At 35.3% G+C, this 57,671-nt stretch carries 37 protein-coding genes (2 of these 37 only partly in view); 16 read left to right on the top strand and 21 right to left on the bottom strand.

Going from position 1 to position 57,671, the window contains the following annotated elements; all coding sequences use genetic code 11:
• The 8 genes from JF73_RS09370 to JF73_RS07895 form a co-directional block, all read right to left on the bottom strand.
• On the bottom strand, positions 1-2,380 hold the 5' portion of the coding sequence (locus JF73_RS09370) for a BspA family leucine-rich repeat surface protein (RefSeq protein WP_052727788.1). The gene continues 1,034 nt to the left of window position 1, outside the view; 2,380 of the gene's 3,414 nt are visible here — the first part of the coding sequence; the start codon lies at positions 2,378-2,380; its stop codon lies off the left edge, out of view.
• Positions 2,381-2,514: 134 nt separating this feature from the next.
• Positions 2,515-6,090, bottom strand: a complete 3,576-nt coding sequence (locus tag JF73_RS07925) for a BspA family leucine-rich repeat surface protein (RefSeq protein ID WP_046327732.1) — start codon at positions 6,088-6,090, stop codon at positions 2,515-2,517.
• 135 nt (positions 6,091-6,225) lie between these two features.
• Positions 6,226-9,933 carry a MucBP domain-containing protein gene (locus JF73_RS09365; RefSeq protein WP_052727787.1) on the bottom strand — a complete coding sequence of 1,236 codons (3,708 nt, stop codon included), beginning with the start codon at positions 9,931-9,933 and terminating at the stop codon, positions 6,226-6,228.
• A 154-nt stretch (positions 9,934-10,087) separates the two neighbouring features.
• Positions 10,088-11,317 (bottom strand): BspA family leucine-rich repeat surface protein, encoded by a 1,230-nt coding sequence (locus tag JF73_RS09360; protein WP_052727786.1) that lies wholly within the window; start codon positions 11,315-11,317, stop codon positions 10,088-10,090.
• Positions 11,318-11,459: 142 nt separating this feature from the next.
• The gene (locus JF73_RS07910; protein ID WP_046327731.1) at positions 11,460-13,955 is read right to left on the bottom strand and encodes a BspA family leucine-rich repeat surface protein; all 2,496 of its coding nucleotides are present in this window, start codon (positions 13,953-13,955) and stop codon (positions 11,460-11,462) included.
• 183 nt (positions 13,956-14,138) lie between these two features.
• The gene (locus JF73_RS07905; RefSeq protein WP_046327730.1) at positions 14,139-15,209 is read right to left on the bottom strand and encodes a leucine-rich repeat domain-containing protein; all 1,071 of its coding nucleotides are present in this window, start codon (positions 15,207-15,209) and stop codon (positions 14,139-14,141) included.
• Between the two features lie 156 nt (positions 15,210-15,365).
• Positions 15,366-17,234: a MucBP domain-containing protein gene (locus tag JF73_RS07900; protein WP_046327729.1), complete on the bottom strand. Its 1,869-nt coding sequence runs from the start codon at positions 17,232-17,234 to the stop codon at positions 15,366-15,368.
• A 247-nt stretch (positions 17,235-17,481) separates the two neighbouring features.
• Entirely contained in the window at positions 17,482-18,435 is a 954-nt protein-coding gene (locus tag JF73_RS07895; protein ID WP_046327728.1) for a class A sortase, read from the bottom strand.
• Between the two features lie 256 nt (positions 18,436-18,691).
• On the opposite strand from JF73_RS07895, the gene JF73_RS07890 reads away from it, so the two are divergent.
• From JF73_RS07890 to JF73_RS09730, 4 genes are all read left to right on the top strand, one after another.
• Positions 18,692-19,561 (top strand): PRD domain-containing protein, encoded by an 870-nt coding sequence (locus JF73_RS07890; protein ID WP_046327727.1) that lies wholly within the window; start codon positions 18,692-18,694, stop codon positions 19,559-19,561.
• Positions 19,562-19,705: 144 nt separating this feature from the next.
• Positions 19,706-21,667, top strand: coding sequence for a beta-glucoside-specific PTS transporter subunit IIABC (locus JF73_RS07885; RefSeq protein WP_046327726.1), 1,962 nt, complete (start codon positions 19,706-19,708; stop codon positions 21,665-21,667).
• Positions 21,668-21,682: 15 nt separating this feature from the next.
• A complete protein-coding gene (locus JF73_RS07880) occupies positions 21,683-23,128 on the top strand; it encodes a glycoside hydrolase family 1 protein (RefSeq protein WP_046327725.1) in 1,446 nt (481 codons plus the stop codon).
• A 247-nt stretch (positions 23,129-23,375) separates the two neighbouring features.
• On the top strand, positions 23,376-23,987 hold the full coding sequence (locus JF73_RS09730) for a PBECR4 domain-containing protein (protein WP_046327724.1): 612 nt from the start codon (positions 23,376-23,378) through the stop codon (positions 23,985-23,987).
• Positions 23,988-24,288: 301 nt separating this feature from the next.
• On the opposite strand, the gene JF73_RS07870 is transcribed toward JF73_RS09730, so the two are convergent.
• From JF73_RS07870 to JF73_RS07860, 3 genes are all read right to left on the bottom strand, one after another.
• Positions 24,289-26,010 (bottom strand): ABC transporter ATP-binding protein, encoded by a 1,722-nt coding sequence (locus JF73_RS07870; protein ID WP_046327723.1) that lies wholly within the window; start codon positions 26,008-26,010, stop codon positions 24,289-24,291.
• 405 nt (positions 26,011-26,415) lie between these two features.
• The gene (gene vprA, locus JF73_RS07865) at positions 26,416-27,855 is read right to left on the bottom strand and encodes a vinyl phenol reductase (RefSeq protein ID WP_046327722.1); all 1,440 of its coding nucleotides are present in this window, start codon (positions 27,853-27,855) and stop codon (positions 26,416-26,418) included.
• 4 nt (positions 27,856-27,859) lie between these two features.
• Positions 27,860-29,101: an MFS transporter gene (locus tag JF73_RS07860; RefSeq protein ID WP_046327721.1), complete on the bottom strand. Its 1,242-nt coding sequence runs from the start codon at positions 29,099-29,101 to the stop codon at positions 27,860-27,862.
• 105 nt (positions 29,102-29,206) lie between these two features.
• Between JF73_RS07860 and JF73_RS07855 the strand changes: the two genes are divergently transcribed.
• Positions 29,207-30,109, top strand: coding sequence for a LysR family transcriptional regulator (locus JF73_RS07855; protein WP_046327720.1), 903 nt, complete (start codon positions 29,207-29,209; stop codon positions 30,107-30,109).
• A 64-nt stretch (positions 30,110-30,173) separates the two neighbouring features.
• Here JF73_RS07855 and JF73_RS09865 read toward each other — a convergent pair whose 3' ends face one another.
• The 4 genes from JF73_RS09865 to JF73_RS07840 all read right to left on the bottom strand — a co-directional run bounded on the left by JF73_RS09865 (position 30,174) and on the right by JF73_RS07840 (position 32,364).
• Positions 30,174-30,305 carry a hypothetical protein gene (locus tag JF73_RS09865; protein WP_257011517.1) on the bottom strand — a complete coding sequence of 44 codons (132 nt, stop codon included), beginning with the start codon at positions 30,303-30,305 and terminating at the stop codon, positions 30,174-30,176.
• Between the two features lie 86 nt (positions 30,306-30,391).
• Positions 30,392-30,724, bottom strand: coding sequence for a type II toxin-antitoxin system PemK/MazF family toxin (locus JF73_RS07850; protein ID WP_046327719.1), 333 nt, complete (start codon positions 30,722-30,724; stop codon positions 30,392-30,394).
• Positions 30,718-30,969: an AbrB/MazE/SpoVT family DNA-binding domain-containing protein gene (locus tag JF73_RS07845; protein ID WP_052727785.1), complete on the bottom strand. Its 252-nt coding sequence runs from the start codon at positions 30,967-30,969 to the stop codon at positions 30,718-30,720. Before JF73_RS07845 ends, JF73_RS07850 begins: the two co-directional genes overlap by 7 nt.
• A 156-nt stretch (positions 30,970-31,125) precedes the next feature.
• Positions 31,126-32,364: an MFS transporter gene (locus JF73_RS07840; protein WP_046327718.1), complete on the bottom strand. Its 1,239-nt coding sequence runs from the start codon at positions 32,362-32,364 to the stop codon at positions 31,126-31,128.
• Positions 32,365-32,513: 149 nt separating this feature from the next.
• Between JF73_RS07840 and JF73_RS07835 the strand changes: the two genes are divergently transcribed.
• A complete protein-coding gene (locus JF73_RS07835) occupies positions 32,514-33,443 on the top strand; it encodes a hypothetical protein (protein ID WP_046327716.1) in 930 nt (309 codons plus the stop codon).
• Between the two features lie 262 nt (positions 33,444-33,705).
• Here the strand turns inward: JF73_RS07835 and JF73_RS07830 are convergent, their stop codons facing one another.
• Positions 33,706-36,696: a glycoside hydrolase family 31 family protein gene (locus JF73_RS07830; RefSeq protein WP_046327715.1), complete on the bottom strand. Its 2,991-nt coding sequence runs from the start codon at positions 36,694-36,696 to the stop codon at positions 33,706-33,708.
• 156 nt (positions 36,697-36,852) lie between these two features.
• Between JF73_RS07830 and nagA the strand changes: the two genes are divergently transcribed.
• From nagA to JF73_RS07815, 3 genes are all read left to right on the top strand, one after another.
• Positions 36,853-38,007 carry an N-acetylglucosamine-6-phosphate deacetylase gene (gene nagA / locus JF73_RS07825; protein WP_046327713.1) on the top strand — a complete coding sequence of 385 codons (1,155 nt, stop codon included), beginning with the start codon at positions 36,853-36,855 and terminating at the stop codon, positions 38,005-38,007.
• A 213-nt stretch (positions 38,008-38,220) separates the two neighbouring features.
• Positions 38,221-39,864: a malolactic enzyme gene (locus tag JF73_RS07820; protein WP_046327712.1), complete on the top strand. Its 1,644-nt coding sequence runs from the start codon at positions 38,221-38,223 to the stop codon at positions 39,862-39,864.
• 6 nt (positions 39,865-39,870) lie between these two features.
• Complete coding sequence (locus JF73_RS07815) at positions 39,871-40,836, top strand: AEC family transporter (protein WP_046327711.1); 966 nt, start codon at positions 39,871-39,873, stop codon at positions 40,834-40,836.
• A gap of 100 nt (positions 40,837-40,936) precedes the next feature.
• Here JF73_RS07815 and JF73_RS07810 read toward each other — a convergent pair whose 3' ends face one another.
• Positions 40,937-41,374 (bottom strand): GNAT family N-acetyltransferase, encoded by a 438-nt coding sequence (locus JF73_RS07810; RefSeq protein WP_046327709.1) that lies wholly within the window; start codon positions 41,372-41,374, stop codon positions 40,937-40,939.
• 638 nt (positions 41,375-42,012) lie between these two features.
• Here JF73_RS07810 and JF73_RS07805 point away from each other — a divergent pair.
• Positions 42,013-43,050: an HNH endonuclease gene (locus JF73_RS07805; protein WP_046327708.1), complete on the top strand. Its 1,038-nt coding sequence runs from the start codon at positions 42,013-42,015 to the stop codon at positions 43,048-43,050.
• Between the two features lie 533 nt (positions 43,051-43,583).
• Here the strand turns inward: JF73_RS07805 and JF73_RS07800 are convergent.
• On the bottom strand, positions 43,584-46,205 hold the full coding sequence (locus JF73_RS07800; protein WP_046327707.1) for a class III lanthionine synthetase LanKC N-terminal domain-containing protein: 2,622 nt from the start codon (positions 46,203-46,205) through the stop codon (positions 43,584-43,586).
• 809 nt (positions 46,206-47,014) lie between these two features.
• Here JF73_RS07800 and JF73_RS07795 point away from each other — a divergent pair.
• The 5 genes from JF73_RS07795 to JF73_RS07775 all read left to right on the top strand — a co-directional run bounded on the left by JF73_RS07795 (position 47,015) and on the right by JF73_RS07775 (position 50,905).
• The gene (locus JF73_RS07795) at positions 47,015-48,601 is read left to right on the top strand and encodes an ATP-binding cassette domain-containing protein (RefSeq protein WP_046327861.1); all 1,587 of its coding nucleotides are present in this window, start codon (positions 47,015-47,017) and stop codon (positions 48,599-48,601) included.
• A 230-nt stretch (positions 48,602-48,831) separates the two neighbouring features.
• A complete protein-coding gene (locus JF73_RS07790) occupies positions 48,832-49,098 on the top strand; it encodes a type II toxin-antitoxin system RelB/DinJ family antitoxin (RefSeq protein ID WP_046327706.1) in 267 nt (88 codons plus the stop codon).
• Between the two features lie 18 nt (positions 49,099-49,116).
• Positions 49,117-49,494, top strand: a complete 378-nt coding sequence (locus JF73_RS07785) for a type II toxin-antitoxin system YafQ family toxin (protein WP_046327705.1) — start codon at positions 49,117-49,119, stop codon at positions 49,492-49,494.
• 296 nt (positions 49,495-49,790) lie between these two features.
• Positions 49,791-50,534 carry a hypothetical protein gene (locus JF73_RS07780; RefSeq protein ID WP_052727783.1) on the top strand — a complete coding sequence of 248 codons (744 nt, stop codon included), beginning with the start codon at positions 49,791-49,793 and terminating at the stop codon, positions 50,532-50,534.
• 143 nt (positions 50,535-50,677) lie between these two features.
• Positions 50,678-50,905, top strand: coding sequence for a hypothetical protein (locus JF73_RS07775; RefSeq protein ID WP_046327704.1), 228 nt, complete (start codon positions 50,678-50,680; stop codon positions 50,903-50,905).
• A 48-nt stretch (positions 50,906-50,953) separates the two neighbouring features.
• Here the strand turns inward: JF73_RS07775 and lepB are convergent, their stop codons facing one another.
• From lepB to JF73_RS07750, 3 genes are all read right to left on the bottom strand, one after another.
• On the bottom strand, positions 50,954-51,610 hold the full coding sequence (lepB, locus tag JF73_RS07770; protein ID WP_046327703.1) for a signal peptidase I: 657 nt from the start codon (positions 51,608-51,610) through the stop codon (positions 50,954-50,956).
• A 366-nt stretch (positions 51,611-51,976) separates the two neighbouring features.
• Positions 51,977-53,437 carry an SLAP domain-containing protein gene (locus JF73_RS07765; protein ID WP_046327702.1) on the bottom strand — a complete coding sequence of 487 codons (1,461 nt, stop codon included), beginning with the start codon at positions 53,435-53,437 and terminating at the stop codon, positions 51,977-51,979.
• Positions 53,438-54,392: 955 nt separating this feature from the next.
• A complete protein-coding gene (locus JF73_RS07750; RefSeq protein ID WP_046327699.1) occupies positions 54,393-55,745 on the bottom strand; it encodes an FAD-dependent oxidoreductase in 1,353 nt (450 codons plus the stop codon).
• A 302-nt stretch (positions 55,746-56,047) separates the two neighbouring features.
• Between JF73_RS07750 and JF73_RS09350 the strand changes: the two genes are divergently transcribed.
• Positions 56,048-57,671 carry the 5' portion of a BspA family leucine-rich repeat surface protein gene (locus tag JF73_RS09350; RefSeq protein ID WP_052727782.1) on the top strand. It continues 674 nt past the right edge of the window, so 1,624 of the gene's 2,298 nt are visible here — the first part of the coding sequence; the start codon lies at positions 56,048-56,050; its stop codon lies beyond the right edge, outside the window.

The following is a 57,671-nucleotide window of genomic DNA, read 5'->3' as shown; positions in this document are numbered from 1 at the left end:
TATCGTCCTCAAATTGATAATTAATGGTAATACTGCAAGGATTTGGAATTTTATTGATATTAACATACACATCATAATCCTTACTGCCATCATAATTTTTCATTAAATCAGCACCAGTCCAAGAATGAACTCTAGGCTGAAGACCACCGTTGTCTTTATTTACTCCCATGTTAACCCAGAAATCTTCTTCTTTGCCATCATGATTGTTGCCTAAACCACCGTCCCAATAATTTTTGACTATATTCAAATCATTTCTTCTGCCTAGTATAAGCACTTCAAGAGATGGAAGATCACTAAGCATATCACCAATAGTTGATGCTGAAATTTGCATATCAAAACTACTAAGGTCAAGTTTTGCTAGTTTATCACAGCCTTGAAACATGTCAGTATAGTCAGAAACTGTTCTGGTATTAAAGTTGTATAGGTCCAAACTGATTAAATTTGAACATTGCCAGAACATTTTTAACATATCAGTAACAGCTGCCGTGTTGAAATTAGTGACATCTAAACTTGGTAAAGATTCACAATAAGCAAACATATTCGTCATATCTTTTACTTTGGCAGTATTAAAATGACTAACATCTATTGCAGTTAATTTAATACATTCATCAAACATGTAACTCATATCACGTACGTTTGAAGTATCAAAATGACTGACATCAACACTAGTTAATGAATGACAATCTTCAAACATGTGATTCATGTCAATAACGTTAGAGGTATTGAAAAGTGAAGGATTTAGGTTTATACTTGCTAAATTTTTATTGTTATTAAACATCCAGCTCATATCACGGACATTTTTAGTATCAAAATTGCTTAAGTCTAAAGTAGTTAAGTTACCACAGCCACTAAACATTCTTTCCATACCAGCACGAGATAGTTCTTCAGAAACATTTCCGACATTTGCAGTATCAAATTTAGACAAATCAAGTGAAGTTACTTGTGAGCAGCCATCAAACATTTCTGTCATGTCTGTGACTTTGCTAGTATCGAATCTGGATATTAATTTGTTTATACTATCAGTAGTAATTACGATATCGCCAGAAAACATGTCACTCATGTTAGTAACATTTGCGGTAGTAAAGTTATCAGAGGCAGTAATCTTTGTCAATTTGCTACAACCTCCGAACATATTCGCCATATTAGTTACTTTAGCAGTATTAAACTTTGATAAGTCTAACTCAGTTATGTACTCACAACCGCTAAACATTCCCTTCATATTTTGAACATTGTCGGTAACAAAGGTAGTCGGCAGATTTAATTTAAGCAAATTAACACAAGCACCAAACATATATGACATATCTGTCACTTTTGACGTATCAAAGCTTGATACGTCTAATGTAAGAAAACTTTGACAATTATAAAACATATATGCCATGTTTTCAACATTAGAAGTATTGAATTTGGTTACGTCAATTGACCAAACTTGATTACAGTTATCAAACATGTATGACATGTCTGTTACTTTATCCGTGTTAAAAGTAGCTGGGAATGCAAAACTATGAAGTCCCACACAGCTTTCAAACATATGCGCCATGTTTGTAACATTTGAGGTATCAAAGTGGGATAAATCTAACTTAGTTAAAGACTCGTCACTAGCGAACATGTATGACATGTCTGTCACTTTATCTGTTTTAAAAGTAGTTGAACTAGATAAATCGATATTTTTTAGTTTTTTATCTTTACTAAACATGTTTTCCATGCTGGTAACTTCAGAAGTATCAAGGTTATCTAGACCTTTGATAGTTTCTAAATTCTCAAGGCTAGTAAACAGATCCGCTGCAGAGCCAATAATTTTGAGTTTGCCAGTGATATCAATTTCTTTAATATCAGCAGCTAACGTTTGATTTTGACTATTTAGGTTGTAGTACAAGCTGATAGTATGATTATCACTGTTATCAATTGTACCACCACTAATTTTTAATATATCACCTTCATCGTCGAAACTGATGTCTAATCCTTGCCATTTACTTGGAAAGCTTGCCCTAGTGGCTTTAGCAGGGTCAAATTGTGTAGAGCCCGTTTCTTGCTTATCAGCTTTTGCATTGTCTGTAGTGCTTGGATCGCTGGTATTGCCTGCAGCTGCATTTTGATTACTGCCACTTGCTGGATTGCTGCTTGCTGTTCCTGCATTATTTTCACTGCCAATGTGGTCATCTTCAGTAGCTGTTTCGCCTTCCGTTTCTGAATCAGTTTCATTTTGGTAGGTCAATTTAGTCTTGACTGCTCTTCTTGCAGCCTTCTTGGTGGCACGGTTGCCATTTTGATTAGCTGCCTTCACCGTTTGGGGTTTGGCATTAATTAAGCCTAAAGCAGCTGCGGCTATGCCGCCGAGCAATATTTTTTCTCCTTGCTTGTTAGCATTCTTATGTGTATTCATATAATTCCTCTTCTAAACTGCATATTAATATAAGTTTAGTATATGGCTGACCCTATTAAAAGTCAAACTAAGCTAAGCTAGACAGAAAAACGTCCTATATTTAATAATATAGAACGTTTTTTGTTAGAATTTATTTAGTCTTTCTTGCGGTTAAGCCAAGCAGCACCTAAGGCGGTTGCCAAGGCTAAGCTGCCTAAGGCCAGCATGGCGAGGTTGTTGCGTTTCTCAGTGCCAGTTTGCGGCAGGGTGGTGTTACCTTGTGTAACTTTTTGCGGGTCATTAGCGGTGTTATTCAGCTTGCCGCTTGTCGCTGCCAATTTAGTTTGGCGCTTAGCTTGATGCCTTTCTCTAAGTCCTTTATTAGCAGTCTGGTGACGCTTAACTGCTTTTGAATTATTCTGCTTATCCATCCGGTGTTTTTTATGTGACTTCTTAGTAGATTTCTTTTTTGGCTTATTATTGGTCGGAATTGGGGTAGGCGTATTATTGTTAATCACATTGCTGCCACTACTATTGTTTGATCCTGAACCATTGGAACTATTGGAGCCATTGGAAATACCAGAGCTGCCAGAAGGCATAGAACTAGTACTACTGGAGTTAGAGTTTGAGGCGCTACTGCTAGTGCTGCCATTCCCAGGTGTGGAAGTAGAGGAGCTGCTGCTAGAACTTCCACTGTCAGAAGTAGATCCAGAAGCACTGCTACTAGAATTTCCACTGTCAGAAGTGGAACCAGAAGTACTGCTGCTAGAACTTCCACTGTCAGGAGTAGATCCAGAACTACTACTACTTGAGCTTTCACTACCAGAACCACCAGTAGTTTTCTTATATATAAGATTAACGGTTTGAGGCTTGCTTGTGAACAGAAAGCTATTTATATCCGTTCCCGATCCATTGAATTCTGCGTGGTCAAATTTATATCCCTTAATTTCTTTGGGATTAAAAGCAGTGAATGAGCCGTCGTTGACAAGTTTAGTATCTATGTCACCATATTGCTGTTCTGCATCAGCAATATCTTTATTGTCATTTTGATAGTGAACTGTAATTGGTCCTCCAAGATCAGCAAAACATACATAAGTATCATGTTGAGTCGAAGGATTAAATTCATCTAAGAATGCCTCTGGATAATACCACTTGCATGTACCTTTTTTAGGGGAACCTTTTCCTAGTCCCATGTTTACCCAAGTACCTTGAACATTAAGATTAGAATTTGAAATATTGCACTTAGGTCCCAAAACTAATTTTCGTAGATTAGAGTCATTTTCAAACATTGAAGTAGCGGACTTAGCAGATGGCATATTAAAGTTTTCGATATTTAGTTCTTCAAGATTGGTACAATTCTCAAACATAGAACCTAATCCCAAAAAATCATCTATCTCATCGGTATTGAAATTTTGTAGGTTTAAGCTTTTTAGACTGGTACACCCGCTAAACATATTTAACATATTAGTTACTTGAGAAGTATCAAAATATGACAAATCTAAAGTTTTTAGAGCAGTACAGTTCCAAAACATGCCTCCCATATTGGTTACTTTACTTGTATTAAAACTTTTAGGAAGTGATAGTGAGGTTAGTGATGAACAGCCTTCAAACATATTGTCCATCCGTGTTACTTTATCTGTTTTTAAGTTTTCTAATCCCTTAAAAGTTTGTAAACTAGGAAGGCCCGAAAATAGGTTTTGAGCATACCCTTCGATTTCTATGTTTCCTACTATATTTATTTCTTTGATTTTTGATGTGTCTACAAAAGATATATTGTTCTTGATGCCAATATTGGTAGATAAACTATCACCTTTAACGGTATAAGTATTTTTAGGATTACCTATTTTTAATTTACCAGAATCAGTATAGAAGATAACAGGCACACCTTCCCAAGTACTTGAAACAGAAGGACCAGAATCACTAGGGTCAGAGCCATTGGAGGTGTCTGAACCGTTAGAAGTATCAGAGCCGTTGGAAGAGTCTGAGCCATTAGAGGTATCAGAGCCGTTGGAAGAGTCTGAACCATTAGAAGTATTAGAGCCATTAGAAGAGTCTGAACCATTGGAAGTGTCAGAATTATTAGCTTTTTTAGTATAGAAGAAAGTAATAGTCTGGTCATTAGGGGTAAATTTCACAGCGTTATAGTTAACCGTACTATTATTCATCTTAGCTAAATTATCAAAATCATACTCGTTTCCTGAACTATCAGTAAACTTTTCTTGTGGTTTAAAGGCAGTATAGGGATCGTTGTTTACGAGAAAGTCATCAATATTACCAAATTGAATATCATCGTCAACACCAGGAATTTTGTTGCCATCTTCGTCACGGTATTGAACAGTAATTCCTTTACCGAGGTTCCTAAAGTTAATATAAGTGTCTTGGTAAAGATCTTCGTTAAAGACACTATTATCATACTTCTGGGCAAGGTCAGCAGAACTTAGTTGGATTGAACCTTTTTGGGGGGCTGGCCAAGTCCCTTGAGGAATACCCATGTTTACCCATATCCCTTCAGTATTAAAATCGGACTGTTTTATATGGGTATAGCGGCCTAATACTATTACTTTTAGTTTAGGAAGATCTTTAAGCATAGAGTAGCAAGTACCTCTAATAAAGTGTTCTCCATGATCAACTTGATCAATTGTAGTAAGGTTAAGTAAATTTAAATATTCAAGATTATCGCAACCCTCAAACATATGACTTGCGTCACCAGTACAGGAAGAACTAGATAAATCTAATTTAGTAAAAGATTTGCAATCTTTAAACATATAGGACGTGTCTGTTCCGCTTGCTATTTTAAACGTAGACATATCAATATTTGGTAGTTTTTGGCAGCCATTGAACATATAGGACATGTCAGTTGTTTGATCTGTCTTAAATTTATTAGAGAAGGTAATAGATGCTAGTGATGAGCATTTATCAAACATACGAGACATATTAGTAACATTAGAAGTATCAAAATGGGATAAATCTAAACTGGTTAAAGACTTGCAACCATCAAACCAGCCATACATGCTAGTTACATTCTCAGTATCTAAATTAGGCAGTCCCTTAATTGTAGTTAAGTTAGTTAAACCACCAAAAAAATTTATTACCCCACCCAAAACTTTGATAGGAGCATTAAAATCAACTTCTGTAATAGTAGATAAATCATCAATTTTTAAGTTTTTCTTATTGTCACTAAATGAAAGTCCCTGGTAGTCGGAGTTTATGTTACCAAACGAGTAATTATTTCCTTGTTCTCCAATAGACAATACTCCATCAGAAAAAGTGGTAGGTATACTATTCCAAGTACCTGAAATTGCGCCATCTCGAGTAGCTTTAGCAGGGTCAAATTGTGTAGAGCCCGTTTCTTGCTTATCAGCTTTTGCATTGTCTGTAGTGCTTGGAGCGCTGGTATTGCCTGCAGCTGCATTTTGATTACTGCCACTTGCTGGATTGCTGCTTGCTGTTCCTGCATTATTTTCACTGCCAGCGGTTTGACTGCCGCTGTTTTGACCAGCAGGGTCATCATTAGTAGCTGTTTCACCTTCAGTTTCTGAATCAGTTTCATTTTGGTAGGTCAATTTAGTCTTGACTGCTCTGCTCGCAGCTTTCTTGGTAGCACGGTTGCCATTCTGATTAGCTGCCTTCACCGTCTGGGGTTTGGCATTAATTAAGCCTAAAGCAGCTGCGGCCACGCCGCCGAGCAATATTTTTTCTCCTTGCTTGTTAGCATTCTTATGTGTATTCATATAATTCCTCTTCTAAACTGCATATTAATATAAGTTTAGTATATGGCTGAGATTATTAAAAGTCAAACTAAGCTAAGCTAGACCGAAAAACGTCCTATATTTAATAATATAGAACGTTTTTTTGTTAGAATTTATTTAGTCTTTCTTACGGTTAAGCCAAGCAGCGCCTAAGGCGGTTGCCAAGGCTAAGCTGCCTAAAGCGAGCATGGCGAGGCTGTTGCGTTTCTCAGTGCCAGTTTGCGGCAGGGTGTTATCTTGCCTGCCTTTTTGCGGGTCATTAGCAGCTTTATTCAGCTTGCCGCTTGCCGCTGTCAATCTAGTTTGACGTTTAGCTTGATGCCTTTCTTTAAGTCCTTTATTAGCAGTCTGATGATGCTTAACTGCTTTAGACTTTTTCGTTTTATGAGTTGGGATTGGAGTAGGCTCATTCTCAGCAGAGGCCGTGTTATCTGCTGGTACAGTGGCAGTAGTATTGCCAGCACTCTTGCTGTAAACATAGGTAACGCTTTGCGGATTGTTGCTAAAGAAACCCGTTGCATTATCCGGTCTAGTCTTTAAACTATAGCCGGAAACCGTCTCAGCACCAGTAGTATAGCCATCGCCAATCCGACCTTGAACAACACGATCAGGAGCAATAGTATTGCCATATTCATCTTGGTAATGAACTGTGACTGCAGGTGCTATAGCAGCAGGACTGGTCGCAGTTGTTCCAGTATTAACAGTGTTTGAACCATTATTGTTATCTGATTTGGTATAAATAAGGTTAACAAACTGTTCATTAGATTTGAATGTCTTGACATCAGAATTTTTGTTTTCCTTGAAGGTGTAACCGGCAATTTCCCTGCTGGTGTCAACAGTTACCGGGTTTGAAATATTGCCAAAGAGATATTCATCAGGAACTAACTGGTTGTCATTTTCATCTTGGCGATGAACAGTAACAGTACCACCAGTATATCTAACGTAAGTGTCATGGTCTCTGTCTCCTTGGTATTTAGTCATGAAATCGGCTGAAGACCAATGATTAGTACCTTTAGTCAGAGAGCCATTGCCTTCTCCCATGTTTACCCAAGTACCTGATAAATCATTTAATCCAATGGAGCCAATAAACTTAAAGTCTTTGCCTAAAGTTAGCTTAGTTAAGCTGGAACAAGAATTGAACATGTCCTTCACTTCGGTATTAGCTGCAACTTTAAAACTGGATAGGTCTACACTAGTTAAAGCTGTGTCGCCACTAAACATCGAAGAATAGGAAACAACATTATCAGTGTTGAGACTTGAAAGGTCCAATGCAGTCAATTTAGGGCAGTTCGAAAACATTTGTTCCATATTCGTTACTTGCGAAGTATCTAAATTACTTAAGCCTTTTATTGTAGCTAAATTCTTCAGGTTCTTAAAAAGTCCGTTGGCACTGCCCTTAATTTTAATATTCGCATTAAGATCAATTTCTTTAATCTCATCAACATTTACGCCCTTAATATTTTGGCTAATGCTAATATCTCGAGTGTCAAGTGCGTAGCTCCTTTCTTTGTTTCCTGAGTTGTCAATTGGATAGGTTTTACCATTTTCACCTAGCGATAAGACGCCATTATTAAAGGTATAAGGAACACCTTCCCAAGTGTTATCAGTTTTACTCTTAGAGTAGACCAAAGTAATATCTTGCGGGTCAGAGATAAATGCTTTTATATCAGAATTCTTGTTTTCTTTGAACTTGTAGCCAGCAAATTCTTTGCTGGTGTCAACAGTTACCAGGTCTGAAATGTTGCCGAAAAGCTTTTCATCAGGAATCTGCTTACCATCTTGATCAACTAGCTGCTTGCCTTCTTCGTCTTGGCGATGAACAGTAACGATGCCACCAGTATATCTAACATAAGTATCATGGTCTCTATCACCTTGGTAATTGGTCATTAAATCAGCTGAAGACCACTGATTAGTACCTTTAGTCAAGGAACCGTTTCCTTCACCCATGTTTACCCAAGTACCTGGCTGTTGAAGTGAATCATTTGGTAGATCATTCGTTGTAGTGAATTTAAAACCTTTACCTAAAACTAATTTAGTTAAATTTGTACATGAATCAAACAAACTATAATCTACAGCATCATCAGTAATTGTAAAACTAGATAAGTTTACGCTAGATAGGTCAGTATCTGCATAAAACATAGAAGAAAAGAATGCAACTTTGCTAGTATCAAAACTTGAGAGATCTAATGAAACTAATTTTGGACAATTGGCAAACATGTAGCTCATGTCAGTGACATCTGAAGTAATGAGGTTATTTAAGCCGTTAATTTGAGTTAAATTAGGAAGAGTATCAAATAATGAATCAGCTGGCCCATTAATTGTTATTTTTCCCAAAATATCTATTTCATTAATATTATCAGTATTTATATTATTTATATTATTATTAATGCCAATTTCTTTTTCGGCGGTGTTGTCAATTAAATAGTCTTTGTCTTTTTCACCAAGTGATAAGACGCCATTATTAAAGGTATAAGGAACACCTTCCCAAGTATTATCAGTTTTACTCTTAGAATAGACTAGAGTGATAGTTTGTGGATCAGAGATAAATGCTTTTATATCAGAATTCTTGTTTTCTTTGAACTTGTAGCCAGCAAATTCTTTACTGGTGTCAACAGTTACTGAGTCTGAAATGTTGCCGAAAAGCTTTTCATCAGGAATTTCCTTACCATCTTGATCAACTAGCTGCTTGCCATCTTCATCTTGGCGATGAACAGTTACGATGCCACCAGTATATCTAACATAAGTATCATGGTCTCTATCACCTTGGTACTTAGTCATGAAATCGGCTGAAGACCACTGATTAGTACCCTTGGTCAGAGAACCATCGCCTTCCCCCATGTTTACCCAAGTTCCTGGCTGTTGAAGTGAATTGTTGGGTCTACCATTTCTTGTAGTGAATTTAAAACCTTTACCTAAAATTAATTTGGACAAACTGGGAGTATCATCATCGCTTATTACAAACATTCCCATAGTTGTAGCGCCATCTCTAACAGTAAAACTAGATAGATCTACGCTAGTTAGGCTGGGGTCAAAGGCAAACATTGTACTAAAATTGGTTACATTAGTAGTATTGAAACTGGATAAATCTAAAGAAGTCATTTTTGTACAGTCCATAAACATTTGTAGCATACTCGTTACTTTAGAAGTATCTAGTTTATCTAAACCATTTATTGATGTAAGGTTCAAGAGGTGGTAGAAAAGTGTTTCAGCTGATCCAATGATGGCAATGGGAGCATTAATATCGATCTCTGTAATGTCGGTTCCAGAAACATTGTCAATGTTCATGTCAATGCTAATATCTTTATTGTCTGAATTATTTATTGTATAGGTTTTGCCTTTTTCACCAATTGATAGTACGCCATTGTGAAACGTGACAGGTATATTTTCCCAAGTACTTGAGATAGTAGTATTGCTGTCACGAATTTCGTTAGCATGATCAAATTGTGCTGAGCCAGCTTCTTGCTTATCACCTATTGCATCGTCAGCAGCTGGATTTTGATTACTGCCACTTGCTGGATTGCTATTAGCACCGGCTTGCCCCTGTCCAATTTCAGGGTTGCTGCTTGCTGTTCCTACACTATTTTCACTGCCAATGGGGTCATCATTAGTAGCTGTTTCTCCTTCAGTTTCTGAATCAGTTTCATTTTGGTAGGTCAATTTAGTCTTGACTGCTCTGCTCGCAGTCTTCTTGGTGGCACGAGTGCCATTTTGATTAGCTGCCTTCACCGTCTGGGGCTTGGCATTAATTAAGCCTAAAGCAACTGCGGCTACGCCGCCAAGCAATATTTTTTCTCCTTGCTTATTAGCATTCTTATGTGTATTCATATAATTCCTCTTCTAAACTGCATGTTAATATAGGTTTAGTATATGACTGAGCTAAATCAAAGTCAAATAATCATCGATAGACAAAAAATACTCATTAGTATTTTACTAATGAGTATTTTTAGAGACTTATATAAATATTGTATTTTAATTAAACTTAATTCATATCCTTATGACGATATTTACCATAATCGGTACTACCATTATAATTAGCCATTAGCTCATCTGATGTCCACAAATCTCCATTATCACTTATCCATTTTCCTGGTGTATCGAGACCAGTATTAGCCATAACACATTTCTTTCCAAGTACAAGAGTTTTTAAATTAGGTAAGCTTGCAAACATATTAAAATTAAAATTAGCATGTGTCATATCAAAACTGCTAATGTTTAAATTCTGTAAATTAGTACATCTGTAGAACATAAAATAGAATTGAGTTACTTTAGAAGTGTTAAAGTTACTTAGATCTAATTTATTCAAAGAAGAACAATAAGCAAACATTTGTCCCATTGAAGTTACTTTAGAAGTATCAAATTTGTCTAACCCTTTTATTGAGGTCAGTTTTGGACAGTCACTGAACATAGCATTCATATTCGTTACATTAGAAGTATTAAATTTGCTTAAATCAAGTTGGGTTAAATTAATGTCACCATTGAACATACCTGACATGTCAACAACATTTGAAGTATCAAAATTAGAAAAGTCCAGATTTGTTATTTTCTTACAGCCCTCAAACATATGCGCAACATTAGTTACGGCATATGTTTTATCTGGCTGAAATAACTTGTTTAAGTCTATATTCTCTAAAGCAGTACAATTAATAAACATAGAGTTCATATCAGTAGCGTGGGTTAGGTCAACATTTTCAAAACCGTTAATGGTCGTTAAATTATTATAAAATCTAAACCATTCAGCAGCAGAACCATTGATAACTAATTTTTTAGTAAAGTTGATAGTTTTAACTTCTAGTGTGTCATAGGTATACGATGGGTCATTCCAGTCAATGCGTAAAAGTTGTAAAGTATTTGGCACATTTGGCACATGCATGGTGTTATTAATGGTGCCACCACCAATTGTGAGTGTATGGGTAACAGTATCATATTCTACAGGTATTCCATCCCAAGTACCTGTTTCGATAGTATCACTCTTAATAGCTTTGGTAGAATCAAATTTAGCACTATCATTTTTAACCGTAGGTGCATTATTTTTAGCCTGATAATTTAGTTCAGCTTTTTTTGTATTAACACTATTGGTTGAAGGATAATCACCATTTACAGTGGCAGCTTTAACGGGTTTAGTAGTTACACAAATCATGCCTAAAACTGCAGCTGCTATGCTACTAAATAGCAGCTTTTTACCTTGTTTGATAATTTTGTGTTTATTCATTTTCCTCATTCTTTCTTTAATAACATACACAATTCAATATTAGTATATGACCATATATGAGTTAAATCAAGACTAAATAAATATATATTTGTTGTTATTTATAGTAAAAACTCACCAGTATCTTGCTGATGAGTTCTCTAATTTATTTAATTTTCTTACGACTAAACCATGCTGCACCTAATGCGCCAACTAAAGTTAAGCTTCCTAGCGCAAGCAGAGTTAGACTGGAATGCTTATTAGTACCTGTCTGTGGTAAAGCAGCAGCTTTTTTACTTTTAGCAACGCTTGAAATGCCTTGCTTTTTAGACAAATTGCGACTTGCTGTTTGCTTAGTAGGATTTTTCTTTTCCTTTCTCTTTTTGTTCTGCTTAGGTATTTTAGTAGGGGTATTAGGCTCATTAATATTTGGTGTATTGTTTGTACCTATCTTAGTATAAATATAAGTTACATCTTGCGGAAAAGTGCTAAAGAACCCTGTAGCATTATCTGGTCTCGTCTTTAATGTATAGCCGGAAATATTTTTAGCCCCAGTAGTATAGCCATCGCCAACATAGCCGCTCAGTATCTCATCGGGAGCAATAGTATTACCAAATTCGTCTTTATAGTGAACAGTTACATCTGCTGCTTTAACTTTATTTTCGTTATTAACAGGGTTTTTAGTATAAATAAAGTCGACGATTTGATCGTTATCGGAGTAGCCAACAGTTGCTTTATCAGTTCCAGGCTGTTTGACGCCGTCAATGATAATTTGCTTGATCGTGTAACCAGGTACTGGTTTTGGGATAATATCTTTCTGATCACCATAAAGTACCCCGTCAACATTTTCCGTCATCGGTTTATTGTCTTTATCAAGAAGAGGTTTTGTGTGGCCTTTATCATCCACATAGTATAAATAATTAACCGTAATAGGTTTACCTGTTGCCCTGTCATAAACGAAGTAAACATCTTGTTCGTGATCAGTAAATGTGACTGTGACTTTGTCAGTACTAGATTGTTTATCATTATTGACATAAATGGATTTGATAGTATAACCATATATATTTTTAGTTTTAATAGGGTCGCTGGTTTTACCGTTATCACCGGCAACTACATAGTCATAGGATTTTCCGTCTTTATCTAAAATTGGTGGTTGTTTTTTGAGGTTATCAGATTTATCTGGGTATACGCAGTATACGTAATGAATTTTTACAGGGTAGCCATCATAAAACCTGATATAAGTATCGTGATCCGTGTTACCATTATAATTATTCATTAAATCGATGGAAGACCATTTTTTACTCATTTGCGGGTTTTCTTCAGTACCGTTACCGACATTAACCCATGTCCCTGGAGTATCAAGACCAACATTAGTATTAGTATCATTTCTGTAAAATTTGCAATTCTTACCCAGTACTAATTTTCTCAGATCAGGTAAATTATTGAGAGCATTCTTAATCCCATTAGTTTTTATAGCTTTTGACATATCAAAGCTAGCAATATTCAACGTTGTTAAATTAGTACATCCACTAAACATGTAATCCATATATTGCAGGCCATTAGTATTAAATTTGGATAAGTCTACTTTTGGATTTGCTGGATCTTCAGAATTGTCGGAACTTGGATAACTTACAGAAACTAAGTTTGAGCAGCCATAAAACATACCTGTCATATCGGTAACCTGAGAAGTATCAATTTTATCTGGTAAAATTATGCTTTTAAGTTTAGAACAACCCCTAAACATCTCTTTCATGGTAATAGTATCATTCTTATTAATATTTAAACCGATATTTAAGCCACTTAAATCTAAGTTAATTAAATCTTTAGAGTTTTCAAAACAGTTTTCAAACATGTAGGACATATCAGTTACTTTGGAAGCGTCTAATTTATTTATTCCCTCAACTGACCTTAGGCTTGAACAATTAGCAAACATGCCATACATGCTATATACATTAGATGTATTCAGGTTTTCTAATCCAGTAACGGTGGTTAAATTTGGTAAAGTGTCGAACATACTTTGGACTGTACCGTTAATGGTCAAAGACCCTTCAAAACGTACTTCTCTAACTTGATTTCTATCTACAATAAGAGGGTCAGCAAGAAGATCACGACTCTTTTTTGCTTTTAAGATACTAGTAGAACGATCGTTAACAGTATTAATAGTTTGATTGTTACCTTTAACAGTAAATATCCCGAGTCCAGGCTGATAAGTTACATCGACACCAAGCCAAACACCGGTTAGTACGGTAGGGTTTTCGTTATCTCTTTTGACAGCTTTTCCGAGTTTTTCAGTTTTTGTATTGTCTGTGGTGCTTGGAGCGCTGGTATTGCCTGCAGCTGCATCTTGATTACTGCCACCTGCTGGGTTGCTGCTTGCTGTTCCTGCATTATTTTCACTGCCAGCGGTTTGACTGCCGCTGTTTTGACCAGCAGGGTCATCATTAGTAGCTGTTTCACCTTCAGTTTCTGTATCAGTTTCATTTTGGTAGGTCAATTTAGTCTTGACTGCTCTGCTCGCAGCCTTCTTGGTAGCACGGTTGCCATTCTGATTAGCTGCCTTCACCGTCTGGGGTTTGGCATTAATTAAGCCTAAAGCAGCTGCGGCCACGCCGCCGAGCAATATTTTTTCTCCTTGCTTGTTAGCATTCTTATGTGTATTCATATAATTCCTCTTCTAAACTGCATATTAATATAAGTTTAGTATATGGTTGGCTTAGGCAAAAGTCAAATTCATTGTGATACTTAGCACATTGATAACAAAGAAAAAAATAATGTTCTAATTCATTTATAAATTAGAACACTATCTTTTTATATTAAATTATATTAATCATCAAAAATAATTGAATTAATCATATACGATGAATGGGATAATGAACCATCCACCTTCACCGTTAGAACCTTTATAATTAATTGTCATGTAGTGAGTGGTCTGAGGATCTGGAGTAATTCCAGTGATATCCCAAGTAACTGATTTGCCATCACTTGAAACTACACCAGCATTTTTCTTCCAATTGCTGAGGTAATATTTAACATAATGATCGTGTTGGACATCATCTGTATCAGCCACCCGAATCTTCATTGGTTTTCCGTCAATACCAATTAAATTATTATAACGGAATGTATAGAATGGTGTGCTTGATGAAAGGTAGTATCCATTTGAGCTAACGTCCTGATAATAAGCCTGTGTTAGGTTTAATTTTAAATTAGTATCTGAACCTAATGGGGAGAAGTCAGTAATACCATTATAAGAAATAGAAACTCGTGTTAACGAAGGTTTATTTGCTAATGCAGATATATCAGAAATAGAGCATTGTTGGAAGTTGACATAATCTAAGTTCTTTAGTCCCTTTATTGCACTAATATCGGATAGAGTGCTGTGCAATAATGCATATGCAGGCCCAAAGTGATCAATACTATAGTTAATATTTGGTGCTAAATCAATTGATACTAGATTAGTAGCGTACTCTAGACCAGTTAGTGATTTAATGCTGATTGCAGCTGCATAATAATTGGCATCATTTTCTGCAAGCTCACTGGTAACGCTTAGGTTCGTTAATTTAGCCAAATCATCTTTGGTAATTTTATCTACGCTATTTGGATTACCATATAAATTATAGGCAACTACTTGTTGTAAATTCTTATCAGGCATCCAAGCGTCAATAGAATCATCAGATTTGGTTGTTACCTTATTTTTAACACCGGTAGTTTTTGCTGAAGCTGGTAAAGTTGGCCACAAAGATTTCGATGGAAATGTTTTAGCAGTTTTCGTTAAACTGCTTGCAGCCAGTGTGCTTCCAGATACGCTGTCAGCCTTAACTACATGTGGGCCACCAACAACTAGTGCCAGTGCAGCAGCAGTAATTCCACTAAATAGCAATTTCTTGCTTTGTTTACTTAGTTCTATGTGTTTATTCATAATTTTTACCTCTCAAATTATTAACCAATAACAATTTACACTATCATTGTATATCCATAATATAATAATTTCAAGATGTAACAACTATACTTTTCTAAAATAGTATATAAAAATACACTCAATAGAGTGCATTTATACTTTGATTGAGTGTAATTTTTATTTTCTATTCTTCCTGTTATAGTATATTAGCGTTAATCCTAAAATGCTAAATAACGATGATAAACCTAATATTAACAGCAAAAACTGCCATTTATTTTTTATTTTTGTATGCGACTGCTGTACTTTTTTCTCCCTATTATTAAGTGTTTTTATCTTGTTAGTTATATGATGGTATGACCTGTTTTTATATTTTGGTAAAGGCTTGTTATTAGCCACTTTTTTATCGCCGATAATATCCTTAGTATAAATATAGGTCAATTTCTGTGGCTTTTCCTTAAGGGTAATTGCTGTGGCATTTAGCTCGCTTTTAGTACTTAATCCGTTTAAATTTTTGGATTGAATAGTGTACCCCGGTAACTTTAATGTATGAACCATTTGCTGATCATTAACATAGCCACTTAGTATTTCATCCGAGGCCACTTTTTGGCCCTCAATGTCTTGATAATGAACAATCACATTCGAAACCTTTTGCCTATTATAATAAAAGGTAATTTCCTGTGACTGATTATTTAGTAAAATAGCAACGCTGCCCGGATGATGAGAAATACCATTATGATCAATCTGATAACGACTAGGAGTATAACCTGAGATTTCCTGTGGCTTAACGATTTTTTGCTCACTAAAAACGCCGCTAATCGTAGTTGCGGGAGCAATGGTCTCACCATTTTCGTCTTGGTAATGAACGGTAATATCTGCAGCTTTATTACGGTTATAAAGCAAAAAAATGTCTTGCGGTTGGGCAGTAATAGTAGTAGTTAGTGAACCTTGATTTAATGGCGTTTTAACCCCATTGACCAGTTTAGCTTCAATCGAATAACCGTTAAATGTAGGAACTGGAGCAGTACAGCTGTTATTAATGTCACCATACAACTTTTGTTCACAAGCAATTGTATTATCAGCATCATCTTTAAAATGGAAGGTAATGGGTTGTCCGCTAACAATTCTGAAGGGGATGATGTACCAGCCGGAAATCAATGGCTTTTGTGTAGCACTATTACTATTAAACTTAATAGTCATTGCTGCATTGCTATCCGGCTTTAAGCTTGTAAGATCCCACGTCACAGTTTGCTTACCATTAACTTGCCCCACATGTTCGTCCCAATTGCTGCAATACTGCTTGATGTTGCATCTGGCGCCGATATGCTTCCCAGTTTCGATCTTGATCGGCATACTTGCACCATTAAGATCTAGCAGCTGATAAGGTCCAGAGGTATAAGAAAATGTTCCGCTTGTGATATGTACCGGTTCAGCTATAATAATCTGCTTTTTCAGTTCAATACTGCCACTTGCAAGCAATTGCTTATTTGCTTTTAAGGGTGAAAAATCACTTATTGCGTTATATGACAGATTGAGTTGCATTAACTGCGGCTTATTTGCCAACGCAGAAATATCAGCAATGCTGCACATTTCTAAATCAACACGGGCTAGTTTAGTCAGGTTTTGCAGAGCCGAAATATCTATTAAGCTTGACCTGCTAAAAGTACGGTGGAGCCACTCATGATTAAGCTGCCGGTCAGGAGCAAGATTAAGTTTAACCAGATTAGTTGCGTATTCTAATCCAGCCAGTGATTTAAGCTTTAAACGTGACTGATATTCACTAGGGGAAATAACGTATTGCTTCCTGCCTTGAACTATAGTAGTTTCACTTGCTGCAATAAGATTAATTTCTGTTAAGTTGGCAAGGTCTTCTTTAGTAACTTGATCTAATTCCCGCCCTAAATTAGCAGCCACGATTTTTTGTAAGGCCCTATCAGGCATCCAATTGGAAATTGTGTTGGGGCCAATATCAAAATCATAATTTTTAGTTTTTAGTTCAGGTTCAGATGCCTTTTCTGAGCTGGCAGAATTTTGATTTTTGGTCGTCATTAGTCATCATCTTCTTTACTGATTCAATTAGCAGTAATTTAACATTTTTAATAGCGTTTACCTTTACGTAATAATGATTAAATAAAATTATTTATGTGAAAATCAAATATTAATATTAAGTATTAAAGTAACCGCAACCATATACTATCCTAATAATACCATCTTAACCCCAGTATAGCATGTATTTAAAAAGCTGACTATTTGAAATAAGTAGTTTTATTACCTTATATAACTGATGCTAAAGAGCTTATTTAAAAAGCCAGATACGAGCCAGCCGCCAGAAAATAAATAATATAAAAATAATATTAAAGGTAATGATTACTGTTCTGATTAAAGTCATGTTTTGGAAAAATTTAGGCTGTGCTTCTGCACGTACTTTAGTAGCCTTTTGAACTGTTTTGCGCCCATTGCTAGTCGTAAGGGTCACGTGTTTCTTTTTATTAATTTGCTTTGGTTTAGCAATTAATTCGCTAGCCGCCAGATTATGCTTAGTAGCCTTCATTTTGCCGATTAAATCACCTTGTGCAACAGTGCGGTGCTGTCCATACCCATACTTAGAAGTATTGAAATCAGAACAGGTAATAAGAGTAATCATGCTCTTATCCTGCATGTTGTTTTCAACTTCAACTTGTGTAGGTTTAATGGCAAAAGAAATCCTTTTAATTTCATAAGTATAAATATGGTGTAAATCTGTCACATAAATGAGGTCACCGGGATGTGCCAGATGCAAATTATCTAAAACTGCAGGGCCGTATGAACCCATATAGTGTCCTGCAAGTACATAATTATTGGCACCGCCCATAACGCGATCGGGCAGGCAGGTAACGACACCATATTCCAAATTTTGGTTTTGATCACCGTAACCGGCAAAGAGAGGATTGTGAATATTAACAGCAGGAATAGCAATGCGACCTATAGCATAGGCCTTAATTTGCTTTGCTCTCAGAACGCTGGCTGCACTGACTGATTTGGTTTTGCTGGCGTCATAACTTGTTTTGCGTTTTTTATTTATATCTGCTTTTTTCTGTGTTAAAGTGGTATTTGCTTTTTCCGCATTTTGCTGCACTACATAGGAGTTGCCAAATCCTGAACCGAAAAAAATTAAGGTAACTCCAATATAAAAAAGGGCACTTAAAAGTAAGACGCGTATTGTAGACCATACTCGGTCTTTTAATGAATGTTTTTGCTTTTTACTTGCCATTGAATTGTTTTCCTTTAAACTTATATAGTGCTTTCAGATACTATTTAAGTATAAATCGGTTTAAAGCACAATTATTTATCTTGAAAAGAAACACTTATAAAAAATAATCAAATAAGTATTGAGATCGCTTTAATACTGATTTATAATGTAAGCGTAAGTAGTCGTGTTACTGATTCGATCAGGCATTAACCTATGAACAATACTTATTTCTGGTACTGTTTGTAGGTTTTTTTATTGAAAAAAAGGAGTAAGTTGAGTGAAATTTATTAAGAATTTTAACAACAACGCTGCTTTAGTGTCAGATGAATCCGGAGTAGATTGGGTGGTGATTGGTAACGGGATTGGCTTTGGCAAAAAAGCAGGCGATCCCATTGATAAGGACAAAATTTCGCGTCGCTTTATCGCTGTCGAAAAGAACATTAAAATGGTTGACAGCGTGAGAGATATTGATCAGCGAACATTGGCGTTGACTACTGCTGTGATTAATTTAGCGAGCCAAAAATTACAAATAACTTTTTCCGATTATCAATTTTTGGTGTTAGCCGATCATATTGATTTTATGTTAACCCGAGCTGATGAAAATATTGAATTAGGCCAAGATACATTAGGCTGGGAAATGCAAAAATTGTTTCCCAAGGAATATAACACAGCACAAGAGGCTCTTGAGTTAATAAAGAAAAAAACCAAGCTGGAATTTCCCAAAAGTGAAGTAGCTTATCTGACATATCACTTTATTAACGCTGGTTCTGGTCAAACCAAACTGCAGGATACAATTAAAATTACTAAGTTAATTCGCGGCGTAATTGACATTATCCAGTACCAATATGGTATGCAGCTTGATAATGAATCATTCAACTTTAACCGTTTTATGACACATTTACGTGCTTTTATGGTGCGACACATGTGTGGTGAATGTGACAAGGACTCTGGTAGTGAGCTTGATAATTCTTTAATTGAACTAATGAAGGTCAAATACCGCAAGGCATACGATACTGTCCAAAAAATCGACACGTACTTATACAATCAGGCAGGCTGGCAGTTGCAGCCTGATGATCAGGTATATTTAACCCTGCATGTTTGGCGGGTCACTCATAGGCAAGATGACAACCATTCAGAAAAGGGTTAATTCTACCTTAATTTAATAATATTTAGTTTAAACGGTGTGTTACTGTTTACAGGCATTAACCCGAGAACTTTAACTAGCAACCTGACAATTTATCTTGTTAAGGTGTTTCTTGAAGTTCTCGGGTTTTGATTTTTAGGAGGAAAAATGGCTTACGAAGATCTAAGTCGTGAAATTATCGCCGATATTGGTGGTAAAGACAACGTAGTCAGTGTAGTTCACTGTACTACACGTTTACGCTTTAAATTAAAGGACATGAAGAAGGCAAATGATGACAAGCTAAAAGCCACTGATGGCGTAATATCTGTTGTCAAGTCTGGTGGACAATACCAAGTCGTTATTGGTAATAATGTCGCTGATGTCTATGATACTTTGGTTAAAGTAGGTGGCTTCGCAAATGGCGGCAGCGTTTCTGATGATGACGTTGACAACAGCAATATGAGCTTAGCTGATAAATTTATTGACTTGATTTCCGGTATTTTTAATCCGCTTCTAGGTGCAATGTGTGCTGGTGGTATGATTAAAGGCTTTAATGCAATGTTTTTGGCTTTTGGCTGGCTATCAACAAATTCGGGAACTTATGTCATCTTGAATGCTATTGGTGACAGCTTGTTCTACTTCCTACCTGTCATCTTAGGTATTTCTTCAGCAAAAAAATTTGGTATCAACACATATCTAGGTGCCACTATTGGAGCTGCCCTTTGTTATCCTTCAATTGTGTCGATGGCAAGCAGTAAAACTGCATTATTTACTGTCTTTAAGGGCACATTCTTAGAAGCACCGGTTCACATGACTTTTTTGGGCATTCCGGTAATTTCAATGAACTATACCACCTCGGTTATTCCAATTATCATTGCGGTCTGGTTTGCTTCCAAAGTGCAAAAGGTTGCCCGTAAGATCATTCCAGATGTTGTTAAAACTTTCTTAGTACCATTTATCGTTTTATTAGTTACTGTTCCAATTACATTTCTTGTTATCGGACCGGTTGCAACTTGGCTAGGTAACGGAGTTGCGGAAATTGTCAGTGCAATTTATAACTTTAGCCCAGTGATCGCTGGTATCTTAATGGGTGCTTTCTGGCAAGTCTTTGTCATCTTTGGCGTTCATTGGGGCTTTGTGGCAGTTATGATGACTAACATTGCTGCTATGGGCTTTGACCCGATTATTGGTTTATCATTTGCTGCATCATTTGCACAAACTGGTGTAGTTTTAGCTATGATTTTCCAAACTAAAGACGAAAAGACTCGCAGTATTGCTATTCCAGCATTCGTATCAGGTATCTTCGGTGTTACCGAACCAGCTATTTATGGTTTAACATTGCCACGTAAGAAGCCATTCATTCTCAGTTGTATTGCTTCTGCTGTTGGTGGCGGCTTAATTGGACTCTTTGGCACAAAAACTTATTTGATGGCTGGAATGGGTATCTTTGCAATTCCTTGTGCTATGGGTAAAAACGGCATTGACATGGGTGTCTATGGCTTAATGATTGGTATGGCTGTAGCAATCGTCTTAGGTTTTGCCCTACAAATGATTTTTGGTAAAAAGAGCGTTGATGGTAATTTGGCAGAACAAGCTGCTGTGAGTGCGACTGCTACGTCAGCCGCAACAAATGATTCTGCTAATTCTGACACAGTTAAGGCAGAAGTTTCGTATAATAAGGAAGAAGAATTAGTTGCGCCAATCAATGGTCAAGTTGTTCCTTTAAGCGATGTTAAAGATGAAGTCTTTTCCAGCGGTTCAATGGGTAAGGGTATTGCAATTGAACCTCAAGAAGGCAAGGTTTGCTCACCTCTTGATGGAGAAGTAGTCATGGTTTTCCCAACTGGACATGCAATTGGTCTTAAATCGACCAATGGTGCAGAAGTAATGATTCACATTGGCATGGATACCGTTGAACTTGAAGGTAAAGGCTTTACAACCTTAGTTAAGAAGAGCCAAGCTGTGAAAAAGGGTGACCCACTAATCAAGTTTGACATGGAAGCTATTAAAAAAGCCGGCTTTAAGCTGACAACTCCAATTGTCGTTACTAATTCAAATGAATATCAGGAAATTACTGCAATTGCCGATGGTCCAATAACTATAGGCACTGCTTTATTAGATTTAAAATAATGAGAGGAGTAAATCATGGCTACAAATAATTTTCCTAAAGGATTTTTATGGGGCGGTGCTACCGCTGCTAACCAATTAGAAGGTGCATACCAAGAAGGAGGCAAGGGTTTATCTTTGCCTGACGTTTTACCTGGTGGCAAAGACAGAATGAAAATCATTGCCTCACCTGATTTTGATTTTAAGATAAACCCAGACTACGTTTATCCTAATCATATTGGTATTGATCACTATCATCATTACAAAGAAGACATTGCGCTTTTTGCTGAAATGGGCTTTAAGTGCTACCGCTTTTCAATTGCCTGGTCTAGAATTTTTCCTAATGGGGATGAAGAAACTCCTAATGAAGAAGGCTTGAAGTTCTATGACGCTGTGATTGACGAGTGTTTAAAGCATGACATTGAGCCTGTAATTACTATTTCACATTATGAAATGCCGCTACATTTAATTACTGAATACGGCAGCTGGAAGAACAAGAAGCTGATTGACTTTTACGAGCGCTTTGCCCGCACCGTTTTAACCCGTTACCAAGATAAGGTTAAATACTGGATGACTTTCAACGAAATCAACAGTGCCGCTCACTTCCCAATTATGGGTCAAGGTCTCACCATCAGTAATGGTGCTGGCGACAAGAAGAATGTTTACCAAGCTTGGCATAACCAATTTGTTGCTAGTGCAAAGGCTGTTAAGATTGGTCATGAACTTAATCCTGATATGAAAATTGGCTGCATGATTTTATATGCTACAACATACAGCTACGATTCTAATCCTAAGAACCAATTGGCTTCATTACAAGACAATCAGGCTAATAACTTCTTCTGTGCCGATGTTCAAGTTAGAGGACATTACCCAGCTTACACTAAGAGTTTATTGGCTCGTCAAGGAGTACAGTTGGCAGATATTGACTACAATGATGAGGAATTGGCATTATTAGCCCAATATCCAGTTGATTATATTGGTTTTAGTTATTACATGTCATCTGTAGTTGATGTTACCCATGAAAACCAAGAAACTACTAACGGCAACTTGATGGGCGGCGTTAAGAACCCATTCTTAAAGAGCAGCGATTGGGGCTGGCAAATTGACCCAACGGGTCTCAGAATTGCCCTGAACCAACTATCAGATCGCTATCAAAAACCTGTTTTCGTTGTTGAAAATGGTTTGGGAGCTGTGGATAAGCCAGACGAAAACCACTATGTTGCAGATGACTACCGGATTGATTACTTACGTGAACACATCGAGGCTATTTCTCAAGCTATAGACGATGGTGTTGATGTTATGGGTTACACTCCTTGGGGCTGTATTGACTTAGTCAGTGCTTCAACAGGTGAAATGTCCAAGCGTTACGGCTTCATTTATGTTGATGAAGACGATGAAGGCAACGGCAGCTTTAACCGTTACAAGAAAAAGTCATTTGACTGGTACAAGAAGGTAATTACTACTAACGGCGCTGATTTAGCGTAAATGCCTTGATTTAAAGGTTGACTATTAAATTAAGACAATGTATCATGATATATGAAAGCAGGTAACTAGAGTATCTGTTAGATGTTGATTTGAGATGGGTGGATTGGACTTAGTTGCACTCACTCAAGGAGTCTTAATAGGGTTGTGTGTGAACACCTCAAGCCAATAGTAAAACACTCATTGTTGCAAATAACAAAGGAACTCTTTAAAGGAGTTCCTATTTTTTTGAAAGAAATATCTAAGATAGATGCACATACACAGGAGAGGGCAAGATCTTTTACAAGTTGCTGCAAGTGAATTCAATAAGCTAATTGGAAAAAAGGTTAAATTAATATTAGGTCGTAAAGGAAGAAGCGAAGAAGTAACAATAGTATTTGACTCTAGTGATTTCCATCATTTAGCAGGTTTACATAAGTTAAAAGATATACAAGTTGTATACAAGAAAAACGCCAAATTAGTTTTTAATGATATCTTGAAGGGGAAAATAGGTATTAATGATATTACCAAGTCTACATTTTTTCCGGATATTGCTGAAAGAATAGAAATTATAAGTCAGATAAATGATATTTTTACTAAGGACAACCTTGTTTTTAAATTCTCCAAAATCAACATTTTAAATAGTAAAATTTTATGGCAATATCTGTTGGAATTTATGACAGTTCAAGGCTATCATGGCTACTTATTTTTAAATAAATACCGCAGACAACCTGGTAATTATGTTTGCGTAACAGATTTTAAAAAAAGAAAAGATTATAGTTTAGGTCAAATAAACATGACGTTATTGCAAACAACATTAATTGATGGTGCACAACAAAAAATTATTTTCAAAAATCCGTCCTATAACTCTAATATGAAATGATTCCCAAGTTAATTTAAATTGTACTGCATAATAAAAAGCTGGTTTCAGTATTTACCTGAAACCAGCTTCTATTTATACTAAATTAACCACAAATTTAAATCGGAGTTTAGTTGTCAATTTGTTCATCTATTACTTTTAGTCATTATATTTACTAAATTTGGTCATGCAAATTTAGTAAATTGTTCTACTTACCGCGTGCAATTATCGAAATAAACTTATTTAAGTTCAATATGAAAATTAATAATGTTTTCTAAAATCAAAAGTGGTCATCTTAAAGAACTAACAACTCACATGTTATGCACTAATTATCAATAGTTAAGCTGCACAGATTATATAAATCACCTTTTTGCTTCATTAATTCATCATAAGAGCCTTCTTCAGTTATTGTGCCATCTTTCATAAAAATTATTGCATCATATTTTTGCAATAGATTAGGATTTAATTTGTGGGTAACTACAATTGCGGTCAGATCTTTGACTGCTAAAATAGCATTTTCAATCTCCGTCGTGTTTTTTTGATCTAAAGATGATGTTGCTTCATCCATTAGTAAAATAGGGGTTCTTCTGATCAATGCGCGAGCGATAGAAATTCTTTGTTTTTGTCCGCCAGATAGTTCTTTTCCTTCTTCACCAACATTCATTTTAATTCCGGCAGCATTATTGTCTACCAGTTTTCTTAAACCTGATTTATTGATGGCTTCATTTAGCTCCTGCTTAGTAAAGGATTGTCCCAGAGTTATATTATAAGCAAGTGAATTATCAAAAATGTAAACATCCTGCTGAACAATGTTTATCAGATGATAAAGTGAAGAAAGATTAATTTGATTAATATTCACATGATCTATGCTAATACTACCATTATTAGTCAGCTTGTAATATCTCATTAATAATTTCAATAGTGTAGTTTTACCACTGCCTGACATGCCCACAAGCGCGTATTTTTTACCTTTCTCAATATCTAAGTTAATGTTAGTTAGCACCTTTTTTCCTACTTTATTTTTTTGGGGATAAGAAAAACTGACGTTAGATAATTCAATCTCATGCTCAAACTTACTCAATTCCAAGTAGTTGCTATCGTTTTTTACTGGAGTATGTAAATTTTCTAATAATTGATTTAAAGTCTTAGTGGCAGCTAACCCAGCTTTTTTATTGTTCAGCTCAATGCCTAATTTACTCAGCGGCATCACAATAAAATTAACTAATTGGACAATTGCTGTAACTGCACCAATACTTGTACTTCCATTAATTACCATGAACATACCTAGCCCATAAGCTACTAGAAAAACTAAGTATCCTGAAAAATTTGAGATTGATACTGAAACGTTGTTTATTTCTGACAGAGAAAATTCACTATCTGCACGCTTGTTATTGCAATTTTCAAATTCTGTGCTTATCTGTTTTGCAATATTAAAGCTTTTAATTACTAAAAAGCCTGAAAAGGCATCCTTCACTTTGGAAACATACGCGTTCTGCTGAGTTAAAGCAGCATTTTGCGTTGCCTGCATTTTTCCACCTAATAAATTCAAAATAAAAATTGGCGCTAAGCTGACTATTAACACGGCTATTGACAATTTCCAGTTAATAAAAAACATTCCCATAATTGAAAAAAGCAACAACGCTGAGTTAGACGCGATATTAAAATATGACTTGATATATTTTTCCTCAATAGTTGAAATAGTGTTTGTCATAGTTGCTAAAAAATCCCCCACGCTATTAGCGCTGAATTCATTTAAATCACTGAGGATAATCCTTTTAAAAATGAATTTCCTATATTTCTTACTAAAATTATTAACGAATTTGTTTTTGGCCCATTCACTAATAAAGACTGACAGTGCTAAGAAGATACACACTAGCAAACAGGCAAAAATTGCCAATTTTAAATCATTTACATTACGGTCAATGCCTGCATCAATTAATCTTTTTAATACGAGAGCCAGCAATAAGTTTATTAACGGGTAAACCACGGCCGAAAAAATTATTGCCAGTGAATAATTAAGGTGATCATATTTTTTAAAACTTTTCATTAATATATACATCCTCTCTATTTTAAAAAAGCATCATCAAAAATATATAATTATTTTAAATTTCTCTACATCTGTTCACTATACGCTAAGCATTTTATAATTGGAAGATATATTTTAAAATAAAGTTATATTTTCTAAAATTATAAAATAATAGTTAGATTAATTATTGATGTTGAGAATCATAGAAAGGTGTTTTCAAACTAAAATTTGTCAAAATTAAAAATATTTCTGACTAGCTGTCTTTAGTTTTTTACATCCCTTTGTCACCAGCAAATACAGGTAATTTTTAATAAGCTTACCCAAAATAAATGCAAAAATTAGAAAAGATTACCGCTAAAATAAAAACCAAACTTTTCAATAAGAAAGTTTGGTTTTGTTTTCTAATTATCTTAATTAGTGATTATTTTATAAATCAGCTGTCAAATTTTTAACAGCATTTCTGGCTGAGTAAACACAGTAGCCGGCATGACTACCAGGAACTTTAACTCCATAGGTATCGCCATAAATTACGCCTGAGCCATCACTGCCGATTGCATATAAATGCTCAATAGGCTGACTCTTGTTGTCTAAGACTTCATTATGCAAGTTGACTTTTAGACCATCTCCGGTAGTAAAAGCACCAACGCCCAATTCTATTGCGTAAAATGGTCCTTGTACAACTGGTAGGAGAAACTTTTTATCCTTGCCAAAATCAGTGTCAACGCCTTTTTCAGCAAGATCATTATAATGATTAACCGTTTCTTCCAGATTAGGAGCAGCGATCTTCTCTGCCAGTTCTGCTAGCGTTGAAGCAGAATTCATAAAGTCATAGTTCTTAGCGATAGCCTCTTTTACATTTTCACGTAAGTGCGGATAATTTGGCAGTTCATAAAATGGGTGTAAATCTAGCGGGAAACCTTTATCAGTAAAATCATCAATAGTCTTTTGGTCTAGAATGGCAAAAACGCGGTCTTGCCGAATCATAGCGTTACCCTCGTTAGCCCAGTTACTTACGCAATCATATTCATTGGTAAAACGATTGCCACTTTCATTTACCCAGAGAATAGGCTCGTCACAAACAGCGCTACCCAGATCCCATGTTGCAAATTCGTAACTCGGAGTTTGCGAGTCGTGAATCTGACCGCCAAAGTTCATTGTCATGCCGGTAAAGAAGTGTTTCGCCCCCTGTTTCCATGCCATTTTGAGACCGTCACCGGTTGACTTGCCGGAATTAACGGGAACGATCCGTTCAGGATTAAACTTGTTGGCATTTTCCATTATTTCTGGATTGTTTAAATATCCACCAGTAGCTAAAATTACGTTTTTAGTTTGTAAAGTAATTTTCTTGTCGGCAGCTAAGTCTTGGGCAATCACAGTCCAACTGCCGTCAGCATCATGCTTTAAGTCAACTGCCTGAGTAGAAGTTTTAATCGCAATATTATTTTTTTCAACATACGGCTGTAAAGCTTCATGGATTGCTTTGTTCCCATGACCTGTGAATAAGTGCCAAGTTGGCAAATCAGTGCCCATTTCCGTAACTTTGTCAAACTGAACGCCGTGCTTTTGGAGCCAGTCAACATTTTCTGCAGAGTGGTCAATATAATGGCGCCACATTTCATGATCAGCTTTGTAGTGTGAATAATCCATTTCCAACTGGAGAATTTGCTCACGCTTAATATCAATTCCTGCCTCTTTTTGCAATTTAGATTCTGCCGCAAAAACACCTTCAACATAATTACCAGTTCCGCCAGTAGTTCTGCCTTTTTCTAGTACTAGGGCAGTTAAATTTCTGTCTGCAGCTTCTGTGGCTGCAGCGAAACCTGCAAGACCGCCACCGATAATAATCACGTCATATTTTTTAGTCATAATATTATTCTCCTTTATTTTCGAATCTTAAGCGGAATTTTGGCCCAATTATAGGGATGATTAAAGCAATGAAATAAATTATTGCTACTACAATGAAAACTACTATGAATGAATTGCTGCCTTCATAAATGTAACTAAATACTGGAGTGGCAAATGCGCCTATCACACCTGTGATGGCACTAACATTGGAGTAACCAATATCAAAAGCCGGCCCAAACATTTCGGCTCCAAAAACCTGTTCACCAGTTCCCATGACCGTAGCACAAGCAGTAGAGAGAAGGGCAGCGGAATATAGAAGAACGAAGGACTTAGTTTTAGCCGCGAGTATGAATAGCATCATTGCTGCTATTGGGCACATTAACCACACGGCTACAGCTCTACTGCCCCATTTATCTGTAGTAATTCCAAAAAGTGGGGTAATGAAGATTTGGGTTGCACTAACTAGGGTAATAATAAAACCCCCAGCAGTAGGTCCAAAACCACTACGAGTTGTGAAAACCGGAATTAAACTTTGAATATTGCCTCCAAATTCGACCAAAGCATAGAATAGTAGAACTAAAACAAAAGCCGCTGAAAAAACGACAGTCTTAGTTTTAATTTGTGGCGCTGCTTGCTCAGGCGCAGCAGTGGAATTGTTTTGAACTTGATCAGCTCCGTATGCTTTAAGTCCTATGTCTTCAGGTCTTAATTTCATGATGCAGGCGCCAAGTAAACCGATAACCAGGCTAATACCGCTCAGTGTTAAAAGTGCTGAGCGCCAACCTAATTTAGTGATTAAAATTGAAGTAAAAGAACTGGAAAACATTAGGTAAATGGAAACAACAACAGCGCATAATGAAAAAGCAAAATTTTTCTTAGCGATAAACCAATTATTGACTAAAATGCCTTGGACAATGTATCCCGTGAAGGCACAGCCTAGCCCAATGACTACGGCGGTTAAATATAAAACAACCAGATTGCGGGCTTGTGATAAAATTGCTACCGCTGCTGCCGTCATAATTACAGCCAGAGCCAATGCCCAATTGAATTGAACTTTTTTAATAAAGTGCCCTACTAAAACAAACCCAAATGACATGGAAATGATAGTAATGGTCATAAAGTACGAGACTGCCGATAATGGTGCATGTAATGCGTGTACTAAAGGATCCAAAAACAGACTCATCATGACAGTATAGGTATTAGCTATAACAGCGCACATCAGTCCAGAAAATAAGACGATTAACCACGGATAAATTTTCTGTTTCATTTATTAAAATTACCTCCTTAATGAATTTAATCACATAGTATCATTGCTAAAGGCGCTTTCTTAACGCATAATGGAATAAGGTAGTACCAAAAGGAATAATAAATTATGAATTTCTCACAATTGCGTTGCTTTATCTATGTTGTTGATAATTTAAGTTTTACCGTGGCAGCCCGTAAGTTAGACTTTTCTCAATCTGCTGTTTCTAAAAGCATTAAGGAACTGGAAAAAGAAGTTAATGTGAAATTATTAGATCGTTCACCGCATAAATTAATGGTGACTGCTGCCGGCAAATATTTTTATCAAATTGCTTTAGATATTTTGAAAAAAAGAGATAGTGCAGTAGATTACATGCAGCATAAGTCGGTTGCTTCTGATCTCACTCACATAAGGATAGGGATGTCAGCTAATCCCTTGGAGCACTACATCATTCCTTTGTTCTTGCAAAAATTTAACTTGCAATATAAAAACTATGATTTTACTTTTATTATTAATTTTCTAGTAGATTATTTATCCCAATTGCAAGAGCGTAAGATAGATATGGCACTTTTAACTAGTGACGTCATTAAAGACTCAGACGATGTCATTTTCAGACCCTACTTTCCAGTCAAATATTGGGTAGCATTACCTTCCGGTCATCCTCTAGAAAGGTACGAAGCTATTACTTTTAGCCAACTTTATCAGCAAAAAATTCTTCTGCCATATACTGACCGCTCTTTGCCTGATATATTCCGCTTAAATCAAACTTTTTTAACTAAGCTCGGTCCCGATCAGATCAAATGGGTGGATGAATACTTTTTAATGTATGATTTTATTAAAGCAAGACAGGGTATTGGGATAATCCCGAATTTTTGCATTAACAAAAATATTAATTTTGTCTCCTACCGTCCTTTAAAATATAAGAGTAATTGTTCTTACGGCTTGACTTATCTTAAAGACGGTAAGCCGCATAATATTGGCTGGATTAGCACTGCACTGGAACAGGTAATTAAGGAAAACATTATTAACTAACAATAAAAAAACTGGTTTCAAATAAAGATTGAATACCAGTTTTGCTTTTATAAGTTTAATTTTTTCAGGTGTTTTCTTGCACAATTTTTTGCAACTGCTTACTATATTCAGTCATGCCGATTAAGGCAAACTCTTCTATTTGCCTTGCGCTATTATCCAGATAAAGCTGTTGGGGATCAAAATGATAGTTAATCATGTTCTCCAAAAATAATAAAGTCATCTTACTAAAGCAGGTTAGTGGCCGAGTGTGAATCTCATGGGATTTTTCCACCAACTGCTTGGCTAATCTTTCTGAAAAACTACTTTTACAATTTTGAGTATCTTTTCCATATAGTCATCAGGTAGTTGCTCTAAATATTGAAATGATTGATTATGATAATCGATTGTAACTAGCTGGTCTAGCATGACTACGCCTTTTGTTTGAGATACAGCAGGTAATTCTTGATATAATGGGTAGCGTCTTTTAGTAGTAGATATAGGAGCAAACACAGCAATATGAGCGTATTTTTCAACCCCTTTATAGCTTAAATATAAATAAGGTCGTTTGCCAGATTGTTCATGCCCCTGTTTAGGACTTAAATCCATTAATAGAATAGATCCTTGCTTAATTACCATCTTTCATTTCCTTTTCTCTCATCTGGTAACTTAATTTCGGTATCAAATTCTTCACCTGAATAATCTTTAAAAAGTTCTTCAAAAGTTAAATCAGTTGAATCATCTTGCTTTGACATTATTACTTTGTTGTCCTCAATTTTAAAGTTTAACTGATCTCCTATAGTAGCGTTTAATGCTTGCAAGACTGCTTGGTTTAATCGGATACCTTTAGAATTACCCCATTTAGATATAGTAGCACGAATCATAATTTCCCCCCATAAAAAATAAACAATGTATATCCTGAAATGTAATAAAATTATACAATGTTTATCTATGGAGATCAAGCAAAACAAAAAAGCATCCTGAACGAAATATGATGTGACCACCAAAATTAGGATACTTTATTAGTTGTAAGTTAGTTCTTATTTATTAGGACTTTTTCTTAAACTGAAAAAGATAATGAGAATAAAGTTAATCAGTAGGGTAAAGCCTGTAGTCCAGAAAACTGTAGCATAGTTGAACAGTCCCGAGATAGTGGAGCCCATGATTGACCCAAACACAGAGCCAACTGCTTGGAAAGACTGATTGTAGCTAAAGATACGACCAAAGCTTTCGGCTGGAGTGTTCAGAGTCAAAACGGTCTGTGCTGCCGGTAACATGGCAGCACTGGCAATTCCGAGCAGAAAACGCAATCCTGCCAGCACCCAAGGTGAGTGTGTCAAAGCCATAGGAATAAAGAGAACAGCTCCTACAATCAAACCTAGGCGTAATATCTTCAGAGGACCAATTTCATCCATTTTATGACCAATTTTGGAAGCAGCTAGCAATGTTCCCAGTCCCGGTGTAGCAGCTACGACGCCCGCCACAAATGCGATGTTTTTGCTATTAGGCATCATTGATTTAACGTATAAAGAAACAATTGGATCAATTGACATGTTGGCAGCTTGAACTAAGAGTGTGGTAAAGAACATCACCACAATCAATTTAACGTTGGGTAGAGAACGCATAATTTCCTTCATCGGCTTCATTTCTGCTCGAGAAATTGGAGTGAAGTTTTCGTGAACTAAAAAAGTTGACCCTAAGAAAACGAGTACCATTAAAAAGCCGGTGATAAAGAACGGAATGCGGTAACCCCAGACTCCGCCGAGCCAATTGCCAAAGAAGTTTGACAATACCCCACCTAAAAGTGGACCTACCAAGTTTCCTGCCGTACCGGCAGTCATCATTTGGCTCATGACCCAGCCACTTTTTCTATGAGGGGTTTCTCCCGCAATTAAAGCAGTGGCATTATTAATGTATCCAGAAAAGGCACCTTGAATAAAGCGCATGACGATAATATAAAGAGCATTAGGTGCAAAACCGGTAGCAGTGATGGTTAAGGCCATCACACCGGAGGCACGCATACACATTAATTTACGTCCTTTTCTGTCGGCTAGATTGCCCCAATAAGGTGAAACTATTGCTTGGGCAATAAAAGTCATAGCAAACGCAAGGCCGGAATACATACTAATCTGTAATTTGCTATAGTTTCCCAGGTCAGCGATAAATAATGAAATGAAGGGCATCGTCATGGAATAGCCCATGCCTGTGATAAAGCAGCCTAGCCACAAAGTAACAAATGCCTTGTGCCAGCCAGCTGGAAATTTGTCGGAAACTGTCAAAACGTCCTCGCTTTCTTTTTAATATTTTCCTAAAAAATACGATATCTTTTATATTTTAGCACAATAAATTTGCTAAGAATTTGCTAAATAGATGATATTTTCATCTTAAACATGATAGGATATTATTTCTGAAAGGAAGAGATGCCGGTATGGAAAGAGATTCACACATAACAAGGCAGGAATATCGCCAAAAACACAGCCAAAAATCTCGGTCTAATGCAAAAGTGACTTCTAAGGTAACGCTCAAAGAGCATAACAACCTTCAGACTCGTGCTGATTACCGTCATTTGAAGCTAAACTTCTGGGATATATTTGCAGACCGACCATACGTTGCGGTGGCAATTGTGGTACTCGCCATATTTTTGATCATGGCTAAACTCTGGTGGCTGCTGGTTGTACTTGCGATCGTTGTTGCAATCGGTATCTTTGTAATTGGTCGCAGCCACCACCCTGACCGTGTACTAAGTTTAGAATTTAAGATGAAGTCGTCCAGAAAACTAAGCATGTTGCGGGCATTGCAATTTGGTGGCTCAATTGTGATGTTTTTAGCTACTTATATGAAAAAAGTAGTTACCGTTAATTTCACTACAGCTGGCTCGACTGATGGCTTGCAAATAATTCAGGGAATATTGTCTAATCGTGGCGGTGTATATGGACAACAGGGATCGTATTTTCTGAGTTTATTGAATACCTTAACCGGCGGACAATTGTGGGGTAAATACCGTTATGCCACTAATAGTGCCCAAATGATGAGCAGTGGCGCAGGACGACTAATTATTATGTGGGTATTGCTTTTGATGATTGCCCCAGCATTTTGTGTTTTAGCACAATTTTTCCGTGAACCATATTCACGTAACACGGCTTTAGTAGCTTCAATCATAGCGACTGTAAGTTTTGTGTTAACCCCGCGTTTACTAAGTAAGTGGATTGTAGAATATGCGGTAGAAAATCGCATGGCCAGCAGCCAAGCCCAAGCTGCTATCAGCGTGGGACCAATGGCTTACGTTGCGATGCTTTGCGCGCTTTTAGTTTTGGTTATTTCTGTTTACCGGGTCATTAAAAAGGACAGGTTCGTATAGTTACCCAGTAGACTTAAGGGAAACAGCTTGTTCTTAGTTTAATATCTAAACTAGTTAGCATTAGTGCTGGTACTATATTGGTGCCAGTTTTTTTGTTTGAAATAAATTTCAAAAAATGAAACGGAGAACTCAAGTTATCCAGTTTATTTTTCCGTTACTATCAGCACCCTAATTTATGTTAGTGCAATAAATACACTGCTTAAAAGGAAATTTTAATTTTAATGTAGGAAATCAATTTTGAGGTATTATTTTTTAATCAGTTCTACCTTTTTGCTCTAAAAAAGATAACTTCTCGAGCCGCAAGCATCTCTTGGGAGGACTGGTAAATAGTGAGACGAACTTTTTGGGCGCGTACATCCCGCATTCCCACTACTTTGTTTTTAGTATCAGGTTTCCAGTGTAAATTATCTGCGTAAGTGGTAAAGTTTACGCCATCACTTGAAACAGCAATTGCCAGAGCCAATGGTGCTCCTTTATGGTCAATATTACGTGGCACATAAACCATCCTGCTTAATTTTTCTACTTTTTCAAAAGTAAAAGTTAGTTCCAATGGCTGTTCATGTGAGGGGCTTTGTTCAGTTTGCCATTCGCTTGCCAGCTTAAGATCGGTTAAGTAGGAAAGAGGATGGTTTTCTTTGCTGGCATAGTTACAGTCAACTTTAATATTTTCTATGGCATAATCTTTAGCAGCGTGCTTAGTAATAACTCCAAAAAGATCAGACCATTCAGAAACCTTGTTTCCAATCACGTACCGCATTCTAATGATGTAACGGGTATTAGGCGTTAATTCATGAAAAGCAAAATTTTTGCCGGTAATACCCACATAGAGCAGGTTATTAATTTCAATTTGAACGGCACTGTTGTGCGGCCAAGCAAGTTCGAAAGAATGTGCGGAAATTTTACTTGAATCTACAGCTGGCAATTTAGGCGACGGCAATACGCCACTGGTAATTTCATGAACTAAAACATTTTTGCCATACTGCATATTATGAACACTAATTTCTATTTTAGTAGTTGTAATATCACGTTTGGCCAGTTTAATTTGTAAAGCAGACTGCTTATTCTTTTGATACTGTCTAAATTCATCTAAGCCGTAATTGACATTATAAAAAATACCTTCGTGAGCATGGTTAAAAGCATCAATTGATCCGTATTCCTGCACGGGGACAATTTGATCATTAATTTTAATGGTTACGCGGTCAGGGTAAGAATCACACATAATAGTCAGTTCAGTGGGCTGCTCTTTAAATGCATCAGGCACTTCTTCTGCAACTGGTTCAATAGTTACACGTAGCTGCTCGTTTTTAACTTGGCTGGAGATTCTAGTAAAAGAAGCACCATTTTCAGAATTAGCTGAAGCGGTATTATTATAAATAACAGTTTCACTTTGTTCTTGGGGATAAAGGAGAAAATTGCGTTTGCCCCAGTCAAAAATACTGCCGCTTTTAACAAATACTGGTAAATGCCAAAGTGGAAATAATAAATTATTGTAAACTTTGCCACCAGCGTATTTCTTCCCGGTAAAAAGATCAATCCACATCGACTTTTTGCCCGGTAAATATAAGTTATCCTTGCGTGAATTTCCTTGCTCATCTTCACGCCCATTGGTAATTGGCGCTACCAGTATATTGTGTCCCAGCATGAATTCGTTACCAAATTGGGAAGTATAATTGGCTTTTTCATCGGGGAAATCGCTAAATAAAGGACGCATAATGGGCTCGCCATCTCGGGCTTGTTTATTTAGTGTACACAAGTAGTTGGTCAAATGTTGACGTAATTTAAGATAAGCTAAATTGATTTCCGTAATTTTCTTGTTATAGGCAAACGGATTTTTGCAAAAATCGCCTTGATCATCAAAGTAAAATAGCAGCGGAGTAAAACTTTTCCATTCAAAATCGCGGACATTGATTTGGGCATTGCCGCCGCCCTGAAGACCATCAATTGCTGCGCCGACTAAGGGTTGGCCAGATAGATTTGCTCCAAGCATCCCGGCAATTTGGGTAGTAATATTATCCCAATTGCCACCTATATCACCAAAGATAAGCGCCGCTGATTTTTGCATTCCTGTTGAGCCGCTTCCAGCCAGCACCATAGGTTGTGTTAAGTGAGACTCACCTTGCAGTTGTTTAGCATCATGGTTAGCAGATTGAGCATCAGTAAAAGTGAAAGCAGTTTTGGCCGGCAGTTCGGTTTCACTTTGATGCCAAAAGCCGGGTTGAACGTCCTGATTGAGCGCATAGTCATTAAAGAACTCTAAGGCATGGACATTGTTAGTTTGTACAGCATAGTTGGGAATGAACCAGCTTAAAGGAAAATGCTGCGCATGATATTGGTCAATCATTGCGCGCGCAGAAAACTGATAATTTTCTTCCCCATTTAGTGAGGCTTTACCCGAAGCGGCATCTTGATCTTTTGTCCGAATATAATAATTGTTGCCAATTTTACAGGCATTGCGTTCCTGCGCCTTGCTTGGTTGCCACAGAGTTGTACAGAAATCACCAATGTGACCTAAGCCAAAGGCATATTCTGGTAACATTATAGGTTTACCAGTTAAAGTGTAGTAATGCTGCAAGATCTCCTGTGGGTTACTACCAAGTAAATAAAAGCAGTCAAAAATCTTGTCCTGATGAGTGAGGATAGTTGTTCCCGGAGTACTTTTGCCGAAATCATAAATTCCTGGTTGGTTTGTGTTTCTCAACTCTCCGTAGCCGGCGTTTGACCAGAAAAATGGCACGGGCATAATGACGCCGCCTTTTCCGGTTATCTGATCATGTTTGATTACTATTCTGTGACCTTTGTGACTAAAATAGCCGTTCTGCAAACCGCCACCATAGAAAAATTCATTTTTATTTTCTGCCAGAAATTCTGTGGTGCCATCATTACTTAATTCTAAAGGCAGTGATTGGTGCATTCTGTTATGGTGGAGCGTTTCATCAAAAATGCTAATTACTGCCGGGTTTTGTGCCCAAATAATCTGATATTTATCTGAATGAATGATTAATGAATCATTGGTAGCTCTAACCTGCGAACGTTCAAACGCCGAATGGTCAAATTGCGCTAACTGAATAAGTTCAGTCCGATTTTCATTGAATTCTTGTGTCGGGTCAAGCAAGAGACGAAAAATGCCGTTAGCCAAGATGTAAAAGTGCGCAATTTCGCCAGTTGCAAAGTGTAATTCATAATAGTTTTCACATTTGCTGGCACCTGTAAGTGCCCCTAATTGATGTTTGTTTGTTTGCGTATTTTGGATCATGATATTTGCTTCCTAATTAGTTACCTATACCACTATTATAACTAAAAAATTAAAACTTTCTGTACTAATTAAGATTGAACTGGAAATGATTGGTAGATTAAGCTAGAATTAAACTGGCAATATCCAATTTTTCTTTTAAAAGGAAGGCAAAAAACTATGACTTATTATATTCATGCTGATAAATTCTTTCTTAAAAATGTGACAGAAGAAGGGGGTTATCTGGAAGTTCAAGATAATGGTAAGTTCGGTTTTTATTATACAGAAGACGAGAAACCAGCAGGTAAAATTGTCGATTATAGCGGCAAATGGATAGCTCCAGGGCTTGTTGATACTCATGTTCACGGCTCGCTAAAAGAAGATGTAATGAAAAGCGATTGGACGGGTATTAACCGCTTGTCAGAAGGCTTTCTACGTTCTGGTGTTACCAGCTGGCTACCAACTACTTATACTGCCGGTGCTGATACTTTATCCCACATTTGTCAGATGTTTGGTAACCACAAGGGTGAGGAAACTGGTGCCAAAATTCAAGGTCTTCATTTTGAGGGACCTTACTTTACTGCGGAACACGCTGGAGCAGAAAATCCGAAATATTTACTCGACCCAGATATTAATCAATTTAATGAGTGGCGTGAGCAATCAAAGGGCTTGTTAAACAAAATTTCACTTGCGCCCGAGAGAAAAGGTGCTAAAGAATTTATTCGAGCTGCTGTTAATGAAAGTGTAGTTGTTTCTTTAGGTCATTCAAGTGCTAATTTTGCAGAAGCCAAAGCTGGAGTTGAAGCAGGTGCGACCATGTTTACCCATACTTTTAACGGGATGCCGGATCCATCTCACCATGATTCATCAATTTCTAATGCAGCTCTGGCTTTACACAATGTTACGGCTGAATTAATTTGTGATGGCCACCATGTCAAAAAAGAAATGGTACAAGCTTTAATTCAAGTCAAGGGTGCAGAACATATTTGCCTAATCACTGATTGTATGGAAGCCGGCATGATGCCAGACGGTGATTATATGTTAGGTGAATTACCGGTTTATGTTAAAGACGGTATGGCACGCCTTAAAGATGGTAACAATTTGGCCGGCAGCATATTGCAGTTAAAGACCGCTGTTAAAAATCTGGTTGACTGGAATATTGCTACACCGGAAGAAGCAATCATGATGGCTTCTTATGTCCCGGCTAAAAGCGCACACGTTTTGGATAAGTGCGGTACAATTGCACCTGATAAGGATGCTGACTTTTTGGTGTTAAATCCAGATATGACTTTAAGTGAAACCTACTTAAATGGCGAATCACGCTACAAGGCATAAAATACTCTGTAATTAAATTTTACAGAAAAACCAGTTTATTAAGTTAAACTGGTTTTTTATTTTCATAATTATTCAACAAAAGTATATTTTAATATTTTATATATACTATACAATATTACTATAAGCTAAATTCTTTGCACTTTTAACTTGCTGGTTATAGTCTAATCATATAGTACGTGCTAATAATAATTAACTAGACGGAGAGTGGAAAAAATGACTAAAACAGGACAAGACAGGTTGAATGATCCGTTTTTGAACAGAGGTACTGCTTATACAAAAGAACAGCGGGAAAAGTATCATTTGGTGGGGATGCTGCCACCAAAGATACAAACATTGGAAGAACAGGCTCGTGAAGTTTACTTGCAATATCAGGAAAAGTCTTCAAACCTTGAAAAACGTATTTTTCTGATGACAATTTTTAATACTAATCGTGTACTGTTTTTTAAAATTTTTAGTGAACATGTTACTGAATTTATGCCAATTGTGTATGATCCGACAATAGCTGAAACTATTGAAAATTACAGTCATTTGTTTGTTAACCCCCAAAACGCCGCATTTCTGTCAATTAATGAACCAGATAAAATTGAAGAAAGTTTAAAAAACGCGGCAGATGGACGTGACATTAAGTTGATTGTAGTCACTGACGGCGAAGAAATTTTAGGAATTGGTGACTGGGGTACTCAAGGCGTCGACATTTCTGTAGGTAAGCTAATGGTTTACACCGCAGCAGCTGGTGTTGACCCTGCGTGCGTACTGCCGGTAGTTCTTGATGTTGGCACTAACAATGACAAATTACTTAATGATTCGCTCTACTTAGGCAACCACCAGCGTCGGGTGAATGGAGATCCTTATTATCAATTTGTTGATCGCTTTGTGCAAACTGTAGAAAAGCTGTTTCCGGGACTATATTTACATTTTGAAGATTTTGGCAGGGATAATGCTGATAATATTTTAAAACATTACCGTGATCATATCTTAACATTTAATGATGATATTCAAGGCACTGGAGTCATTGTTTTGGCGGGTATCTTGGGAGCATTAAAGATTAGTGGACAAAAACTAACTGATCAAAAGTATGTCTGCTTCGGTGCTGGTACTGCTGGTACGGGAATAGTTGAGCAGGTATATTCTGAGATGTTGCAAGCAGGTTTGCAACCTGAAGAAGCACGTAAGCATTTCTACTTAGTAGATAAACAAGGTCTGCTCTTTGAAGACACCCCCGACTTAACACCAGCGCAGAAGCCATTTGTTAGAAAACGCTCAGAGTTCAGTAATGCTGATCAACTTAAGGACTTAAAGAGCGTTGTGCAAGCAGTTCATCCTGATATATTAGTGGGAACTTCAACCCGTTCAGGTGCTTTTACTCAAGATATTGTGACGGAAATGGCAACTCATACCGAGCGACCAATCATTTTCCCATTGTCAAACCCAACTCAATTAGCAGAAGCAAAAGCAGAAGATTTAATTCATTGGACTAAGGGCAAAGCCTTGGTAGCAACCGGTATTCCTGCCGATCCAGTTGAATATGAAGGAACCAAGTACGAAATTGGTCAAGCCAACAATGCTTTGGTTTATCCAGGACTTGGTCTTGGTGCTTTAGCAGTTAATGCTAAGATTTTAAGTGATGAAATGATTAGTGTAGCAGCTCATTCACTTGGCGGTATTGTTGATTCCAGTAAACCAGGTGCAGCCGTGTTACCACCTGTGGAGAAACTAAATGTCTTTTCCCAAACTGTAGCAAAAGCTGTGGCTAATAAGGCGATTGCTGATCATCTTAACCAGAATGATTATCAAGACGGTGATAAGGCAGTGGCTGCCCTTCGCTGGGCACCCGAATATTCAGATGAGCAGGAGTGAGAATAAATGCAAGCCTTTATTACTTCATTAACTAGCGTCGTTGAGCTGTTACTTGTAATTGCTTTAGGGTATTGGCTGCGCACCAGTGGCAAGCTGGGCGATCAGTTTAAAGGTAATATTTCCTATTTAATTATGAATATTGCTTTACCAGCTTCAATTTTTGTTTCGGTCTTAAAATACTTGAACCGGCAAAAATTGTTTGGCTTAACAGGCGGATTGATCTATGCCATTATCTGTTTTGCTCTCAGCTATTTGTTTGCATGGATATTATGTAAGGTTTTGCGGATCCGCAAAGGCCGCCGCGGTACTTTCATTAACGCCATTACGAATGCCAATACTATTTTTATTGGGTTACCGCTAAATATTGCCCTGTTTGGGCAAAAAAGTATGCCGTACTTTTTAATTTATTATGTGTTAAATACGGTTTCTACATGGGCAATTGGTGTCTTCTTCATTTCCAGTGATGATCCGACCGCGCAAAAGAACAAGCAGCAAAAATTCAACTGGAAAAAGTTGTTGCCAGCGCCATTAGTTGGTTTTCTAATTGCCTTAATTTGCTTATTGGTTGAAGTACCAATTCCCAGCTGGATTACGGCTGTGTTAAGTATGGTCGGCGGCATCGTCACCCCAATGTCACTGATCTATATCGGTATTATATTGGCAGATGCCGGTTTGAAATCAATCCACCTCGACCGCGATACTATCTGGGCATTACTTGGTCGTTTTGTCTTAGTCCCGGCTTTGATGATGATTTTAATCTTTGTTGGTGCAAATTGGCTGCCGACTTTGACAAGTTTGGCTAAACAAACTTTAGTGGTGCAGTCAGCTACTCCAGCCTTAGCAGTTTTGCCAATCTTAGTGGGTGAATCACATGGGGATGTGCAATATGCCACCAATGTTGTGACCACCTCCACAGTTTTATTTGTAATTGTCGTACCACTGGTTTTGGAAATTACCCAAATACTAATATAATTAATGAGAATTTTATGTTATAAAAACCTGTCTTTGATCATGTAGATAAGGCGGGTTTTTGTTGGGAAAATTTAAATCATTCTCCTATGTTGCTAAGCCGCTAATTTAATTTTTTACCAAATCTTTTTTGCATTTTATTGCTGGTATAACCGAGTTTTTCATAAAATTGATGGGCACCTGTGCGTGATTCTCCGGAATTTAATCTGATTTCTTTCATTCCTAAAGCTCGAGCTTGTTTTTCCAAAGTATGCATAAGCTGACTGCCAATACCTTTTTTCTGCACAGAAGAATCTACGGCTAAAGCTAAAACATTGAACATGGGGTCAAAGTAGGTTTCTTCAAAAATTTCTGCATGTAAATATCCCTCAACCTTTTTGGTATCTTCATCTTCAAAGACCCAGAGATAGTGATGTTTGGGATCATTTAGCAACTTTTTAATGTTAGCGGCCGTTTTTTCGACAGGATAATCGTAACCTAGTTCAATTTGATTGATTTTTTGAATAGTAGGACTGTCAGCAACTTGGCATTTTCTAATCATAAATATTTCCTTCTTATATTTGCTGTTTTGCGAGTTAAAAATATTTTAGCGCTCTCACTGATAATTAGGAAGGCTTTGTGTGTCAAGATATAGTTAAAAACTAATAAGTTTAGCTTTATGACGGTCATAGTTTATTTAGCTAAGGATAATTAAAAAAACTATCTTTTCTTGTTTTCAAAAATGAGGAAAGGCATTTACACGGTGATTTTTCCAGATGTTTCAGAAGCTGTAGATGAAGATAAAAGGTTCTTTAAAGCTCTGACAATGGTAAAGAAGGTTTAGAAGCCTCATACTAGCATTCCTATTGAAAAAGTGGTCATTAAAGTTGTTGCTTATGTTTTAGCTGATATGAGTGAAGATAACGAGATTACTAAGTCTGCTACTATTAAGAAAAAATTTTTACTCCAAGAGATTTAGCTATTGAGGGTAAAAAAGGCAGACATAAATTAATAACTAAATAAGATAATTGAACTTTTTCAGAATATTTTTACACTTTCGCATTAACAAGATTTTTGTCAAAAGAATTTATAATTAAATTAAAAAATAAATGATTCTATATAAATTATATGTTATTATTTTAATAGTTGACATATAGATTTTATGCCTTGCTCAGTTTCTTCTTTAGGAAAGGAAATATTATGAACTGTTTTAAAAAGGATTTTAGTATTCTAAAAAATTTAAATGAATGTTCTAAATCAAGTCTAACTGATGAGAAAAGAAAAGAAGTTAATAGTATTGATTTAACAGAATATGATGCAATTGCTTATATAGGTAGAAATGATATTTTTATATATTCAACTTATAATGGTGATTTGATTTATTATATTAATTTACTAACGCAATCCGAAATAGAGCATAAGAAAAATATAAAAAATTTTTTTAGAAACCTAGCTGATAGAAACACTAATTTTACATGTTTAAGTACGCTATTCGTCATAGAAGAAGACCAATTCTTGAAGAATATGAAAAAAGATGATGATGAATTAACTAAACTCTATCATACTATAACAAAAATCAATGGCAGCCAGTTCATTACAGCAGCTCAATACCATGGTAGGTTTGGGTTTAAAATAAAGCAAGGTCAGAAAACTGGAATAACGCAGAAGGCAAGAAAAATTAACATATGTGATAAAAATCATATATATGAACTTTTTAATCACAAATGTGTATATTGCAATAAAGAATTGGAAAAGTTTTCTGATAAGAAGAATAGTATTACACAAATAGATCATATTGTGCCAATTAAAGAAGGGGGCAACAATTATTACCTGAATTGGGCCTTAGTTTGCAGAGAATGTAATAATTTAAAGGTAAATAAACTTTTCAATGATACTTCTAAAAGCTCAATATCTAAACGAGGTAAAAAATATCTAAATAAATTAAAAGAAAATTACCATTTTTATAAAATAAGAAGGGATAATCAATATTATTTAGTTAGAAAGCAAGGAAACTTTTACTTTAATAGTTATTTTACGATCTATAAAAAAATTTGCCAAAAATACACTAATAGAGATGACTGGTGTAGTGGATATCAATTTATTACAAGTTTGAGTGATAATGATGAACTTGAGCCAATTGTAAAGAACGGTAAAGTAATACCAGACAGTATAATTGAATCAGAATTAAATAAAGGTAATGCATCAACAATTGATTCCTGGCTAAATGTGGTTGAATAAATTCTTAAAATATAGTCTGTTAAACTTTCTTATAAGCACACAGCAACAAAACTACTTTAGTAGATTTTGCTAACAGTATTCGTTTGGGCACTAATTTATGCTGCACTGGCAGAAACAATTATGTTGTAACTCGAGGATAATTTATCCACAAATAAATAAGTAAAGGCTATCAAGTTTTGTTGTTCATAAAGCTGTGGATGAGAAAAGCACGGACATTGTACAAACAAAAGTTAAATTTGCTGCACTATTATTTTGTTGTATGGTTATATTTCATTTAATAGAATGATTGTTGGGGCTGTAAAAATTAACAGCAAGTAAAAAGGATTAGCTCTGATTATTAAAGAGTTAATCCTTTTATAGTGTTTTGATTTTACTAATTTGAAATTAAAGTTTTGTTTTTTTATTATCATTGAGCTATGAGAACCTAGCAAATTTTCTTTTTCCTACATTAATCATGTTCTCAGTTCAGTTACTATTTTGAGTTCTAAAAGTACATTTGGTGAAACTAAGTAATGAAAATTATTTAAGGTCAACTATATTTTCCACAAACTATCATATTCTAAATCATTGCAATATTTGCCAAAGACTTTGAGCATACCAATCATACCTGATCCTAAATCTGTTCCAACTCCTTGTAATTGGTCAGACAAAATTAAAATGTCACCAAAAGGTGCTTTAAATTTATGAAGCATAATATATGATAAAAGACGATTAATGATACGTTGAGCTTTATTTGAAGGAAAACGATTATTAAACTCAATCATCGTGTCTACAATTCCAGCAGCTCCAAAAAAATAGCCATAATATGCAGTATATGGTAGGTCTAAACTTTCTGCCATTTGAATAATTTTTTCTTTTAAATAAGGTCTTAATTTAGGGCAATGGTCATAAGTTTCTAAAGTTACTCGGAGTAACCCAGCTGTTCCATATAGTAAATATGGGTAGGCTATGGTTTTACCCTTTTTTGACGGCAGGCCGACAAATTTTTCGTTTTTGTCAGATATTGCACAATTAAAATCATGTAAAATCCATTTATAAATAAAATCATCATACTCATGGGATTCCATTTTTTGCTCATATCTTAATAAAAAATATGCTATACCAGCGCCCCCTTCAGCTAAGCCAACGAAATCGTTATTGAGTAAAATTTCTTCACTTGTTAATTTAGTCGCTAATAATGAAAGAGTAGATCTTGTACTTTTATTAAGCTTTGAATTATTAATTAGGGATAATCCCACTCCCGAGTAGCCATTGAATAGTCCAAAATTTGAATCTTCACTTTTATTGATGTAATCAACTAACTTTTTAATAATTGTGGCATGTAATTTGCTTTGCGAGGGTAAAGAATATAATATACCTGCTAACCCACCGCTTAAAGTTAATGATAAATTATCTGTATAATTAAAGTTTTTAAATTCTTTATAAAATAATTTTTTATATTTTTTGTCTTTTGTAATGTTAAAAAGTACGTTCTCAATTCCAGCTAGTCCATAGGAATAAGAAAAAACATTTTTATAGTATGGAGTTATCCTTTTTTTTGAAAAATGATAATTTTGCTTGCATTGATTCTTTGTCTGATTAAGTAAGGAATTAAAAGTTTCCTCAATTTGATTTTTTAAAAATTTTTTATCAAATAAAGGATTTTTATTGATTGTTAAATCCTTATTATTTAAAAAATTATTATGTAAATATTTTACCTTATTTAATACATCATCAAGATTTATCTTTTGAGGGGAAAAGATTAGTTGCTCGACTATTTCAAAATAAGAGTCTAGTTCTTTTTGTTTAAAAATATTTTTCACATATTTAATATCTAACATTATTTCTTCAGGTCTGAACTCTATTTCGATGCTCTTAGAAAAGAAAAGATAAAATATCGTTAAGCCTATGCCACTTATATCACTCTCTATTGTGCCTAATTTGGTTTTTGGATTGAAAAAGCCATCAGTTCTCATTAGAGGGATATGTGTATTGTTGATACTTTGTACGGATTCTAAATCAACGATAAATAGCTTGTTTTTTTGTTTATCATACATAAAATTATCAGGAGAAATGTCACTAATAATCATGTTGTGTTTTGTAAAATAGATAAGTATTTTAATTAGATTCTCTGTAATAATAAAGCAGTCATTTAAATATTGTCTTACTTCTGTTCCTGTATGATTGCTTTTTAGAATAGGGTTTGTAGGTCCGAATTCTTTAAGAGAAATACCAGGCATTTTTTGTTCGATTAAGTAAAAATTATTATCAATAATTTTAGCATCAATAAATTTAGGAGTGAAATTACACTCATCAAATTTTTTTAAAACTTTGGCTTCATTTTGTTTAAAATAAGACCCATCAAATTTTGAATGTTCACTGGTTAAAATAGATAGGTGCTTCCCTTCCTTAAGGATAACTTTCGTTTTCTTTTGTTGGTCAAATTCCGCAATGAGGTTTATTCCCTCATTGGTATTTCTGATAACTTCCAATATTTTTATATTTGGAAAGTACTTATTTAAGTCAGATTCTTCTGTTTCTTCCATTGGATAAATATCTTTTACGCCATTTGGTAAGTAAAAGAAATTTTTTCTACTGTCTGTAATATTACTATTATTGCCATCTTTAATTTTATAAACTCGGTCATTGTTGTTGCTTATTTTCCACTCAGGATTTATTCCGCCATAGCGATAAGAAACTATTTCAGAGTTTGGAAAGTTTCGATCTGTTAATACTTTAATTCCACTGAATTTCTTGAGTAGCCTAGTTAATTCTTCTCCGATATTTTTTGTTTGAGTTCTGCTACATGTATAAATGGTAATAAATTTTCCAAATTGCATTTCTGGGAAGTTTTTACCAGTGGTTTTTAATAATGTAGACATATTAGTAATAAATTTGAATAGTATTTTTTTACATCCTAAGTATGATGAAACAATTTTTATTATCTCATGAGAATTATATATATCAGTAGATACATGTATTTTCCATCCTTGGGCAGGATACTGAGTTTTAGTAGGGAAAAATATATTAGTAAAAATTCCCTGTCTTTTTATTAGACAGTGATATTTTGATTGATATTGTTCTAAGTTAATAAAACATCCTGTAGAATTATCGCTTTTTTTATAGAAATAATAATTATATTTATCATTATTTAATTTGGTAGTAAGTATGTCCATTTTTTTCTCTTTCAAAAAAAGTGTCGAACTATTGAGTACGACACCTATTTAACGATATTTCTTGAATATCTTATGAATATAAAAATTTAGTCAGTAGGTATTAATTGACATGGGCAACTACAAGTTGACCATCTATTATTAACTAATCCTTCAGAATTTCTATTCTTACCTGCTGCCTCTTTTTGTAAAGCTTGTTCAAAACTCATCACTAACACCTCCTTTTGTTTTAATTGTATTGCCAGATATAGTTATTGTCAATAGAAAAATATTAAATTATTATTTAATATTTATGAATTAGATAGTTAAATTCAAGATAAAGCATAATAAAAATCGGCTTTGCCTGGCTACGGTATATGTTAATGTTGCTTAATTTAAATAAAATAATGATTAAAATTATTGTTAATCGTTTTTTATAGTTATGTAGATATTTAAAACTTTAATAAGTCAATAGTTATATTTCGACTATCTTACTAAAATAAAACTAAATTTTTTTATTTTCAATCTGACGGTGAAATTTAAATTGTAATGATCTAGAAGAACTAAGTTTAATGCCAATTAACTACAAAGCGCTGCTAATGGTTAAATTAATTTTTAACTATTAGTGAGCGTTTTTTTAGCTGTTGATAACCACTTAGTCTTAAAAAACTACCTCTTAGTAAATAGTTATATATTTTAAAACTAGATTATGATTTAATTAAATAATAAATAATAATGAAAAATGTTTTAGAACATAAAAAATCTTATTTTATCTTTGCAACAAGCTTAATTTAGCAGGAAAAAGTTAAATATAAATGAAGGGAACAACAATTATGAAAAAATATTTTGATAACAAAAGCATAATCCTGTGTTTTTTGTTGACTCTGATCGTAGGTCTTGCTACTCCTTTTAATACGTGGTCTTATTCGCAAATCTTTGCCATGGTTGAAGCTGGTGATAAAAGACGAGTAGTTCTAGAAGTCTGTTTGATTGTTCTGATTATTTTCTTATTAACTGTTGCCCGCTACTTTTACGAGAGGACACTAAATCGGAACATCTACCTCTTCAATAAAAACGTACGCAGTGATCTGCTATCTTCAGATTTTGTTAAACAACAAGGACCAGTTTCTGATAAGTTGTCATTTGTCACCAATGATTTAGAGTTGGTAGAAAATAATTATGTCAAAGAAGTATTTAATTTAATTACTTGTATTGTTAACCTACTGCTATGCTTGGTTATGGCTATCAATGCAAACTTTATCTTGACTCTTATTTTTATGCTTTTCTCAGTTATTTCAGCAATTGCTCCAAAAATTATGGCCAAACGGGTTATGGAAAGTTCTAAAGCTTGGAGTGCTAGTGTTGGCAAATACACAGGATTTATGTCGGATTATCTCAAGCACATTGACCTAATCTTGGATTATAATGCGATGCCTTTCTTTTTACTGAAAGGTAAGAAGGCAATTACTGAAACAGCTGAAGCGAAGCAGAAACGGGAAAATACGATTGCCATGAGCAATTTACTGGCTGGTATTCTGGCTTATACCTTATCATTTCTGCCCATTGGGATTGGTATTTTATTTGTTTTAGACAAGCGCTTGCCTCTTTCTTCCTTTATTATGGTTCAGTATTCCAGTTCTTGGATCGTAAATTCTATCTTGGCCATCAACCGGTCAATGACAACGATTAACTCAGCTAAGCCCTTGTTAACGAAACTGACTAATATCAAGGAATTACCACAGTCTACTCTCAGTGACGAGATGACGACAATAGATTTCAAAGACTTGCAACTTAATGATGTGACTTTTGGCTATCAGGATAAGACTATTATTCAAAATGCCAGCTTGACGGTTAATCGTGGTGATAAAATTCTGCTGACTGGCCGCAGCGGGCAGGGTAAGAGCACCTTGCTCAGGTTAATGGCAAATATTATCCAACCAAATAAGGGAACAGTGGAATTAGTTGAACCAAATGGTAAGGTTGTTTCTCCTCAGCCTGATTACTTTGGCGAAGTCAATCAGGATTCGAATATTTTTCATGATACCTTGCGTTTTAACCTGACTTTGGGGCGTGACTTTTCTGACCAAGAGATTAAGCATGCCATTCAAGAAGCGGGTTTAACGCCATTAATGCAAAAGATTGGTCTTGACGCCGTAATTCAAGAAGACGGCATTAACTTGTCAGGTGGGGAAAAGAAACGTATAGAAATTGCTCGTGCCTTTTTATATAATCGCAACTTTTTATTAATTGATGAAGGTACCGCATCATTAGACCCACAAACTGCTCATGAAATTCATGAAATGATTTTATCTTCCGACTTGACAGTGGTTGAGATTGATCACCATATTCCAGAGGACTTGCAAAGTAAGTTCACCCATGCTTACAAATTAGAAGATAAGCAGCTAATCCCAATTAGTTAAAAGTACAGGAATGAAATGATACCAGATTTTAACTGTTAATTTAATGACTTAGTTATGGAAAAGTAATTAAGTCACTATTTAAAAATAGCGGGGTTTATCAAAGCTTTAAACTGCTTAACATTGTGAAAAGAATGATCAATAAAGGAAATTATAAATTCACCTGAAACAAGAAAAATTATGTAATTGACCATGTGTGGCATTCGACGTACAATGATAATGAGGTGATAAAAATGGCTAGAATAGAAGCTAGAATAGATCCAGCTATCAAAAATAAAGCGAAAACAGTACTTGCCAGCCATGGTTTAACAATTTCAGAATTTGTTAGAATGACGGTAACTACTGTGGCTAATCAGGGCTTACCAAAATATTATTTTTTACCTAACCAAGAATTAAGCAGTTCGTTAGAAGAAATGCTTGATGATTTATCTGGAAAAGAAAAGTTGCCAGAAGCTCATAATTTTAAAGAATTAGAAAAGTTACTCAAGTCAAATGAATAGTTGGATCTTATATGATAAATGGATAAAACAATCAAATATACTAAGGTATTTAAAAAGCAGTTAAAAAAGCGAAGGCAGGATCCGAAATGGCATTCTGTATTTAAAGGATCTCTTCCACAAGAGCTTGATAATCAGGAACGAAGCCCTTGGGAATTCATTATTCAATGTTTGATTGAAGATAATAAAATACCTAATTATTTTCATCCGCATGCTTTGGAAAATTTAATCAATATAAAGAAACAAGTTAAAAAACAGCTAAGTGATAAAAGAGCAACAGTAATTATTCTGGAACTTCATTTTGAAGGTCATAGTGGTGACCATTTATTAGTATATGCTCCTACACAAGAAACAGTTTTTTTAATTGGTATAGGAACGCATAGTGAATTATTCAAATGAGGTATCTATAAGAGTTAAAAAAAGTTATTCCAAGCCAATAGAAATACTCATTTTAATATGATATACAACCAAAATTAAAAAGAAATAGAAGAATGAAAATAATAGCTAGCCTTTTTATTAAAATGCCCTAGAAAGTTAATCAGTTGATTAACACCTAGAGCATTTTTGCTTTAACTAAAAGAATTTAATATTTTAATTCTACCGATCGTATTTTTTAAATCCTATACAAGTGGTACCCTTGATGTAAGCTATTTCATTTTTAAAAAGTGCATATCTAAACGGGTAAGGAGAAAAAATTGCACTATAAAGCAATAAACTCAAAAGCATCTCTTGTAAATTTATTTTGGGACCAATTTTTATTTTTGTGGCAACTAATAAAATCACGCTTTCTTTTTTGGCTAGGCTTAATCAGCTTTGTAATACTGATGCTGAAATTGATGCCTAATTCTGCTATAGTTCCTCTTTTTTTCATGGGTGTTGATTTTAAAGCTGTCAAATCATGCCAAGTAGTTTTGCCTGTTTTTTGGTTTGTTTATTTTGTAGTGCCGCTATTGATAGTCTTAAGCAGTTTTAAACAATTGTGGCAAGTAAGAGGAATGCAATTGCGAGGGCTCAGATACTCACCCTTAAGTTTCGCTGCAGTTAACGTTGGTTTAATGGGATTGATCACCCTCATTTATGTGGTACTAACAGAAGGAATCATGACTTTAATGACTGATTTTTCTTGGCTAAGAAATTTTAAACTGATGCAATTTCAGGGAATATTAGCTTTATTAGTACTGTTCATTATTAATTTTTCAGGGATATTTCTGCTGTTGATAATTCAAACCACTATTGGTCACTTCAATGCTCCATTGGGTATAATTATTCCTTTTAGCCTGTGTATTCTCACGATTTATACCACTTGGAAATATAATCCGCTCAATAGTTTAATGTTGTTGCGAGTCAATAAGAACAATATTCTGCTGTTATTAGCTACAACGCTATTAATGCTAATTGTTTATTTAATTACTGACCGTTACAGTGAACCGAATTATTAAAAGTCTAATTCTAAAATGGTACTATGAATGTATAGAATTAAACGATAATGAAAAAATAAGAAACAAAAACTGGATATTTATAATAGTCAAATTAATTTATCTTTATTGCTGCGGCTGTCCTCACTTTTAAAAAGAAGGTCTTTATGAAACGTCTATTTTGGAATCAATTACTATATTTATGGCAAATAATTTTATTATTAATGAATGCAACTATCCATTTGCCATATTTTATAAGTTATTCACCGGCTGATTTCTTACGTGAACTTCCTGGAACTACTAACATCTATGTGGTGGTGTTTATGACTGCAATATTATTACTTTATTGCATGATTATGTTTCATTTAGATGAAAAACGATTAGCAGAGTTATAAAAAGTGAAAGGAAAAAGGATTAAGTCCTAAATTTGGACTTAATCCTTTTTAATATACTTTGATTCTGTTAAGTGGCCAATAACGATACTTAACAACACCTTCAATTTTACTTCTAGGGATTGCTCCTATATAACGACTATCTTTTGAAACGCTCCTATGATCTCCCATTACAAAATATGAACCTTTGGGAACTTTGTTAGTATTTTTCATTTCTTTTAATTGAGAAGGGGAATAAATACTTTTATATTCTTTTGTTCTTGCTAAAGATCGAATCGAAAAGTCAGCGGTATAGGAATATTTTGTACCATGAAAGCCGTCTTCATTATCTGTCAGCTTAAATCCTGGGTTTAAATAGTCTTGATTTATTTTTTTGCCATTAACATAAATCTTATTATTTTTTCCAGTAACAGTTTCACCTGGTAATCCTATAATTCTTTTTATATAAAAGGAATTACGTTCATCCGGAGCCTTTAAAATGACAATTTCATTTCGTTTCAATTTGCTATTGCGATTAGCTATAACTCTTTCTTGGTTTTCAAAAGTTGGTTGCATCGAGATACCAGACACAGAACATTTGACTATTAAATATTTTGTCAGTAAAAAATTAATTAAAATAAAAATCGCAAATAAGACTATTGTATATTTTAAAAAATCATAAAATTGTTTTGTTTTCTCATTTTTTTCGTTATTCTGATTATTCGCCATAAGTAAGTCCTTACAAATAAAATTACATATTAATATAACTAGCCTGTGGTTGATAGATAAATTATAGGCAGATAAATAATTAAAAGTCAAAATAATCTAAAAACCAACATAAAACTAAACAAATAACCTATTAGATGATAAGGGCTTTTTTTAAGTTTAGAGATCATAAGGCTAATTTCTGTTTTTATTGTAAATAGCAAGTGGATAGTCATAAAAAATCTCAGTCAAAAATCTAGAGTAAAACAAAAAGAACTAACTTTGATTGAATATAGTCAGTTAGTCCTCCGTTTACAACTGATAAAGTGTTTTGCTTGTAGGTTTCATATCAAAATTGAACAACTTTTAAGTTATTTTGCTTTGTAATTTTTAATATTTTTCTGGCATTGAGTTTCTTGAATTGCTATAAGCCGCATATTCATCAACTGTTAAGTAGGCTAGTTTTGCTTTCATCTGTAAACGTCTCGTGGCTTCTTTAACTTCTGAAACTGTTGCTTTATCTGAACTATTAATTTCTTTGGCTCTTTTTAGTGCATCATCATAAAAATTAAAGTGGTAAAATTTGTATCCATCAGTATTGTGAACTGCATTTTCCTGATCAATTTCCTTTTGGAGATCTTTTTTATCTGCTGCAGTTGCTACTTTCGCATCTGCTTTAGCTTCATCAACCGTATTAAGAGGTTTCAAAAATGGACCGGAAACATATTTACTGTCAGCAGCTTTAATGAATGACATATGTTCTTCATTGTTTTCTTCAAAATTGCTGTTCGAAAAGTTATTGGCGTCGCCTAAATGATAGTAGAGTTCAGCTTTATTGTCCTTATTTGACCAAATGTATAATAATTCATCAACCGGAATTTTCTCGCCTTCAATAAAGGTGGTTAGACCAGCTTTATAATCTTGATTTGGTCGTAAATCTCCATTAGCATCAAAAATATCAGTTCCAGCAGTAATTAAAACATAGGTGTCAGCGGTAAAAGTCAGCAGCCTTTGTCTTGGCTCTTTTTGTACGTATGATTTAGGAAACCAGCCAGTTTTTGTTCCACTAATAATGTAACTAGGTGAACTGGTTGGATTATACATAAATAGCGTTTCACGGTTGACTTTTATTTTTTGCAGAGACTTAACTGTCCTTTGTTCTTTGTCCAAACCGATCTGAACTCCTTTGGAGTCAATGACTTTTGGACTAATTGTTACAGTTGCTTCTGAGACATAAAGGGGCTTGTTATCAATGTTGCCAACATTTGCCGCATTAACATAGCCACCGGCTCCAATATTGTAGTAATATTTACCACCGATTTTTTTATAAGGGAGCCATGACTGATTATAGTTGTCATCATTGACTAGGAAATACTGTTTGCTATTCCGGTCAATTTTTTCTACAGAGCCAGAGTATTTCAAAGGGGTTCCTTTGCGCAAATGCGTATTCTTTTTACTGCCACGGAATTTGTATAGCCGTTTACCATTCTTATCGTAAACATAAGAATTGTAATTGAGCTCCAAGTTGCCATCTTGTACCTGTTTGTTAACAACACCAACATTAGCCGCCTTAATGTAGGCACCACCGGTTAAAGGATAGTAGCTTTTACCATTAATCGAAGTTGTTTTGGCATTACCGTTTACGGTGGTACCCATACGCAATGTCCCTTTACCGTTATAATAGGTGCGCTTGCCCTGAGCCGTATAAACATAAGAATTATGATTCAACGTGAGAGTATCAGTCTTAGCAGCTAATACTTCTGTATTGCTTGGCATTATTGGGGGTAGCATAGGACTAATAGCAAGAATGCTTGCTATGGAACCATAAACAAACTTTTTATTTAATTTCATGTAATCACCTCAAAAACTGATTAAATATCTACTATTCATTATAGAGCAGTATAGCTGTCTTTGAATAGGCTTTCAAAGAGATTAATACTAATTTAATGAATTGAAAATAAGCTAAAGCTATTTAAATTTGAAAGCAGATAAAAAATTAACTTCCTAATAATAGTGAAGTTAATCAAGATAAGAGTTTTATTTAGTTATAGTTTTTTTGACCCTATAGATAATTTTGTCATAAAAGTAGTCCCAAAAGTTATCCAACTTTTGGGGTTTAGTACAACGTCATGCTATTGTATGAATTCTAATTATTACACTGTTTTACTTTTTAAACTTTTTCCTTATTTTTGAGTTTCACTTCGAAAAAATACATAATAAACGTCCAAATAATTGAACTAATTACACACCCAGCAATATTTTTCATTGTAAAAGTATTTTTGGGATCCATTAACCACCCTATAAAGAGGATTAATATCAAAAAAGAAAAGAATTCCCAAATAAGTTTATAAATGCTTTTTTCATTTTCACCACCTCTTAATAATTGTATCATGTATATATCATTTTAGTGTATACCTGTTCATAAATATTATATGACCGGTAATGTTAATCAGATAGACGTAGGCGATGGCTATGTCAAGGCAAAAGATGTCAAATTGGTTTATCGCATCAAATTGAAGCAAGGCAACATAAAAGTAAAGGAGTTTACAAATAAAGTGAAAATTTATCAACTCATGAAAACTTATTTAGTGGTCTCTCTTTTAGTCATTTTCAAGCAGTAGTAACTCTAAGAATAAAAAAGACTGTCCCAATCATACTTTAGCAGGTTAAGGACAGTCTTTTATTTCTTCATCAACTTACCACTTATCAAGCGGCTAATTATTTTTAAAGAGCTACAAAACTTCTTTTTTAAATTTACTGAACGCAGCAAGGCTATTTCGCAAGGCTCAGTAATATCCAAAATTAATTAAAACTTGTGTAAACCTAACGCATGTTGTGCGGCTAAGTTTAAAATATTCCATTGCCGATCAAAACTTGGTGAGAAGAAGAAGTCTTGCTCAGCTAAATCTTCTAATGTTAATTTATGACCAATTGCTAAACTTAAGACATTGCCTTGAGCGGTGATATCATGCTTGGACATAACTGCACCTCCCAGAATCTGATGAGTATCCTTATTATAAGTTAAGGAAATATATCCTAACGGATTATCATCTGCAGGAATAAAGTCTGGACGCAAATGATCGATGTAGATGCTAGTTGCAGCATTAATGCCGGCAAATTCAGCAGATTTTTGTGGGAGGCCGCTAACTACCGCATGTACATCACCAAATTCTAGTAATTGTCCACCCACTAAACCTGGGAATGGGCGGCTTGGCTTTTCTTCAAACAAATGTTGTACTAAATAATTTGCTTCATGGCGAGCAGCAACTGCTGATGGAATTGGCATTCTTTTATTAGCCGGGATTGACAGTGGCCAAATAGCATCACCCAGGGCATAAACATCTTTTTGATTAGTCCTTAAATACTCGTCGGTTTCAATATAACCACGTTGGTTTAAATTAATAGTATCTTTAAGCCAGTCTGTATTAGCAACAATGCCTGCAGCAACGATGACTAAATCGGCTTTAATATCACCATGATCAGTTTGGACTAGGTGGTCATTGGTAAAGCCAGTAACTTTTGTAGCAAGCTTTAAATCGACTCCCTTGTCGCGCATTTCTTGTTCAAAAACATCGGTAAAGTCTTTTGAAAAATAATTAGCCAAAATATGGTTGCTGGCATCAACCAAAGTCATGTTTTTACCAGCTAAAACACCAGCTTCAACGGCAGCAATTCCGTTACCAGCACCCACCACAACGATATTTTTAATTTCATCATTATGAAGAGCTTCATTGATCTTTTTAGCCCAACTGTAGCCCCGCATTAAATAAACATAGTCTAAATCTGCCCCTGGAACAGGTAATTGGAGTGGATCAACTCCTGGAGACAAGATTAATTTGTCATAATTAACTTCTTCAGTCTGACCAGTTTGGGTATTTTTAATTGTAACTTGCTTGTTTGCCGGATTTAAAGCAACTGCTTGCGAATTATTAATGACCTTACCACCTAATTTTTCCAAATCAGCAGGTGAAAAATTGCGTACATTGTCTTGTCCGGTAGTTTTTTCTTCTAAAAAGAGCTTCATTCCGCAAGACATAAATGAAACAAAGTCACTTGTTTCATAAATAGTGACATCAAGATCTTGATATCTGTCTAATAACTCGATAGCTGCTTCATGACCCGGATGAGAAGCACCAATGATAACTACTTTTTGATTCATAGAAAAAATCCCCTTTTTATCAATATCTGAAAGCGCTTGTAGCGCTTTACTGTATTCTATGGTAACACAAGAAATACGTTAGTTATACAAAGATGCACCAGTATAGCTAACGCATTTATATATTAATTTTTTAAAACAGATTAAATGTTCCAATATAAGTTAGTCCTTGAAATTTAACTTAGTACATAAATCTACTAAAAACAATAAATTACATATATATTTCTAAAAATATATTTTATATTAAAGGTTATTTATGCTACACTTTGGTTAAGTAGAAGTATATTGCTTAAAGGAGACAAATAATGAATAAACACCATTTTAGGATTAAACTTACAACGTACTTAGCTACTATTGCTATGACTGTGGTAGGTTTAAGTATTATTAAACCGCAAACAATATTTGCATCGGCTTCATCTCCTGCAAATTTAGCAAAAGAAACGAAAATTGCAACAAGAGAAACTAAGACAGTTCCATGGGTCAGTACTGATATTGATGATAATAGTGAACTGTCACTTAGCTATGATTCGACCAGTAAAACATTAACTATTCCTGGTAACTCCACAGCTTTTAATGACCCGAAACCGCTGGCAAATGCTTTATATAATGTAGGGCTTGATCCTGTAAATGTTAACCATATTGTTATTCAGGGTCCCTTGGCACTTAGCGGGTCAGTCAGGTATCTATTTAAAGGCTTTACTTATCTAACTAATATAGACGGCTTGGACAAGCTTGATACTAGTAAAATTACTGATATGACAAGCATGTTTTCATCATGTTATCGTTTGAGCGATGTTAATCTAAAAAACTTTAATACTGCCAATGTTATCACAATGTCAAGCATGTTTTATTCTTGCGTAAGTCTTAAAAATATTGATGTCAGTTCCTTTAATACCGAAAATGTTTCGGAATTAAGTGGCATGTTTGAAGAATGCAGAAGTTTAAATGCAATTGATTTAAGCAACTTTAAAACTAGTAAGGTGACTAATACCAGTACTATGTTCCAGAATTGCTGGTCACTAAAAAGTATTAAGTTTGGTAAAGATTTCAAAACTGATAATGTCACTGATATGAACGGGATGTTTAACAATTGCTTTGTCTTAACTGACCTAGATGTTAGCGGCTTTTCAACTGCTAACGTTAAGACTATGTCATATATGTTTGGGGCCTGCCAAAGCTTAACAAAAATTGATGTTAGCAACTTTAATACTGATAAAGTAACTGTAATGAATAACATGTTTATGGACTGCGAGAATATTACAGAGCTTGATCTCAGTAAATTTAATACCGCGAATGTTTTTAATATGAAAGAGATGTTTCAGTATGATTTTCGGTTGCAAAGGCTTGATATTAGCGGTTTTGATATGAGCAAAATTATATACATTTCCGATATGCTAAATGATTTGCAAAGTTTAAACTTGTTAAAACTAGGAAAAGATAATATTGTCAAGGGTACTGGATTTGATGCTGATGGCACTTGGCGCAATGTTGCTAATGGTACACTTAATGACCCTCAGGGCAAGAATAGGTGGAGTTCGAAAGAGTTAATGGCAAACTATGATCCAGCTAATGATGCAGATACTTATGTTCGCGAGGGTACACACTTTGATGAGCCTAAGCCACCAGTCAATCCGCCAACCCCGACGCCAACGCCAACCCCACCAAGTCATTCATCCGGTACTATAGAGCCGATTGCAGGAGCTGAGGTCAGAGTTCATTATGAAGATAAAAATGGCCTTAAATTGGCACCTGATAAAATCTTGAGTGGTAATGTTGGTGATGGGTACATTACCCAAGAATTGAAATTTGCTGGTTATTTATTAAAGGCAAGACCTTATAATGCAACAGGTTTCTTCAGCTACCAGCCTCAGACTGTATCTTTTACTTACCTTAAAGGGACTGAAAGAATGGTAATGCATAATTCGTATC

Origin of the sequence: Lactobacillus helsingborgensis (assembly GCF_000970855.1) — a bacterium.
Taxonomy (GTDB): domain Bacteria; phylum Bacillota; class Bacilli; order Lactobacillales; family Lactobacillaceae; genus Lactobacillus; species Lactobacillus helsingborgensis.
The sequence above is the reverse complement of the archived record's forward strand: the minus strand, read 5'-3'. Positions and strand labels throughout refer to the sequence as shown.

Coding starts and splice junctions, on each gene's coding strand:
- JF73_RS07775 (WP_046327704.1), top strand. CDS start 50,678: ATGAAACGTCTATTTTGGAATCAATTACTATATTTATGGCAAATAATT.
- JF73_RS07910 (WP_046327731.1), bottom strand. CDS start 13,955: ATGAATACACATAAGAATGCTAACAAGCAAGGAGAAAAAATATTGCTC.
- JF73_RS07815 (WP_046327711.1), top strand. CDS start 39,871: ATGCAAGCCTTTATTACTTCATTAACTAGCGTCGTTGAGCTGTTACTT.
- JF73_RS07870 (WP_046327723.1), bottom strand. CDS start 26,010: ATGAAAAGTTTTAAAAAATATGATCACCTTAATTATTCACTGGCAATA.
- JF73_RS07905 (WP_046327730.1), bottom strand. CDS start 15,209: ATGAATAAACACATAGAACTAAGTAAACAAAGCAAGAAATTGCTATTT.
- JF73_RS07800 (WP_046327707.1), bottom strand. CDS start 46,205: ATGGACATACTTACTACCAAATTAAATAATGATAAATATAATTATTAT.
- JF73_RS07805 (WP_046327708.1), top strand. CDS start 42,013: ATGAACTGTTTTAAAAAGGATTTTAGTATTCTAAAAAATTTAAATGAA.
- nagA (WP_046327713.1), top strand. CDS start 36,853: ATGACTTATTATATTCATGCTGATAAATTCTTTCTTAAAAATGTGACA.
- JF73_RS07795 (WP_046327861.1), top strand. CDS start 47,015: ATGAAAAAATATTTTGATAACAAAAGCATAATCCTGTGTTTTTTGTTG.
- JF73_RS07765 (WP_046327702.1), bottom strand. CDS start 53,437: ATGAAATTAAATAAAAAGTTTGTTTATGGTTCCATAGCAAGCATTCTT.
- JF73_RS07790 (WP_046327706.1), top strand. CDS start 48,832: ATGGCTAGAATAGAAGCTAGAATAGATCCAGCTATCAAAAATAAAGCG.
- JF73_RS07900 (WP_046327729.1), bottom strand. CDS start 17,234: ATGACGACCAAAAATCAAAATTCTGCCAGCTCAGAAAAGGCATCTGAA.
- JF73_RS07895 (WP_046327728.1), bottom strand. CDS start 18,435: ATGGCAAGTAAAAAGCAAAAACATTCATTAAAAGACCGAGTATGGTCT.
- JF73_RS07855 (WP_046327720.1), top strand. CDS start 29,207: ATGAATTTCTCACAATTGCGTTGCTTTATCTATGTTGTTGATAATTTA.
- JF73_RS07860 (WP_046327721.1), bottom strand. CDS start 29,101: ATGAAACAGAAAATTTATCCGTGGTTAATCGTCTTATTTTCTGGACTG.
- vprA (WP_046327722.1), bottom strand. CDS start 27,855: ATGACTAAAAAATATGACGTGATTATTATCGGTGGCGGTCTTGCAGGT.
- JF73_RS07830 (WP_046327715.1), bottom strand. CDS start 36,696: ATGATCCAAAATACGCAAACAAACAAACATCAATTAGGGGCACTTACA.
- JF73_RS09360 (WP_052727786.1), bottom strand. CDS start 11,317: ATGAATAAACACAAAATTATCAAACAAGGTAAAAAGCTGCTATTTAGT.
- JF73_RS07810 (WP_046327709.1), bottom strand. CDS start 41,374: ATGATTAGAAAATGCCAAGTTGCTGACAGTCCTACTATTCAAAAAATC.
- JF73_RS09730 (WP_046327724.1), top strand. CDS start 23,376: ATGCACATACACAGGAGAGGGCAAGATCTTTTACAAGTTGCTGCAAGT.
- JF73_RS07820 (WP_046327712.1), top strand. CDS start 38,221: ATGACTAAAACAGGACAAGACAGGTTGAATGATCCGTTTTTGAACAGA.
- lepB (WP_046327703.1), bottom strand. CDS start 51,610: ATGGCGAATAATCAGAATAACGAAAAAAATGAGAAAACAAAACAATTT.
- JF73_RS07750 (WP_046327699.1), bottom strand. CDS start 55,745: ATGAATCAAAAAGTAGTTATCATTGGTGCTTCTCATCCGGGTCATGAA.
- JF73_RS07850 (WP_046327719.1), bottom strand. CDS start 30,724: ATGGTAATTAAGCAAGGATCTATTCTATTAATGGATTTAAGTCCTAAA.
- JF73_RS07925 (WP_046327732.1), bottom strand. CDS start 6,090: ATGAATACACATAAGAATGCTAACAAGCAAGGAGAAAAAATATTGCTC.
- JF73_RS09365 (WP_052727787.1), bottom strand. CDS start 9,933: ATGAATACACATAAGAATGCTAATAAGCAAGGAGAAAAAATATTGCTT.
- JF73_RS09865 (WP_257011517.1), bottom strand. CDS start 30,305: ATGATTAACTATCATTTTGATCCCCAACAGCTTTATCTGGATAATAGC.
- JF73_RS07885 (WP_046327726.1), top strand. CDS start 19,706: ATGGCTTACGAAGATCTAAGTCGTGAAATTATCGCCGATATTGGTGGT.
- JF73_RS07880 (WP_046327725.1), top strand. CDS start 21,683: ATGGCTACAAATAATTTTCCTAAAGGATTTTTATGGGGCGGTGCTACC.
- JF73_RS07835 (WP_046327716.1), top strand. CDS start 32,514: ATGGAAAGAGATTCACACATAACAAGGCAGGAATATCGCCAAAAACAC.
- JF73_RS07785 (WP_046327705.1), top strand. CDS start 49,117: ATGGATAAAACAATCAAATATACTAAGGTATTTAAAAAGCAGTTAAAA.
- JF73_RS07845 (WP_052727785.1), bottom strand. CDS start 30,969: ATGATTCGTGCTACTATATCTAAATGGGGTAATTCTAAAGGTATCCGA.